Consider the following 44,321-nt stretch of genomic DNA (forward strand, 5'->3'; position numbering starts at 1 on the left):
CGTGGCTTGGGGCGAGGTCGACTGACGTATACGCGCATTGCCATGTCCATGGTCGCCGACCGGACCTGTTCTATTTGTTCCAAGGGCACTCCCAGTCCGGAGAACCGGATATTGGGGATGTTCCGGATCTGCAAAAGGGACCCGGTCATTCGCAGATAGGGTTCAACGGGGTCCATGCCTGGCGGCTGATCCTGAACTGCTCGCTGCAAGACCCTTTCGGTCAGCCTGGCGAAGGCCTCCCGTCCCCAGTGCTGCTCCTGCGCGGTGAGGTCGATGAAGTCCCTAGGGTCGAGCCGGGACTGGACTGCCTGCAGCGTCTGGATGGACAAGGTTGTCATCGAGCTGACCCGTAGGCCGCCGATTTCGGCAGGAGCGTTGTACTGCGGCATCACTGAGATGGTGAGGCGAACCGCAAGCGCATCAGCTGCATCGGCGGTATCCGGTATTCCTTCGGGCGGGAGATAGGTCATGGCCCGAGCAAGGCCCTGCTGCCCGAGGCGTTGCTCGATATGGACTCTGTACCCCAGATGCGCGAGGGCACCTTGCACTACATCCCGGGACCGGTCCGTGTTGTGAGGCACTGGGGTAGTCAGCGATATCTCTCTGGCCTGGCGCTGGAGAGCCAGGTGCCGGGCCAGAGCGACGTCACCGCCTACCTGAAACGGGACACCGGTTTGGTCAAGCGCCGCCAGGGCGATGTCGGCATCTCGTGCCGCGCGCTCGAGGTCCCAGATCACACTGCCTCACCGCCGCCTCGGGTCGAGTTCAGGGAAGCGCTGTTCCCAGACGTGCGCGATTGCTGTTGGCACGCCAGAGCGCACTGCCCCCCACAGAGCGACGAGTTGGCCGGCCTCGAGCACGGATCGTTGGTCGTCCGTGGAACCGTGCATCAGCACCTGTCGGTAAAGGTCGACCACGTCGTCCTGCGCACCGTCCTTGCCGGGGGCGGAAGTGCGCCAACGAGCGGACAGGTCGTGGCCGGCACCATCTGCCTGTCCCTGGAGGTCCTCCAGGCGCTCCACGACCTGAAAGGGCTGGGCGAGCAGCCAGTCGGGCGTTCCCGGCTGCTGCAGGGCTTGGAAGATGTCGTCGTCGAGCCCGCCCTGCAGAGTCTGGAGGATCTCGCCCCGTGTGGCCGCGGCCCCGTCGAAGTCGATGTCGATGTCGGCGTCATGCTCTGCCATGGTGATTCCCTTCCTCCGCGTCAACGGCGGGTGTGCCGTTGACCAAGCACGGTTTCTGCTGACCTTACGAGGCCCAGCCCTGGCAGCCGAGGCCCCCTGGTCCTTCAGCCGCGCGCAGAGGCTCATTGCTGCCGCCCGATGAATCTCTGTTCCTGGCCACGCGCAACCTCTTGGCCCGTTCCGTGATGCTGCGAAAGTTCGCGTCGGGCCGACGGCGCGGCCAGTGGCCTTCCCCGGAACGTGATCGGTCCAATGCCGCAGCCCCGATATCACCTCCTCCGGGAGGGCCCCCAGGCGCTGCCCTTCCCAGTCGGCAAGGGAGTGGCTCTCTCGCTCCGGGGGCGGATGCCCATCCTCGACGGCAAACCGGCGTACCAGAGCGTCCAGATAGACCAGGTCGAAGGTGACGGTGCCGGGGACGTATACAGCGTCCATGGCGACCTGGACACGTAGGACACGCTCCAGAGCGGCTCGGTGATGCATCACGTCTCCTGGTCAGCTTCGCGCCCAGCCCGCGCATCGGGCGTCGATTCTGCCCAGGGTGCTGATCACCAGTGGCCGCCGGTGCCCACCTCCCGCACCACGGGCCGACACCAACACCGATCCGGCCTGACGGTCAACCGGATGCCAGCAGCAGCCCGTCCCCCGGGCGCACCACCCCTTCGTTCTCGCAGGTCTTGCCACGCCGGTACATGGCCCCGGAAGGCCGGCGGGCCCGCACAGCGGGAGCGGCAACAGCAGATTTGCCCGCCACACGGGCCAGTGCGGCCTGACCGTCCCGCCACAAGAGCGACCGGCCACATCCCCAAGCCGCCTTTCACAGACTGGCATTGCCCACTGGACCCCGACGCTGGCAGCATCAAGAATCCGAGGAACCCTTGTCCATGCATGTCCTCCCCGAGGAGCTCATCCGGGCAGACCACGCCGAGCGACTGCGCCGTGCCCAGCGCGAACGAGTGGCGGCCCGCGTGGCAGCCACAGCCCGCCACAAGCGCCGCGCCGAGCGGGCGCGGAATTCCACACGACGCCCCTGGACCCGCTGGCTTACCTCCGGTAGGCGAGGCCAGCGATGACCACTCTTGCCCAAGCTGTCGACCTCCCCGATTCGATCTTCCGCCGTTACACCGCCATTCGCGAAATCGGCCACGGACTCACGGCAGTGGCCACGGGACAGGCACGCGTCATCGAATGTGCCCTCGAGCCAGGAACGGCTCCTGACGGCACCCGCTTCGACGCCTTCACCGAGGTGCGCTGGCAAACCCCGCATGCTTACCTCGCCCTGCTCCAAGCTGGGTCGATGGCACAGGAACGGTGGCTGCGAGAGCAAGGGCTGTGGACCGCCCGACGGGACCTCGCCACACAGCTCGCGGCACGCCACAGCAGAGCAGCCGTCCAGGCGACGGCCGCCAGCCAAGACGAGATCGAGCTGGCTGCCGCCTGGGCCCAGGAACTCCTGGACCGCCACTGGACGTTGCTGCTGCACTGCGCGAGTCTTCTGGACCGGCGCGGCCATCTCTACGGATCCCACCTGCGCAAAGCCCTCCGCGAGGGGGTGCAGGGGGCCGGACAGCCACTGTGAACACAGTGGGCCCCGGGCGTGCGCCGCCCGGGACCCCTTGATCCACTCCGACGACTCCACATGGTCGTCGAGTCCGAGGAGGACTAGCGCATGTGGCGCAGGCAGACCTGCACCTGGTCCGCCGCATCTCGGCGGACCATCAGTCCGTTGTCTCCCACGTGGGCGATCGGAACCTCGGTACCGGCCTTGAGTACCGAGGAAGCCCCGGTCTTCAGAGCGACCTCGGCGACAACGGGCCCGGACGCATCCGAGGCATCCGCCGCTTCGACGGCCCCATAGGCGACGCCAGCATCGCTGATCGAAGCCACGTTGATCGTCTTGCGGTCCCCGTCGCCCTGCAGGCATACGCCCTTCTTCGTTTCCAGGTCGAAGGCAACCGGGCCAGCCGCGAGATAGCGACCGTTGGGAGAGGAGACCACCGCGTAGGAACTCCCAGAGGAGCCTGACGACTCCTTCGCGGCACATGCCATCTGCGCCCTAATCCGTCCGCTGGCCGTGTCGTGCACCGCCCAAACCGGGGCCGCGTCCCCGTACTTGCCGGTGCGCCATGAGGCAAGGAGGTTGGTACCGGACACACCGTAAGCCCGTCCGTTCAACGCCCCCAGGAAGCCCGACTTAGCGGTGACTCCGGCCGGCTTCACATCACTGCTCAACCAGCCACCGGGAACCCCAAACCCGCCGCTACCCATAGCGACCACCGGCCCCTTCGAGGTAGCTGACAACACCATGCTGCCGGAGCAACCCGTGGTGTCGGCGCACTGCGGGAGCAGCGCGTCGGCCTTCCCGAAGGACGTGATCGTCCCCGTGGAGACGTCTACTTTGGCAGCCGAGGTGCCGTAGAGGCCGTCGCCGCCCCACGAGACGAGGAGAGACCCATCCGCTCCGCTCACATGCACCTGCCCGGGACGGGCGCTGATCGGAACGGAGATCTCGCGTGCCGGCGCGACCTCCTGGCCCTTGCTGTCCGCCGGGTACACCACCAAATCGACAACCTCACGGCCGTTATGGAGCTGGTCCTTGCCCCGCATGCCGTGCGCCCACGCGACGACATACTCGCGGCCTCCAGCCGACACGGTGGTCACATCCGGGATCTCTGCGGCATCGGTGCCATCTCCTTCCGCTCCCGAAACCTCGGCGGGAGGAGTCCAGGGCTTGCCCACCCAGCGGATGGCGCCGGTGGAGGCCTCGTGAACCTTGACCGAGTACCCGCCGGAGGCAGCCTGCAAGAGGCCCACACCATCAGAGCCGACGGGAGTGACCGGAATCGAGTCCACCTTTTGCGGAAGCCAGGGAAGCACCGCGTCCCACCCTCGGCTTGCGTCGTAGCCCGACGGAAGAGACAGCTTGGCCAAAGCGGGCTGCTTGGACCGCCCCGGCTGCCCGCTCGACTCCCCGGCATCACTGCATCCGGACAGCAAGCATGCGGCCAGCACCGCTCCGATGGCAGCCCCCGCCGCACGATGCCTACGCCATACCATCTGCGCCCCCTGTCGATCCGCACGTCTCTGTGATCTCCAGCGCCCTGGAGACTAACAGCAGCCCCGGCGTCCCCATGCCCCACCATCGCCAACGTCGTTATGCACGCAGGGTTTTGGCCACCGACGTTACGCATCCCCGACATCGATACGAACTCTGCGACCTCCAGCTCAAGTCACCGACTCGACACTCGACGGCTTCCGACGCTGCGGGCTCGCCGCTTCCCTGGACACGCCTCTGAGCGGGATACGACGAGCACGCGGCCCGTCACGCGGGCACACCGGTGACGACGACGCGCGCAGCACGCGAGCCTGGGCACCCCCTTCGTTTCGCCAGCTCGGCTATCGGTAACGGCACCCTGGAGGCTGCTCGTGTCCCATCTTCGCCTCGTACGCACAGCGACTACGGCCTCCGTATCCGCCGCATTGAGCCGCGATTCGGCTCCACGCACGACTGAGACCCGGTACATCATCCGTGACTACGTCACCGTCCGCTCCGGCCCCGGAACGATGTGCCCCGCGGTCGGGCACCTGCACTATCTCGACAGCGGAACCCAACTCAGCGAGACCGATGACTGGGTCCATCTCCGCCTGCGTAGCCGTTCAGCATCCGGTCTCCCGGCCGGCTCCACAGCGTGGGTCGCCAAGACCCATACCGCCCTGCGTCCAGACATTTGACCGGATCTCTTGTATGCAAGCCCCGTCCCTAAAGAGAAGGGCCAGGAGGAAGTCCCCAGTCATCCAAGCCGCCCCTGCCGATCTGAGGCCACAGTGAACGCGTAAACTCGCCTCCTCCAGACCCCATGGGGAAGGACGGACGACAAGATGGAGCCGGCCGCCGCCGCAAACCACGGCGATACCGACGCACTCGACGCACCCATCTATGCGAGGCTCGTTCGCGAGCTGGGGGATGTGCCCGCTGACGCCCGCCATGCCGCACAGATGGCGCTCAAGAAAGCGGACCCGGCCGTCTACTTTGGAACTTCCGCAGAACCACGGTGACTTCGAGCCCGCGCTTCGTCCCTCCAGCAACGCGGAACGGATCTCGATCCCTATGAAGAGCGGCTGGCGCAGAGGACACAGAGGTAGGCGGCCCCGGCTGACAGGCCGGGACCTACCGAGCGAGTCTCGGCGCCGAACGGGCTTGGCTTACTTCCCCTTGGCCGCATCCTTGAGCTTTGAGCCCGCGGAGACCTTCACGCTGTAGCCGGCCGGGATATTGATCGGCTCACCCGTCTGCGGATTGCGGGCGGTGCGGGCGGCCCGATGGGTACGCTCGAAGGAGAGGAAGCCGGGGATGGTGACCTTCTCGTCCCCCGCGGCGACGACATCGCCGACCGTCTCGGCGAGCGCGGTCAGAACAGCGTCGGTGTCCTTACGGGTCACCTTGGCGCGCTCGGCCAGCGCGGCCACCAGCTCAGTGCGATTCATTTTCGTGGTCTCCCGTTTTTCCTGATCTACTGCCGTGCAGCGTACCGACTGAATCACACCAGATCCTGCTATCAGACGCCGACAACGGCGTGCGTGGCTTCCGTGACAAGGCGAAGCAGGGGAGAGGTCATAGGGGGTGACGACGGCACCCAGAGGGTCCAGGGTGTCCTCAGTGAGAAGCCGACATGGTGCGACTGAGCTGGCGGGACTATGGTGCTTCGCCGTTCCGGATCTCCACGGGGTGATGAGCCTCGAGGTGCTGGGGGAGTACACCAGCATCGTTCGCTAGAACGTCGGCCCTTAGCTTCAAATGCCATGTCAGCGCGCAGACTTCCTGGTCCTCGTGCGTGTTGGATTGTCGCACTATGCGGTGCGCGGGTGACTGCGGTGAGTAGCATCCCGGATCAACACCACTCGGACGAACGGAGACAGCAAGTGTCTGATCCTGCGGAGAGCGCCAACCTCTACACCCAGTACACGTCCAAGGTCGAAGAGGACCTGGCGGCTCGGGAGAAGGAGCACGCGGAGCTGGTTAAGCGCCTGGCGCTGGTGGAACGCGAGCTCGAACTGCTGAGGAAGATGAAGGCGGTGATTGACGAGGACGGCTCGTCCTCCCAGCTTGGCGTCAAGGTTCCGCAGGAAGAAGGCGCGCAGGACGCAGAAGAACGAGGGCCCCGGACAGCGACGGCTGGTGAGACCGGCGATGCGTCCGCCGCGGCTGCGAGCGAGCAAGGCGCACTCCAGGCGCCTGCCCGGACGGCCGCAGCGAAGAAGACCACAGCGAAGAAGACCACGGCCAAGAAGGCGCCGGCCGGGAAGAGCACCGCGAAGAAGACCACGGCCAAGAAGGCGCCGGCCGCGAAGAAGACCACCGAGAAGAAGCCCAGGGCCAAGAAGACGGCTGCCGAGGAATCCACTGCGCAGCAGGCCGAGCCGGGGACGACCCGACGACAGCTGATCTTGGACTACTTCGCAGAGGTCGGCCAACCGCGCTCAAGCGCAGAGGTCACGAAGGAACTCACCCAGCGCCACCCCGAGTTCACCTCAAGCCCCGCGGCCACCCGCGAGGCGCTCGAAGCGCTCGTCGCGAAGGGCAAGCTGGAGCGCACGACTCAGGGGCGAAGCGTCTACTACGGTCCCGTCGCGTCGGCCAGCGCAGGTACCGAAGACACGGCCAGCGAGAAGGAATAACGGACGCCGTGATCCCAGCCGTTGGTACTGCGGGGGCAAACTGGCACCACTCGCACGGTCCACCGGTGCGTTGTGAGTCGCAGGAATCGGAGGCAAAACCTGTCACGGCAGCCTTGAGTCAGTGAGGAGGCTGGTGCGGCGCGACGGGGGGACGCGCCGCACCAGCCCCCTAACGGTAGCGAGTACGGCGCCGTCATGCGGGTGGAAGTCGAGAACCTGCCGTCGTCCGGTCCGCGACGGCCCAGTCGCTGGGCGGGGCAAGCAGTTTCCGGACCTTCGGTGCGGCGGCAGTACGTCGTCGGAAATCCGCAGATCAGGCACCGATGAGACCGACGTGGGATACATAGGTGTATGCCGACCAGTCGGAGTCAATATCGCGGATGAAAGCCTCCCAACGTCCCTTGAGCTTGGTCTCGTTGCCGTGCTGGAAAGCGTCGATGAAGGCCGGCCACTCTCGGCGTGCCTTCTTGGTACGGACATTGAGGTCACGTCGGTACTTGCCCCGCACGGTGGTCTGATCGACGGGGTAGATCTCGAGGGTGATTCCACGCCCCTTGTTGTCCAAGTGCCTCTTCAACCAGCCCAGGTTCCGCAGCATGTTGTGGGCGCGCAGAGTCCAGTAAGCGGTGTCCACGAGCTCTCGGTTGGACAGGCCGGGTCTCTGAGTTCGACTGAACCAGCGGCGAATGGTGCCGTCTGTGACCGTCACACCTGCCTGACGCAGCGCCGCCACGCCGCCCTCATGCGTTGCCAGGTACTTGAGACGGCCGTTGAGCCCCCGCGTCGAGGTGACGGGGGATTTGATACCTCCGTCCCGCAGAAACCGCTGGACCAGCTCCTCCAAGGAGCGGGCGAGAGCGAGGCCTCCGTGTACGTTTTGCGGCATGCCGTCAGCCCCGTAAAGCCCGAAGCGCTGCCATCCAGTGTCTGCCATAGGTCAGCTCCCTAGCTGAGGTACAGGGCCTTTTCGGCGTCGAAGACGTAGCTCTCGTCGGGCTTGTCCTTCATCTCGCTGAGCCTGCGGCCATGGGGGATGATCTCGCGCCAGTCGCGGTTTCCGGCGACGTGGATCTCATCGGTGCCCATCATCTGCACCAGCGTGAGACCGCCCTCGTGGAGCTTGTATCCACGCAGCCAGAGCGCAGCGAATGCCTGGGATCGAACAGTGTGCATCCAGTCCGGACGGTACAGCTCACGGTTGTAGCGCGAGTTGCCCATGGTCGAGGCGAACTTGGCGTACATGTCCTTGAGGTAGCCCGTGATGAGCGGCTGCTCCAGTTCGTAGGCGGCGAGGCGCAGAGCGTCGAGGGATCGGCGCAGTTTGGCCAGCAGGTACTCCGTTGCTCCAGAGGTCCACGACTCGGAGATCCGCGGCGCGTCGCAGAGCTTCTTCTCATGGCAGTTGATGAGCAGCTTCACAGTGGCGGTGTTCAGGAGCAGTGGCCCCGGATCTTCTCGATGCCCGAGGGGGTTCGGGAGGTGCGGGTGGTGCCACTCCGGCTGCTCAGCCAGGTAGATGCCAGCCCTGCGCTTCTGGAATCCGCCGTCCCGGTCATGCTCCAACTTGCCAGTGGGGAGCCATGTGTTGAACGCGTTGAGGTAGGCCGCATTCATGTCCAGAACGGTGACGGGCAGGCCGGCGAGCGCTCCGGACCGAACCCCGTCGAGGACCTGCGCGTTGACCCACTTGTGACGGCCCTCCCAGGTCTCGTCTGGCTCCTTCGGGCCCTTGGCCTTCAAGAAGGGCGGAGTTGGTGGCATCGCCGTGTGCTCATAGCGCGCGCTGACGCGGGAGAGGTTGAACAGGTCGACGACGTCTTCAATGGCGTGGTCCGCCAGTACCTTGGGCAACGCCTCCAGGTCTCCGCCGGCCTCGGCGAACCGCTCCTCGGTTCGCAGGGCGAAGGCCTTGAGAAGGTCGACATCTTCCGGCTTGCAGTGCTCTCGGGCCTTGGCCAGAAGTTCGACGAGCGCTGAGTCGCCTGGGTATCCGGATGTCGCGGACTGGGTGGCCGGTTCGGGGGTGCGGGAGGCACGGGGGCTTGGCGTCGGCGCTGGCTGTTGTGTCGCCGGCTCCGCAGTCGCGGGTGCTGGGGGTGTAGAGGGTGCAGCGGACGGTTCACTGGGGGCGTGGCCGTTCTCGGCGGCAGGGTCGAGGAAGCGCGCGTTGCCGAGATCCGGGGTCAGAGTGACTGTACCGAGCTGCCCAAGGTCGCGCTCCACCACGTCAACTCGTGCCGTCTGGTCGCCGCGGCTGACGATCAGTGCCAGTGCGGGATCAAGGGCGCGGATGACGGCACTGTCATCGGTGTCCAGTGCCGCGATCACGGGCACCTGCAGGTCGGTCGCGAGACGTGCCAGGATGTGCGCCTCGCTTTCCAAGCGGGCTCCGGACAGGGGGATGCCGTCCTTCGCCGCGTGCTGTAGCCGGTCGACGATTACTAGGGCGATGCCCTCAAGTGAGGCAGCCGCAAGGCGGATGTCCTCGGCGGACAAGCCGGGGCGGTCCAAGATCGACAGCCGCGCGGCTGCGAGCCTGACCTTCGCGTCCTGTACGAGCGCCTGTTGCGGTGAGGACAGGTGCCCAGCCCGCAAGCGCTGGTAGGGGACGCCAGCCTCGCCCGCGATGAGGCGAGGGGTGATCTCCGCCCGGGTCAGTCCCGACGCGGCATACAGAACAGCGAGCCCAGGGGATTTGGCGGTGGTTCGGGCCGCCGCCATGGGGAGCAGCGTGCCGCCGACGTGAGGAGCCGCAGCGACCACGATCAGCTGAGCCCCGAGGAGGCCTTCGGTGGCTGAGTCCAAGGAGGGCAGGCCGAACGAAACCGGCAGAGGGCCGCTCGAATTGAGGGCATCGCTGATCGAGACCAGCTCCGACGGGGAGATCGGGTTGACGGCCGCGTGTGCGATGAGGATGGCCACGGGGGTGCCGTGCCGTGTGAGCACCTGCGGTGTACCGGCGCTTGCCTGACGGACGAGATCGCCGAACACTGCCCGTGCCTGGGTGATGGGAGTCCGGGGGAGGGCCGGGAGAGCGTGCTCGAGGTCGGGCCCGAGCCCAGTGAGGGGAGACAGGACGGCGGCGTCACCGATGACTGTGGGGGTTCCGTCGATTGCACGGTCCACCACGGCCTTGAACGAGGCTCGCACCGCGTCCACTCCCATGCGCTGCGTGTCCACGCGCACCTCCCAGCCTCTGTAACGATAGCTTACATTTTGCCTTACAGAAATCCTTACAGAGTTCGAGTTGGCATTCAAGTCGCAAGTCGATGACGCGGCGGGGGAGTGAGGCGCATTGGCGGACTGGCGGGCGGGTGCTCCGCCCCTGAAGCGCCAGTGGATCCGCCGGTCAGCATTACGTGCGCGATTCCCAGGCGCGGTCGGGTCGATCAGGTGCGCCCTGAGGCATCGGCCACCGCTTCAACGAGCGAACCCGGCTGCAGCGACGGGAGCCCCGGAGTCTGCGGGAAAAGAAAAAGGCCACCGTCATGGGCAGCACGTAGTGTCGGAGCATGGGCGGGGGGACTGGGGCTGAGCTGGGTGCACGAGTGGCGAAAGCGCTGCAGAAGGACCCGAACTGGGTTCGGTGCGCCGAGTGCCAGGAGTCTTTGCACATCGAAGTGGCCGAAGACGCCGCCTCGGGCAACGCTCGCCGGCTTCCCGACCTCATCGTCCGACTCTGGTGCCCTTCTTGCTGCGCTGTTGCTATCCCGCCTGTGACCCGGTAGCCGACGACGCTCCAGCAGAGTTCCCGTCCTCCCCGAGGACCGGCGACGCCCCAGTAGCAACGGACCCGAGTGGATCACGGTCGCCAACCAGGCCGGCTGCCTGCTGTCGACACAGAGCCGAGAGATACCCCCGGGCTTCACGGACAGACTGCCGCAGATCGGCTACAGCCTGCTCGGGGTATCCCCCATCGACGTACAGCGTCAGCAGTGCCGCGGCCTGGGAGAGCGCCTCGGCAGCCTGGAAAGCACGGTCGGCTTCGCGGGGCGTTCGCCTCTGCACTTCGATAGCCCGCGCCAGCGTCCGGGACGGCATCGCAGGCAGTTCCGTCAGGTCATTGGCTCGTTCCCCGAATCGGGCAGCTGCTCGATATGCGGCGCCAAGCGCCGGAGCCCCTGCGTTCTGCGCGATGAATCCAATACGCCGTGCGGCGGTCAGGAAGGGGTCGCTCCGGTCAGAGTCACTGGCCTTCGAAGAGATCAGGTCCGTCGACAGCAGTCTGTCCAGGTAGGCACGGGACGGGCCTACCGCTTCATCCCACGTTGCCGCAGCGGCCGTCAGGAGAAGCCAGCCGCTGCGGCTATCCGCCGCCGAGGGCTCGAGTTCGAGCCGCGCGACAGCTGCGGCAACCGTCCGCGCCGCCGCTTGCACCGTCTCGCCTGGGAGCCCGAGGCTGTTGAGCTCATCAGCCACTCTTTCGGGCATCGGTGCGCCGAACACGAGTCCCCACGCCCATCCAGCCCGCATCCAGGCGATCGAGTCCTTCCCGTCCAGCGCCCCGAGCGCAGTCGACCGCGCCTGCTGATGAACCCAGAACGCCAACGCCGCCACCACCCGAGAGGCACCGGCATCGGTGACCTCCTGGTCAGGACCCAGGAGATCAGCCACCGGGACATCGGGCAGGTGCAGGACCCGGCGACCAGGAACGGCAATCTCGCCCGTCGCAATGTCGAAGCGCTCATCAGGGCGGTCCCGCTGGGCCCAAGCACACAGTGCGCCCGCCAGGTCGAGGTGAACCTCTCCTGGGCCGGAGGGATCTGCGGACGAGCCCACCTCGTACCAGCGGTCGGGCGCACCCCGCCCGTCAGCCGGCTGCCCCCTTGAAATCAACTGAACGAGCTGGTGCCACGCCTGCTCGGCCGCCTCGGTGTACTGAGCCAGGGTGGCCTGGCCGCTTAGGTATTCCTCCTCGACGTCGCGAAGGTAGGACACCCACGGGGCCTGCTCCGCCTGCCCCGCCCTCAACGCAAACGCTGCGGTCTCATCAGCCACGACCTGCCGCTCCACCTGGGTTCGCTGAGCTTCGGGACTTCCCGAAACCTGTTCCACCACTGCAGCGAAGAGTCGGGAGGTGTCCACGATATTGCTGTCCGCGAGTATCACGCCATCGCCGGAGGGCCGGATCGCGGCGACGATGGTGCGGCCACTATTGCGTAGTGCGGCGTGGAGATAGCACGCATCGCCGGCATGCGTGGACTCCAGCAGGACTGGCTGGGAGTCCCCGGAAGGCTGATCAAGGAAGGTGGTCGTCCTGCCGTCTGCAGACGCGCTTTCGCCGGGATGGGACAGGTCTCCTACACCATCGTCTGGCAGTGATGCGCCTTGTTGGAGGGCGGCCACCTCCCCCGCCTTGCCGTGGCCAAGGGCCCGAACCCGGGTGAGGACGGACGTACGCGGCGGGGCATCGGACAGCACCTCGGCCCATCGCCGGCCCATGTGATGCCAGTCGGTCTTGTTCCCGGAGCTCTGTCCTTCTTCCAGGAGCCAGACAGCGAGTGCGGCATCCAACTCGGCACGCTCCTGGGTGCTCAGCGCCGCGTAGGGAATGCGCCGCAGCAGCAGGCGAAAGGCAAGCGTCTGCCACTGACCGAGGGCGTCCGAGCACGACAACGTGACCCGATTTCCTGGCCGATCCCTGCGAAGCCACCAAAGAGCGGCGGCCAAGGCCTCACTGGTCACGCCGTCCTCCGGCTCGCCGCGATCCGAGGTGAGGCGATACAGCCTCGGAGTTGACCGCTGCCACTTCCCCCAGCCAAGGCTCGGACGAGCCAACTCAGACGGGTCTCCCGGGAGCAGACCGCGCAGGGCCCCCGACGCCTGCTGAAGGGCCCTCCATTCGCTGGCGAATTCAGCGAACTCTTCCTCGCCTGACTCCAGAGCCGCGCCCACCCGGGTCAGGACGAGCTCGAGATCAGCGGCTGCATGCTCCACGGACAGGTAGGCCGCAAGAGCCAGCTGTTCTGCCTCCCCGCGGTGTCGGAGCCACCGGTCTCTGCCCGGCCCCCGCCGCCCAGGATCGGGGGCAGTCAGTTCCGCCTCGTGCTCAGCAAGGTACGCCCACAACGCATATCTGGCCTGGCGCTGCCCCTCCGCACTCTCTCGCTCTGCCTGTCCTGCTGCGTGGCGCTCGCTGCCGACAGAGCACTCGGGGCCGCGCTGCGCAGACCAGATGTCGTGCAGGTCCCGCTTTCGCCGCGCGCTCGGGTGCTGGGCCTGCCACTTGGCCGCCCGGCGCTGGTCGGCCGCGCTCAACTGTCGACCGGCTCGCCACAGAGCTGCCCGTGCTTGTGCCGCTGCCACGACCTCTGCATCGTCACCGAACCGGTCTTGAGCCCAGGCATACATGTCCTCGCTCGCGGCCCCGACGAAGCCGGCGACTTCCGCCGCTTCCTGACTGCTGAGCACTGCTTGCAACAGGAAGAACTCTGCAGCCTGCCTCAGTTCAGGAACCGCGTCGCAGGCTGCGCGGAGACGCTGAAACCCGTGTACGTAGTACGAGAGGGGGCGCACTCCGTCCGTCGGACTCGTACTGGAATCCGAGCCGAAGGTGTCCATGTGCCGCAGGAGATCGATGAGCTCAGTCCCTGTGGTGCAGAATTTCTCCCAGGCCGCCTCATCGATGAGCCCTGCGAGAGTCCTTGTCTCAGCGGACGGCAGATCCGGGAAGTAGGCGGCCCACTTGGCCGCAGCCGTATCCGACGCCGCAGCTGCTGCTTCCAGGGCTGGCGTTGCTGTTGTACTCAAGATGCCTGCAAGCCATCGCCCAGCCTCCGCATGAGGATCCCGCGTACACGTTGCACCATGAGGGGTGCAGCCACTCGGCCAGTCCGCCAACGCTCGTGCCGCGACCTCGCGGGCCTCGAGAGGTACGGCTCCATCCTCGTCCAACTCCAGCACGAGCCCTCGAAGACCGGTGCGCTCACAGGTCAGCACCTGTTTGAGGGCATCTGCGGCATCCGGGGTCACCCACTGCGCCTTCACCTCATCAGAGGAGGAGAGCCCCAGCACCGCGTAGTCCGGCGACGGGGGGACGGGGGCGGCATCGGGCTGGCTCATCAGGTCGGCACTCCTCGGGACATCGCACGGCGCGCACCGATCACACGGCACGTCTCCACCCAGACTGAGAACCTCGCGCCGGGTTGTCTCCCCCTGTCTGGACAAAAGGTCCGTTGCTCCCGCCCCGCGCAACGTCATCGGGAGAAGCCGCCCGCCACGTGGGAAGCACTTCCTAAACCGATCACATGGACGGTGGGCGAGACCGGTGGCCATACCGGTGCTCCTCGGAGTCGCTGGGGTGCCCGCTCCACGGGACGTGGAGCAAGACCCAGCCCGCCTCACGGGAAGCGCAGACCCTCGATCCGGATAGCCCTTGTCCCTGTGCTTCCGACTCGCCCAGCGTGGCTCCTGGCAACTCCGCGATCACCAGGGGGCATGGTGTCCGACCACACTGCGAATCCGCCAACACCAGCACAGCGTCTCCAAGCCGCCGCCCTGCAGCGCATCGTGGCCGCCCCCATCCCCGATGTGGCCATGCAGGAACTGATCGACAAGGGTAAGGCGAGCGTTCTGGCTGACTTCACCGGCGCCCCCATCCGGTATGCGGATCGCTGGTGGCGGACAGACGACGGGCAGTGGTACGCCCTGGATGAGGCTGGCAGCGCACTCGTCGACTCCCAGGCCGACCGCTGGCGGGCTGCGCACGCCACCGTGGTGCCGCCGATCCACAGCGGACCCGACCCAGCCCCGCACGCCACCGTGGACCAAGCCGCCGGAGAGTCGCGATGAACGCGCCAGACGTCTCCCGGCACGAAGCACTGGTGATCAACGCGCTGCTGCAAGACCCCAGCTTCGTGCAATGGGGATTGACCAACCCGGCAGCCCCGGGAGAACCCTGGCTACAGCCAGCAGATTTCCGCGCCCCCCTGCTCGGAGACATGTACGAGGTCCTCCGCAATGCACAGCTGCAATCTCCCAACGGCTATTTCGCCAAGCCCCCGGCAATAGAGCTCTACCACGGACTCTGGAACCTGTACCAGGCGCGGGCAGCGCAAGGCGACCAAGCCGCCCAGAGGCTGGTCGCAGACCGGAACGCCTGGGAGGGACGAGGCGGGCTGTGGGAGTACATCAACCACCTCCAAGCTCCCCAGCACGGTCACCCCGCCACCGCCTTCGAGCATGCTGTCGAGGTCTGGAACGCGAGCCCCCGCCAGGAGCCGCTGACCCAGGCTCCGCCCTCCCCGGGACACGTCCAAGCCGACATCCAGGCATGGGGTGCCCTGTCCATCGTGGGCGCCGTACTCCATGACCCGCGCAACGCCGAGGCCTTCCGCTACCAGCCTCAGGACCCGACAGCCTCCCCGTACTGGCTTCAGGGCGAGGACTTCGACGACGAGTTCCTCAACGTGGCCTGGCAGGCCCTCGTCACCGGACCCAATGCCGTCATCCACTCCGAAGCCGCACACGATCCATACCTCGTTGGCGACGCAAGGGTCATCACCCTGACCCGCATGACGGTCGACAACATGCAGGCCATTCTCGCGCAGCGAGCACCCACTGACCCCGCCGCAGCCGAAGCCCTGAACGATCCCACCTTCCGGCAGCGTGCCGAGCTTCTCCTCATGCAGGACCAGAACGCCTCCTTGGCACACCTCCCTCCCGACCAGATCGGTCGGCATGCCCGGGAACTCGTACTTGACCCCCACATCCGTAACTACGTTGCCCAGCTAGGTGAGCAAACCAGCGCCGAGATCCGCTCGGCGGGCCCCGTAGCCCAAGGGCTCCTCGCCGCACTCGCCCGCTCCGTGACCGCAATTCAGCGGTTGCGAGAGCGCGTCAACAACGCTGCCGCACCGACCTCGGCGCAAACGACGCGCGTTCGGACCCGGCCGGAGACCGCTTACGCCACCCCTGCACGCGAGCGCGTGGTCATAGAAGCGGCACTCCAGAATCCGGACTTCATGCGAACCGAGCAGTACCAGGCCCTGCGTGGTGAGGACTTCACCGTGCCGGAGCACCGAGCTCTGTTCGAGGCCATGCAGCGTCACCCCACGCCCTGGCACCCACTCTTGCTGGTCCAGGAGGCGCATCTGACGAGCAGCAACGCGCAAGCCTTGAACGGCGACGTGATGGTCCAGATCGCCTCCGCCGCATACCCCGACGCAGCCCCAATTACTCAACCGGCGGACGGAGGTCCGCAGGATCCCCGGGTGATGGCGCAGCAGCTGGTCACGGTCACATTGCGGCGGTCGACCGAGCAGGCCAACACCGTGGTCACGAAGGCGGCCCACACCCCCCACATGTCGACTGACGCCATGCTTGGCATTGCAGCACAGCAGTACACACAAGCGGCTCAGTCGGCGCTCCGCTACAACCCGACTCCCGGCCACACGCCTCGCCAACCGCAGCAGCCCCAGACCGCACAGTCGCACGGCCAGTACGCACGCGTGTGAGCAATCCGCGCCGGCCCAAGCAGGAGATACACACCCAGATGGCTGATTTGCTCTCGTTTATCGTCCCAACATTCGTACTCGCAGGCGCGTCGGCAGTGAACTGGGCCGTTCGACCAGGGCGTTGGCAGGACATCGTCCCTACAGCAATACCGACTTCCCCGCACCACTGAGCCAGTTTCATCCTGAAGTTGCTGGTCATCGGGTGGTTCGAGTGTGGTGGCCGGAGTCTCGTGCGGTCGTGCGCGGTAGCCGAGCCTCGTGATCGTCTGGCAACGAGGCCAGATGGCTTGCGTGGTTCTGCTGGCGACGTGCACGACTGGTCGTGATACCGCTGGCCAGGTCCTCTGGGAAGGGGGCCATCTTGGCGGATGCTGAGCAGGTCGCCGGGTTGGCAGTTCAGTTCGCGGCAGATCGCGGTGAGGGTCGAGAAGCGGACCGCCTTCGCCTGCTCGTTCTTGCCTCCCGAGGGCGCAGGGCCAGCGGTCCGACCGAGCGTGTTGGACGACCTTGCGCGCAAAGGAAGCCCGGCTGAGGTGGGGGCGTTGGAGGCCGCTCGGGGGGGCCGAGCAGAACCCCACCGCCGCACCCCTGACACGCGCGCAGTGAGGCCGAAGCCGCACGTTCTGTCGGGAAGCGCGATTCAGGGGGCGGCGTACGAGAGCGTCAGGGCGCCGCGGGCTCCGGAGCGAGTGGGTCGGAAGCGAGGGTGATGGTCATCCACGGCACCGCCTCGTCGCGGAAGGAGTGGCCGACAGGATCGGTGCCACCGCGGTCATCGAGGCTGAATCCGGTGACCATGATCATGTTCGAGTCGTCGGCGATCGACACGAGGTGTGTTCCGCAGCGCGGACAGAAGCCTCGGCGCAGGGTCGGCCAGGTTGCGTACCAGATTGGCTCGCCGCCGGACCCGATCCATGTCAGCCCGTCCTTGCGGAAGCCGACCCATAGGACCCCCGGGCCGCCGGAGATCCGTGTCTCGTGTCGGCAGGAACACAAGTGCGGATCGTCTGGGGCCCCTAGCACTTGGTACACGATGTGCTCGCACTGGCAGCGTCCGGTCCTGAGCGCGACGGCTGTACCTGGGACATCGACGGCCGGGTTCGTGTTCCCCAGCGGGCTGCTGGGGGAGGAGGAAGGAGCGGTCTGGCCGGAGAGGTGGGGTGAACTGGGCATGGGGTTTCCTTGTCCGAGATCTGCGGTGCTGCAGCCCACGTCGAGCGCCCCGCCGCCGTCGGGGACGGGGGCGTGCTCGGCGAGGAGTTCCCGCTCGCGCTCACCGAGCTGCCGGAAGCTCTTGCCGTCGCTGTAGTGCTTCTCCCACTCGTCGCGGACGGTGTATGTCAACGTGCTGCTCCTCGTACGTACGTGTGGTGGTAGTCAGGGGCGTTGTGCAGCGCGGAGCAGGGCCAGGGTGCGCTGGCCGCGCTCCACGAGTTCGGGATCGCCGTGGGCTGTGCCGTAGGAGATGCCGGAGACGGAATCCAAGACAGACAGGGCCGCGAGCTGGGCCTCCTCCTCCGGGGTGAAGGGACGGCCGTAGCCGTCCATCACGGCCTGCAGAAGGTCGGGGCGGCCGTGCCAGGCATCAGACAGCCGCACGAAGTCCCTGATCGCCGGGCCTTCCTCCGACCGCTCGAAATCGATCACATAGAGGGCATCGGCGGCTTCGTCCCATCTCAGGTTGCGCAGCTGGAGATCTCCATGTGTTGGGACCGCATCCAAAGCGGGCAGGCAAGCGGCCTTCTCGGCAGTGGCGCGGATGAAGTCCTCATCCCCAGGCCCGAGGTGGGGCCGGGCGCCGTCCAGGTGCCGCTCCAGCTTCCCCAGCGGAAGGGTGCCGGCGGCCCGGCGCGGTGGGGCGCTGGTGTGGATGGCGGCTGCAAGTTGCCCGATGCTGTAGAAGATGTGCCGTTGCTGCTCGGGCGGGTGGAGAGCGCCGTGCAGGGACCGGCCTCCTACCTCGGTGAGGACTACGGCCCGCAGTTGCGAATTGGCGGCCACCAGCCGGGGCGCGGCCGCGCCGAGGGAGGGCACCCAGCCGCGGAGCGCGCCGACTTCGCGCTGATGGAAGCGGTCGTTCTGGTGGATCTTCACGTACCAAGTGCCGCCCTTGGCGCCGCCTGCCCGCCACACGCGGCTCTCCTCACGCGCCCAAGAGACGTCCGTCCAGGCGGTGATCCGGCCCACCGCCTGCTCTACGAAGGCGCGCACCCGTTCAGGGACGTCGCCTCGGCCGCCGGAGTCTGGGACCAGGACCGTACGGTCGGTGCCCGGGGCGTACGCGATCTGGTCGCCGGGCTCCTGGAAGTGCACGGCCATCCGCGCGCCGGCCCGATAGGCGTCCAGTCCGGCCCGGCAGTACGCGACCATCGGCTCCGGCAGGTTGTCGAACGGGAACCACTCCATGGCGTCGCAGACCCGATGTTCCATGACCTGCGGGATGCCCTCCCAGCGCTTCACCTCGAAGAACACCCCAAGCCGGGCGCCGCCGGCGGGGGAGCGGTGGTGCACGGTGACGGCCGCGTGGACGTCGGTCGGGTCGACGACGATGCCAGCCTCTTCCCGGGACTCGCGCACCAGGGCCGTGACCACGTCTTCCCACGGGCCGTCCAGGTGCCCGCTGACCAGATGCCAGCATCCCGCCGCGTACACGTCGCCGGCCCGCCGGGACAGCAGCACCTCGGGTTGCCCGGCCGCGCCGTCGCGAACGGCGATCAGGTGGACGTCGAGCGGCTCGGTGTGCCGCTGGTTGTCACCGTTCACGCGGCACCTCCGGGGCGGCGGCCGAGCAGCACGGTGAACTCTGCGTCCTCCTTCAGGACGCCGCGGTACGCATGGCGCCGGAGGAGGCCGAGCGCCTCGGCCTCCAACTCCTGGTGCTGGTCGGCGAAGAGGGCGGGGTGGGCGAAGCTCGTGGTGCGCAGGTAGCCGACGACGTCCTCAGGGAGCCAGGCACGGGCGACGAGGAAGCGGCACTCAGTCACGTCGCTGAACGCCGAGTCGGAGAGATCGTCCTCGTAGGAGCGGCCTAGGCCGGCGTACGTGCCGTGAGGGCCCGTGCGACGCTCCTCTCCGTGGTAGGTCTGGATCTGCCCCCGAAGGACCCCGGTCGAGTCCGCTTCGTAAGTCCACAGGCTGCGGTCTCCTGTGATCGTGGTGCTCACCCTGCTCACCAGCCCAGTTGGGAGTAGGGGCGGCCTTCGGAGATCGCGGCGATGGCCGTTCGGGTGTAGGGGACGATCTGGTCAGGCAGCTCATGCCGTGGCCACCACTGCCAGGTCAGGCACTTGTCGGGCTCAAGGACCTTCGGTGCCCCCTCCCACCGGCGGGCCTTGAAGACCAGCTGCATCAACGGCAGCGCGCCTGGGGTGTCGACAACGTGGACGACGTGCGCGAGCTCCACATCCACGGGGTCGATGATAAGACCGGCCTCCTCCCTCGCCTCGCGGACGAGGCAGGCGAGGGCGGACTCCTGTTCGCACCGACCAGCGAGGTAGTGCCAGGTATTGCCCGCGTACTTCGAGTCGGGGTGACGCAGCCCGAGAAGCACCCGGCCCTCGGCGTCTTCGAGGTGGAGGTGGACTCCGATGCCGTTCAGCACCGTCCGGCTGCCCCCGTCCCACACGGCGGGAGCCGCGGCCTGCTTGTGGTCATGAGGGTTCTCGGCCGCGTGCCGACGAATCAGGTCCCGGGTGGCGGGGCTGAGGCGCAGCCGGTCCAGGTCATCGGGGGCGAACCAGCGCAGCAGCACGCCCTCGTGCAACGCGAGGCGGTCAGCGTTGCCGCGCCACCGGGCGGCGAAGACCTGGACGGGGACGCTAAGGCCGTCGATGCTGGTGGCGGCCTCCACCGCGTAGGGCTTCAAGTCCTCGATGCGGAGGTCGGGCACTTCCTCGGACAGCTCCCGCAGCAGGGTGCCCTCCAGGCTCTGGTCGTCGGGCGAGCGGCCGCCGCCGAGAAGGGCGAACGCTCCCGACTGCCAGATGACGCCGGGCTTGTGGTCGCGCAGATGGAGCAGGTAACGGCCGTGCCCGTCGTGGATGAGCGCGGAAGCGTTCACCGGCTCGGGGCGGCCGTCCAGCCGTGCCGCGAGGAGCTTCGCGCGCAGTGTTGGGGAGGTGACCTCCGGCTGGGGGAGCCACCGTGCGCCGGACACCCCCTCGTCCTGCAGCGCGATCGCGGGCGGCTCCTCGCCGGCGAGGTAGAAGACGTAGCGGAAGTCGTAGTGGTGGTGGGCCGGTTCCCCTTTCGCCGGGTTGGCGTCGATGTCGTGAACGTCGATGTCGATCGGAGACCCGAACAGCTGCGGGGTCAGGCACAGGGCGCCCGGCGCGATCCCGGCTTCCTCCGCCACCTCGCGCAGCGCCGCGGCGAGCAGCGTGCGATCCCGGGGGTCGACGTGGCCGCCCGGGGCCTGCATGACGCTGCCGGTGGCCCGGCGCCGGACGTGCAAGACTCGGCCCTGGCGGTCGATCACGACGGCACTGCAGGTGATGTGCCCGGGCAGCGTCGTGCGTGCGGTCACGTCGACGGGTCGGTCCAAAGCGGTGAGTAGCCCGACCAGGGCGTCACTCTCATCGGGATAGCGACCGAGGTACGTCTCCACGGTCTTGCGGATCGTGGAAGAGTTGGCCACGGCCTTCGGCAGGTTCCCAGCTCCGCCGCCATCTCGTTCGATGGGCGTCAATGCGTTCCCCCTCGTGGGCGTAATGGTGGTGTCGCCGTGTTTAACGACGCCGCACCGATTTCGAACACCTGCGCTTTCGGACGGGTTGCGCACCCGGGGGTTGAGCGGATTTTCGAAGGTGTGTGCTGCACCGATCCTTGCCGTGCAAGAGCACACGCCCGGTGGCGGGTTGGCCGAAACGCCGATGCTCAGGACGATGAGTTTTCCAGGTGGGCGTCTCTCACCCGCGGCTCAGTCGCCTTGGGCTAGCAGCGGTGCGCCGCGCGGTCAGCAAGACCGCCGCGAGGGTGCCGGCTTCAGTGATCCGACCGCCGCTGCACATCGCCGCCGCATCCTCCAACGCGACCCAGCGCAGCTCCATGTCAGCCTCACTCGCGTCTCGATGGTGCTCTCCGATGCTCAAGTCCCGCGCAAGGAAGAGGTGCTCGCGCGTGCGCGCACCAGCGGGCATCCGCCACATGACCGTCAGCAGTTCGACCTCGGCGGCATGGATGCCCGCCTCCTCGGCCAGTTCTCGGCGTGCAGCGGCCCGCGGATCCTCGCCGGGCTCGCATCCGCCACCAGGACACATCAGAAGCCGCTCACCGCACACGTAGACGTTCTCTTCCACCAGAGCGATCCGGCCTCGGTCGTCGAGAGCTACGACGCGCACACCGTCGACCGACTCGGTGTACTCGTAGGTCCCCAGACTCTGGTCTGTGCGCCGGACCGAATCTCGGCGCACCACCACCCGGCACCCCTCGTACTGAACGGTCGACGAGACCGTAGTCCAGCCGATGATCATGTGTACTCCTCCAGGTGATGGGCCTGTGCCAGCAGAGACACGATGCGTAAATTGGTGCGGCTCCAGCCCCACAGGTTCTGACGTAGTGACGCGTGACGCGTTACTATCCTTGGGTGGCATTAGCGCAGACGAAGGCGCTGGCAGTGGCCGTGAATGTCGTGAACGATCTTGCGGGCCTGTGGGTATGCTGCGCTGTGCCGGTCAAGGACGAAGGAAAGATCGCGTAGCAACATCACGCTTCGGGTGGATGTAACGGCCGGCAGCCGGGTGAGGGCCGTCTCGGCTGCATCGACGGCGGCGTCGAGGTTGCCGAGCTTGGCCTGGGCCAGGCTGTAGAGGGCTCCGTGTTGCAAGGCGGAGCGTTGATGGTCGCCACCCAGCGGTGTCTGCGCCCGGGCCCGTAAGAGCTCGGAGGCTCGAGGCAACACGATCAGCGGGTCAGCGGTGCGTTTGACGGCCAGTATGACCAGACCACGTCCAGCGATGGCGTCGAGTTCGGTCCGATCGGCGTAGCCGGCCCATGAAGGGACTTCAACTTGAAGGGCCGCTTGTTCGAAGAAGCGGTTGCTGTCGTCAATCGATGCCTCGAAGGCGTCCAGTTCGCGGGCGTTTGCGTGGGCGATTCCCTTGCGGGCGGCCACGAGGGCTCTCACGCTCGGCGCGGCGTGCGCGGCCGCCTCGGTGGCGGTCGCGGCGAGTTGGACGGCGTCGGCGGCCTGTCCGTAGTCAGCCGCTTGCCCTGACATGCGAGCGAGAATGCTTGCGACGAGGGCGTGATCGCCTGAGGCATGGCTGGCTCGCAAGGCCATGAGGTAGAGGCGCTGGGAAATGCCAGCAGCGAGTTCGTCATGATGCATGGAGGCCAGGGTCTGGCAGACCTGGGCAAGAGATCTGGCCAGGTGGGCGCCGGCTTCGGGGGAGTAGTCGCCTTCTTGGAGCAGCTTCACGATGATCGGGACGGACATGCTGATGGTCTGCCTGGCCGAGCTTCCTTCTCTGTCGTCAGCAGCCTGTGCGGAGGCGACCAGGCTGTCCACGATCCGCAGTGCGGATGGCGGGACAGCGGTAGTCGGCTTGCGTGGGGCGATGAGACGGGGGCTCGGGGCGGCGAGAGATTGCCAGGCCAGCGTTGTCAGGACGGTTCCCGTGGCGGCCAGCACTACACGGCGGGCGGGCACCGTGTCCAGTTCCTTCAGCAGCTTGTGCAGGCCGGTGATGTCCCAGGGCTGATCGAGGCCTTCGTGTGCGCGGATCACTTCGGTGACGGTAGTCGGGCCGCGGTGGATCCAGACGTCATCGAATGTGAGATCCCTACCCAACGCAGTCGATAACGCTCGGACGACGAGAGCCGGCACGGGGCCGCTCGGGACGTGCCCACGCAGCCACTTGTACGGGGTAGTGCGGTGGATCACGCGGCGGCTGCCGGCCTGGTGGAGTAGCCGGTTCACGCGGTCGGCGAGAACGCCGACGTGGTCCCATCCGGTCTCGGCTATCAGCTGTCCGAGCCGGTGATTGGGTGAGAGCTCTTTCGATCGAGCCATGGGGCAGCCCTTCAACACGATGGTGCATCAGAGGGTGACGAAGAATGTACACCGCGTAGCGAATTGTTCCGGGTCGCTTCCAGGAAGTGGCTCGATCGTCCCGGCCCGAGGCACCGCCGGGGAGGGGCCTCAGCGGGTTGCACAGGTTGCACAGCATCCAGCTCTAGCGGCTACGCAGACACGCCCATCACCCTCAAAGGGCTTACGCAGCAGTCGGGTTGACGGTCACTCAGGTCCCACTTGCACCGGTGGCCTCCTGCTGCTCTCCGCCTGTCCAAGAGGAGCCTCATGACCGTCATCGTCGGCTTGAACATGAGCCACGACAGCGCTGCGGCGCTCATCGTGGACGGCCAAGTTCGCGGGGCCTTAGCCCTGGAGCGCATCACCGGTGTGAAGCGCGGCGTCGTCGCCCACCACGCCTACCCCGCCGCTATGGCCCGCCTCATCGACGCTGTCCTCGCTGACCAGGAACTCGGCCGACGGGACGTCGATCACTGGATCGCGACCTCCACCGAGACCCGCAGCCAGGACGAGGAAAACCGGCTGCTGGAAAGCCTCGGTCTGCTCACCGACCCGGCATCTGCGCTCGCCCTCCCCCACCCCGGGCACCACCTCGCCCATGCCAGCGCCGCGTTCTACTGCAGCACCGCAGACCGTCCGGCCGCCGCGCTCGTCATCGACGCCTACGGTTCACGTATCGGCCAGGAAGCCCGCGAGCAGGAGAGCGCGTTCCTCTTCCAGCCGACCGGGGATCCCCAGCTGCTGTGGCGAACGGTGCGCCCCTCCAGCAGGATCGCCGGACGCCGCCGGGACAGCGACCTGTGGATCCCGACCGATCTGTCCGGCATCGGAGAGGTATACCGGGCTGTCACGCTCGCTCTCGGCTTCGCCGAACCTGGGTCCACCTACGACGACGCTGGCAAGACGATGGGACTGGCCAGCTACGGCAAACCCTTGTCGAAAGAGCCGCTCTTCATCCGCACCGACGGAGACCGAATCCGATTTGACGGCGCCGCCAACCACCTCGCCGACCTCGGCTTCGCCACCCGCACCACCGACGGCTACCTGCTGCGCCCCTCACACAACGAGGGCGGGTTCGACCACCAGCACTTCGACCTGGCAGCTCAGCTCCAGCAGGAGTTCGAGGCCGCCTGCCTGGCGCTGGCCGCCCGGACGATGCAGGAAGCTGGCACCCGCCGCCTCGTGCTGGCCGGCGGCTGCTTCCTCAACAGTGCCCTGAACACCCGCATCGCCGCGGAACTGCAGCCTGAGGATCTGTTCGTCTTCCCCGCTGCGACTGACGATGGCAACGCCGTCGGCGCTGCCCTGTACGCCGACCGTGTCCTGCTCGGCCGCGCCGCCCCCGCACTCGCCTCACGTATGACCCACGTCTACCTCGGACCGTCTCAGGTCACCGGCCAGCAGGACACCATTCAGGCCCTCGCGCAGAAGACCGGGTTGGATCCGTTGACACACGCCGACGAGCGCAGCGCTGCGGAAGCAGCGGCCGCCGCTGTCGCGCGCGGAGAGATTGTCGGCTGGTTCCAGGACCGCGCCGAACTTGGCCCGCGCGCCCTGGGAGCCCGCTCGATCCTGTGCCACCCAGGGATCGCCGGGATGAAAGATCGTCTGAACGCCCGCGTCAAGTTCCGCGAGGGCTTCCGGCCGTTCGCTGCCTCGGTCCTCCAGGAGCAGACGACGCAGTGGTTCGACCTGCCCTGCCACGACAGCCCGTTCATGCTCCTCGTCTGCCCCGTTCGACCTGACAAGGCGCCCCAGGTGCGGGAGATCACCCACGTCGACGGCACCTGCCGCCTGCAGACCGTGGCCGCTGACTTGCCCGGCGGTTTCCGGGCGCTCATCACGGAGTTCGAGCGGCTCACCGGTATCCCGATGGTGCTGAACACCAGCTTCAACGTCAGGGGGAAGCCCATCATCGAGGACCCTGCGGAGGCGATCGACTGCCTGTTCGGCAGCCAGCTCGACCGGCTGTTCATCGGCACGACCGAGATCCCCGCCCCCGATCGCCTCGATCTGCGACCAGTCCGTACACCGGGAACCAGCACCACCGGTCTCGACCCGGACGAGGCGCTCCTACTCGACCTGGCCACGGGCGAGCACCCGCTTCGGGAGGCCGCCGAGCACCTCGGCTGGCATTCGGACCGGGCGGTCGCGATGGCGCTCGACCTGCGCCGACGGGCGCTGCTGGACTGGGACGCCATCCCCGCCTACACGGCCCCGGAGCTGCCGATGGCGCAGTACGACCCCCACCACGGGGGCTGACGTGCCCGGTATCGACCTCGCCGACCCGGACATGTTCGCCACCACCGGAGGTCTGGAGGAACTGCGGGAATTGCAGCGCAGATGCCCGGTCTACTGGAACTCCGGGGCTGGTACCGGGTTCTGGGCGCTGACACGGTATGTCGACGTCGTCGAGCTGTACCGGAGTCGGCGCCAGCTCTCCAGTCAGTACGGCATCCACGTCGGACAGCTACAGGAGGCTGACCAGCCGGCCCGCGGCCGGATGCTCGTGCAGTCCGACCGCCGCACACACAGCCGGATGAAGGCCGCGCTCAGCCGGACCATGACACCCCAGGCCCTCTCCTTCGTCGAGGAGCCGCTGGCCGAGACGGCGCGCAGGGTGGTCGACGAGGTACTCCAGGTCGGGAAGGTCGATTTCGCTACGGCTGTGGCCACACGGATGACCCTGACCCTGACCGGTCTGATCCTCGGGATCCCCGCCGCCGACCGCGAGCAGGTCTCCCAGTGGACCGCCACGGCCTTCGGCTCCAGCTCCGGCCCGCTTCCCGCGCCCGAACCCAGCCAGCAGGACGTGGCCGAAGCCAACACTGAGCTGTTCCTCTACTTCAAGCAGCTCCTGCACGGTCCCGGCGCGGGCGAGGGAGTACTTGCCCGGCTTCGCGCCGACAAGCAGGAGGATCTCGGCCTGGACCAGATCCTCTACAACGCGCATCTGCTGCTCGCAGGCGGCCACGAGACGACACGGCAGGCCTTGGTGGGCGCGGCCAGTACCTTCATCGCGGCGCCCGAGCAGTGGCAGCGACTGCGCACCGACCGGCAACTGATACCGGGCGCGGTGGAGGAGATCCTGCGCCTCAGCGCGCCCAGCCTGAACGTGATGCGGACAGCAACCGAGGACCTCACCATCGGCGGCACCACGATCCGAGCCGGGGAGCGCATCACGGCCTGGCACCCGATCGCCAACCGCGACCCCAGCGTCTTTCCCGCCCCTGACCAGGCCGACATCGGACGCCAGCCCAACCACCACCTGTCGTTCGGGATGGGATCACACCACTGCCTCGGGGCCTGGCTTGCCCGGCTGACCCTCACCTGCCTGCTTGACGCGATGGCGCAGCGCGTGACCCAGCTCGCCCCGGCCGGACCCGGGCGACGGTCCCGTTCTCTGCGCACCTGGGGCTACGACCACCTGCCCGTCACCCTGCTCAGCTGACCGGCCTTCACACCCTGCCGAAAGAGAGCACCATGACCACCTCCGCAACGTCATCGGCCCCGGCCGGGACCCTGGATGCGGACGAGCTGACGCTGCTACGCGTAGGTGTCCGCGCCGGGGCCGCCGTCGTCCACCTCCAGCTTGCCTTCGTCCCCGACCCCGGACGCCTCGAATCTGCCTACCGTGCCGCTGCCACGGATCTGCCCGGGCTGCGCAAGGCGCTGACCCTGTGCGAGACCACGCCTGTGTGGCGGTTCCTGGACGAGCCGCCGCCCCTTACCTTTCACGACCTCGGCGATGCACCCGCGGAGTCCCTGACGAAGACCGTCGGCGCGCTGGCCACGGCCTGGGGGAGCGAGGTCACCCAGCTGGATCCCGACCCCGAGACACTGTCGCCGGCCGTACGCCTCGGGCTGATCACCAGTGCCGGTGCCGCCGCCCTCCTGCTGGTCCACAACCCGGCCGCCCTGACCCTGGAGCAGCAAACTCAGGCGCTGGCCACAGTCCTGCACCGCTACCACCAGCACACCGCCGCCGTCTCCCACCGGAACGCAGCCGATCTGACCCTGCCGTCCGCCGTTCCCCCTGTGGCAGTAGCAGAGGTGCAGGAAGGAGCGCAGCAACCCCCGTTCTGGATCACCGAGCCAGCGGACTCAGCCTGCGACACCGCCGCACCCTCGCCGGGCGGCCCGGTCCAGGTTCGAGTGCCGGTCGGCACCGGCCACTCGCTGGCGTCCTTGATCAATGCGCATCTCGCGTCGGTGCGTATGGCCATCGGCCGCCCGGCCCCGAACATCGCCATCCAACTGAGCAGCCGCCACCGCCTGATCGTGACCAGCACCCCTGTGCCGCCGACCGAGAGCACCGGCCGCCTCGACGACGATCAGGCCGGTGCTGGCCGCGCCCTGCTGGCTGCGGAGTCCTCGGCCACCCTCTACGAGATCGCTCGGAGGCTCGGCGTGGGGGACGTCCTGGACACCCAGGTCCTCGTCGACGCACACGGGCCCGCAGCCGACCTGGCCGATCCCGAAACCAGCGAGCTCATCCCGCTGGGAGGAACGACGCTCGGACCGGCCACCACCCACCCGGCGGACGCAACGGTGCTGCTGCACCTGATCCACCGCCCCAGCACCGGAACCACCCACCTGCAGTTGGTCTCTACGCGCTTGAAGCCGGCGCAGATGCGGGCACTGGACGAGGTCCACCAAACCGCCCTGGCACGGCCGCCCCACCCTGCTGAGCCGCGGGGCCTGACGCGGCCGCACGAGAACCTGACGATGGCTGCCTGGCAGGGGCCGCAGCGTGGCTGGGACCTGCACACTCCGCTGCACCGGCTTTTGCAGGACCAGTCACGCCGCACGCCCAGCCACATCGCCGTCCAGGACCCCGACCAGCAGCTGACGTTCCGTGACCTGGACGAACGCGCTGCCCGAGTCGCGGCCCGGCTCGCCCGGCTCGGCATCGGCCCCGGGGCGATCGTCGCAGTCCGGGCGCGCCGGAACGCGGACCTGCTGGTGGCCTTCGTCGCGGTCATGAAGGCCGGAGCCGCCTACCTCCCGCTGGACCCGCTCGCGCCGGAGAGCCGGACTGTGCACATGCTGCATGACGCGAAGGTCACCCTGGTGCTCAGCGACGCCACCTACGCCGCCAGCACCCCAGAAGGCCCGTGGACGGCCTTGGAAATCCGGGACCTGGCCAGTGGCCACACTGATCCCGACGCCCCGACGGAGTTTCCGGACGTCACCGGTGACGACCTGGCCTACGTCATCTACACCTCCGGGTCCACCGGTCTGCCCAAGGGCGTCGAGGTGCCACACCGCGGCCTGGTGAACTACCTGCACTGGTGCATCGAGCAGTACATCGGCGAGCGCACCGGCGGCGGCGCGGTGTTCTCCAGCGTCGCCTACGACATGGTCGTGCCGAACCTCTATGCGCCACTGCTCGCCGGGCAGCGCGTTCTGATAATCCCGGAGAGAGCCGACCTCTTCCAGATCACCGAGACGCTGGCGGAAAATGCTCCGTTCGCATTCTTGAAACTGACCCCCGGACAGCTCGACGCGCTGGCCGAGCTCCTCACCGCGGACCAGGCCAAGGTACTGACCGGCATGCTGGCGGTGGGCGCGGACGCGTTCACGACCCGCACCCTGGCGCACTGGCGCGACCGGGAACCGACCCGGCACGCACGGATCCTGAACGAATATGGGCCCACCGAAGCATCCGTCGGCAACAGCGTCCACACGATCGACGACACCGTCGATCTCGGCGTGGAGCTCGTCCCCATCGGCCGCCCGATCGCTAACACCACCATGTACGTCCTCGACGAGGAGCAGCAGCCGGTTCCCGTCGGTGTCCCAGGCGAGCTGTACATCGGCGGCGCCTGCGTGGTCCGCGGCTACCGCGGCCGGCCAGAGCTGACCGCTGAGAGATTCCTGGCCGACCCCTTCGCTGCCGACCCGGCTGCCCGGATGTACCGCACCGGCGACATCGGCCGCTGGCAGCCCGGCGGGAGCATCGAGTTCCTGGGGCGCCGGGACCAGCAGGTCAAAATCCGCGGATACCGCGTCGAACCCGCCGAGGTCGAGGCCGCGCTGACCAGCCACCCGCAGGTCACCGAGGCCGTCGTCACGGCAGTCGGCAGCCGCCGCGAACTCCTGGCCCTGGCCGGCTACTACGTCGCCACCACGCCGATCGACAGCGGCCAGCTGCGGCAGCACCTGGCCACGCGGCTGCCCGACCACCTGGTCCCCACCCACCTGATCGCCATCCCTGCCGTCCCACTCAACGCCAACGGCAAGGTCGACCGCTCTGCGCTGCCGGCGCCCGGAAACGCCCGGCACCACGGCACCGGACCTGTCGCCGTGGACAACGACATCGGCCAGAAGGTGATCGATGCCCTGGGCCTGAAGCCGGCCGCCGACGCCACGAGTGAGTTGCCCAACACGCTGTCCTGGACGACCGGTGCTGCCCTCGTGCTCGCCCGCACCCTCTCGCTGCCCACCCGGGTCGCTCTGAATGCCGTCGACCGGTCTCCGAGTCTGGGGGAGCTGTGCGTTCACACAGCCGAGGCCCACCAGCTCCACCAACCGGCCGCGCCGACAACACCGGAAGGAGAGGTGAACTGATGCCCGCCCAGTCCGTAAACCGAGACCGGCTCCTGCGCCGCCTCACCGAGCTCGCCCAGATCGGCCGGTCCGAGAGCGGCGGAGTGACCCGCCCCGGCTTCAGCCCTGCGGACCTCGAAGCACGCCGCTACATGGTCCGCGAAGCCGAGAACTCCGGTCTCCCCACCGCCGTGGATGCCGCCGGGAATTTGTGGCTCGGGCCGCGCCCGCACCCCGGCACGACCACGCTGGTTTTGGGCTCACACCTGGACACCGTCGTCGACGCCGGTCCGCTGGACGGGGTCTACGGGGTGGTCTCCGCCCTGGAAGCCGTCGAGAACCTCACCTCCCTCAACCTCCTCGCGCACCCGGTCACCGCGATCGCCTTCGCCAACGAGGAAGGGGCGCTGCACCCACAGCCGTTCTGGGGATCGCTGGCCGCCAGCGGACAGATGGCCACACCCACGGCAGCGCCCACCGCCTATGACGGCACCCTCCTGCGGGACGCGCTCACCCAGGCCGGCGGCAACCTCGACGCCATCGACCAGGCCCGCCTGGACCCGCATCAGCTCCTGGCCTACCTCGAACTGCACATCGAACAGGGCCCGGTCCTGGAACGCGAGCGCATCCCCATCGGCATCGTCGACGCCATCGTGGGACGCGTCCAACTGGAAGTCGAGCTCACAGGCGCGGCCGCCCACGCCGGCACCACCCCGATGCCCGGCCGCTCCGATGCGCTAGCCGCCGCTGCGGAGATCGTCCTCGCTGTCGAAGATCTGCCCGCCGCCGACTGGTGCCAGGTGGCCACCATCGGCCGACTCGAGGCCGCGCCCAACTCGCCGAACACCATCGCTGGCCTCGTGCACCTGACCGTCGATGTGCGCGATGCCGATGAAGCGCGGCTGCACCAGGCGGCTGGCGAGGCCGTGCGCCGAATCGAGAGCATCGCGCAGCGCCGCACGGTGAAGGCCTCGTGTACCCGAGCCGCATCCTCCAAGCCGGTACTCACCGACGCGGCCCTGCGCCGGTCGATCGCCGCGGCGGCCGCCCGGCGCGCGGTGCCGACACTGCCCCTCACCAGCGGAGCAGGGCACGACGCTCAGATGATGGCGGCCATCACCCCCGCCGCAATGATCTTCGTGCCCAGTATCGGTGGCGTCAGCCATGTCCCGCACGAGGACACCAGCCCCGATGACCTGGTCTTGGGCGCACAGATGCTCCAGGACACAGCGCTCGCGCTCACCTCACCCCCGGGGAGCCTTGCATGACTATCCCGCGCACCCTCACCGCACCGACCTCCGTCCCGCTCGCCACCTGGACCGGCCAGCACGCGGACCAGGTAGAGCAGGCGCTCGCCGCCACCGGCGCGGTCCTCCTGCGCGGGTTCACCGTGAGTGGCCCACAGGAGTTCAGGCACGCCGTCCACCCCTTCCTCGGCGACCTCCTGCCTTACGTCCACGGCGCTTCCCCGCGCACACCCGTCACCGACGGCGTCTACACCAGCACCGAATGGGACAGCACCCAGGACATTCCGCCGCACCACGAGCTCGCCTACAGCCCGTTGTGGCCAGCCCGGATCGCGTTCTACTGCGCGCAGCCGCCAGCCCTCGGCCGGGGCGGACAGACTCCGCTCGTCGACGGCCGCACCGTCTTCGCCCGCGTCACCGCCGCCGCGAGCGAGATACCCGACCAGGTCACCTACATCCGCCACCAGATGGGCGCAGAGGGGCCGGGCATCAGCTGGCGGCAGTCGTTCGGCACCGACGACAAGAACGAGGTCAGCCGCTACTGCGCCGAGCACGGCATCGACCACGCATGGCTGCCAGGCGACACGCTGCGCACCGCCCAGAGCCTTCCGACCGCCATCCACCACCCGGTCACTGGCGAGCCGGTGTGGTTCAACCAGATGCACCTATGGCACGCCTCCCAGGGCGGTCCCGACCGCGAGGAGCTGTGGCGGGACCTGTTCGGCGAGCAGATGCCGATGCACGCGCGCACCGGTCTCGGCGCGGAGATCCCCACCGAGCTGCTCACCTTGACCCGTACCGTCCTGCGTGAGGAGGCCCACCAGTTCGACTGGCAACTCGGCGATGTCCTGCTGCTGGACAACATGCTGACCGCCCACGGCCGCCGCGCCTTCCAGGGCGAGCGCACCATCCTGGTCGCGATGGGCGGGCCGGTCGCCGCCGCCGATGTCAAGGCGGTGACGTTCCATGCCTGACCGCGCCCCCGCCGACCTGATCGCCGCGCTGCAGACCGTCGCCCGCGCTCAGCCCGAGGCCTCCGCGCTGCGGCTGCCCGGCGACCGACTGACCTACGGCCAGATGACCGATCACATCCGTGAGTACGCCGAGGCCCTCCGCCGGCAGGGCTTGACCCCGGGTGCACTGGTCGGGGTGGATGTCTCACGGTCCGTGCCCGCGCTCCTGGATCTCCTGGCGGTCATGGCCTGCGGGTGTGCCTACCTTCCGCTCGACCCCGCGCACGACCCGGAGCAGATCACCGGCCGGGCCAAGCCGCACTTCCTCCTCCGCGACGCCGCCCTCGTCCCGTTCGCGCCCGACGAGGCCCCGGTCACCGGCGGCCTCGCCTACGTCATGCCGACCTCCGGCACGGCCGCGGCCTCGAAACTGGTGGAGGTTCCGCACCAAGCGGTCCTGCACAACCTCGCGGCCCTGAACCAGCTCACCGAGATCACCTCCGAGGACCACTGCCTGCTCCTGGCTCCCCTCAGCTTCTCCTCTTCGGTCCGGCAACTCTTCCTGCCCCTGCTCCATGGCGCGAGCGTCGTCGTCGCCGACGAGACGCAGCGACAGGATCCCGACGCCCTGCTCGCGCTCATCGCCACCGAGCACATCACCAGCCTCGACACCGTCCCCTCCCTTCTGGCCCTGCTGGCCGATACCCAGGCACCGGACGCGCTCGCAGCCACCGGCCTGCGCCGGATCATGGCCGCCAGTGAACCCATCCCCGCCGCCCTCGCCCGGCGCTGGACCACGCTGCTGCCCGAGTCGCGGTTCTTCGCGATGTACGGGCTGACCGAGACCGCCGGCATCGTCGCCGCGCATCCAGTGACCGCGTCGGACCTGCCGGAAGACGGCTACCTCCCGATCGGCAACCCGCTGCCCGGCACCCACGTCGCGCTCCACCCGCAGCAGAAGGAGCCCTGTGACAGACGAAGCGAGGTGCTGGCCGTGTCCGGCCCCGGCCTGGCCCGCGGCTACCGCCATCAGCAGGACGAACAGGACACCCGGTTCGTGACCCGGGAGGGCCGCCGCTGGCATCTCACCGGCGACCTCGCCCACGTCGACGAGGCCGGCCGCATCGTGCTGACCGGCCGCGCCGACCGACAGGTCAAGATGGCCGGAAAACTAGTCGACCTGAACGCGGTCGAAACAGCTCTGCGTACCCACCCGGCCGTCCTGGAGGCCGTCGCAGTCCCGCTCACCGCTCCCAACCAGGACCCGCGCATCCACGCCGCCGTCCAGCTGCGCCCCGGACACCTGATCGACAACAGCGCCCACCCGCTGCGCCACCTTGAAGCACAAGTGCACATCCTCGAGGCCAACCCGCCCGAAACCACTCACATGCATGAGGAGATCTACCAGCACCGCGTGTACGAGCGGCACGGCATCGTCGTACCGAGCGACGCCACGATCGTCGATGCCGGAGCGAACATCGGGCTGTTTTCCCTGTCCGTGGCCCAGCGCGCCGCCCGGGTCCTCGCCTTCGAACCGTGCCCGCCCACCTACCAGTTGTGCGCCGCGAACCTGCAGCTGAACGCGGCCGCCACCGTGCAACTCATCGAAGCTGCCCTCGGCAGCCGCAGCGGAACCGCCGAGATCACCTGGTACCCCGGGGCGACTGGGCTGTCCACCCTCCACCCCGACCCCGCTGCCGAAGCAGCCACCTTGCATGCCATCGCCCGCCGCGAAATCGAGACGGGAGCGGTGGACGACGCCGAGGCCTGGCGCGAGCAAGCCGCCGACATCATCGAGGGGAAGCTGCGTGGTCACCTGTTCCCCTGCCGGGTCCTGCGTCTGTCCGAGGTGCTCGATACCGCCGGGGTGAACGAGGTTGACCTGCTGAAGATCGACGTGCAGAAGGCCGAGGCCGACGTCCTCGATGGCATCGACGAGCGCCACTGGCCGCGCATCCACCAGATCGTCGCCGAGGTCCACGACATCGACGGGCGGCTCGCCGACCTTGTACACCAGCTCCACACCCGCGGCTTCCATACGGTCACCGAAGCCGACCCCATGTCACAGGGCGCCGGCCTGCACTACCTGTACGCTCGCCGCCCCGGCTACACCAAAAGCCCCGCCTCACCAGCTGCCACCTCGGGCACGGCCTGTGAGACCGTCCTCCTCGACGAACGCGACCTGGTCACCTGGGTCGACAGCCGCCTGCCGCACTCCCATCGCCCAGCCTCCGTCACCGGACTGGCTCGGATGCCGCGCACCCCCAGCGGAAAACCCGACCGCCGGGCGGTGGCGCGTCTGCTCGCCGCCTCTCCTGCGGCCGCACAGAGCGCAGCCGGCCACCACAACGCCGACGACCCGCAGGTCCAGGCGGTCGCAGCCCTGTGGTCCGAGATCCTCGGCCGCCCAGTTGCCCCGGGGCAGCACTTCTTCCTCAGCGGCGGCACCTCTCTGTCCGCGGCCCGTGTCGTCAGCCGGCTGCGCCGCAGCGGGCATCCACAGCTGGGCGTGCGCGCCCTGTTCGACCACCCCGTCCTCGACGCGTTCTGCGCCGCGCTCACCCGTTCCCAGGAGGACACCGCCCCATGACGGCCTCAGCCACCAACCCGCCGCAGGCCAGGAGCCGCCCGCTCACTGCCGGCCAGCAAGGCATGCTGCTGCAGACCGCCGTGAGCGGACCGGTCGCCCTCAACGTGCCGACCGCCGTCCAGCTGACGGGAGCCCTCGACGTCCCCGCTCTCCAGCGGGCCCTGGACTGCATCGCCGAGCGGCACGACGTGCTGCGCACCACCTTTCCCGCCACCGAGCCGTCATCGCTCGAACCGGACCGGCTGCCCGCACAACTCGTCCACCCGGCGAGCCCGGTGCCGCTGCCCGTGGTCGACCTGCAGCCTGTCCCGGCCGCCGAGAGGCAGGCGGCGGCCCGCAGCATCATCGAAGCCGAGGCCGCGCGCCCCTTCGACGTCGCCGGCGAGCCCGGATTCAAAGTCATGCTGCTGCGCCTGAGCAATGACGAGCACGTGCTGTTCTGGCTGATGAGCCACCTGGTGTGCGACGGCTGGTCGAAGTCAGTCTTCGCCAGGGAACTGTCCGCCCTCTACACCGCCCACATCACCGGCGCCACCGCGGACATCCCGAAACTTTCCGTGGACTTCGGCGACTACGTCACCGAGACCCGAAACCGGCCGCGCATCGCCACGGATCTGGCGTACTGGCGCGAACAGCTGCGCGGTGTCGCAGACCAGCCCCCGTTACTGGCGGCCGAGGAGACCGACAATCTGCCGGGCAGCGCCCGAGAGATCCAAATCCCGTCCGTCGGTGTGTCCCGCAGTCAGCTGCTTGAACTCGCCCAACGCACCGGCTCCACCGAGTTCATCGTGCTGCACGCGGCCTTCGCCGCTGCCATGGGCACCACGCTGGACCGTCAGGACCTGATCGTCAACACGCCGCAAGGCGACCGTCCCACAGCCGACTTCGAGAACCTCATCGGATTCTTCGTCAACGTCCTGCCGATCCGCAGCCGCATTGAGCCCACCACTACCTTCGCCGCCCTGATCGGGCAAGTCCGCGAAGAGGTCATCGACGCGCTCGACCACGCAGACGCACCCATCGCCGAGATCGCCGCGCAACTCGCAGCCGACCACGCCGGCCGCATCGGCCCGCTGACCCAACTCTCCTTCGCCTACGACAATCTCCCCGCCGCCGACCTCAGCCTCCACGCCCTCAGCGCGGCGCCCTGGCCCATCGACCGCGCCGACACCAGGTACCCGTTCGAGCTGCACCTGTGGCCCAGCAACCAGATGATCGCGTGCCGGGCCACCTACCGAGCCGATCAGCTCACCGCCACCACCGCACACCATCTACTCGACCGCTTCCAGGCCGTCCTCACTGCGGCACTCAGCGAACCGGACGCCCCCCTCAGCCAACTTCCGAGCTCCGCGCTCCACGACAACCGACAGCCCGCCAGCCAGATGGCATCGGACGACCTCACCCCAACCGAGCAGCGCCTGGCGGAGGTGTGGACCGAACTGCTGGGCACCGACGACATCAAGAGCGACAGCCACTTCTTCAACATCGGCGGAAGCTCCCTACTCGCGGCACTCCTGGTCGCAGCCATCAGGGAGACCTTCGCCGCGCAGATCCACCCCCGCGACCTCTACCAGGCACCCACCCTGCGAACCCTCGCGGCCCTCATCGATAACCACACCGAGCCGACCACGCCGGTCCAGCACTGACGAAAGGGAAACCGTGACCACCACCGAGCAGACCACCACTGCCCACCCGCGCCTGGCCCGCTACCTCGACGGCTACCAGCGGGTCATCGGCGCCGACATCCCCACCAGCGCCGCCGAACTCCTCCCCGCCCTGAACCGCATGGACTTGCACGACGCCCCGTTCCCGTTCGCCACCGTCGACGACTTCCTGCCCGAGGACCTCTACCGCAGCGTCCTGGCGAACTGGCCCTCGCAGTCCGGCTTCGACCCGGTCGCCCGGTTCGTGGAAGGCCAGCCCAAGGCCTACCTCGGCAACCGCAAAGAGCGCATCATCGAGAACTTCGCGGGCAGCGACGCGCCGATGGCCACCGAGACGTGGAACCGGACTCGCCTGGCGCTCCGCCACCCCGAATTCGTCCGGTCGCTCTTCGAGCGATTCGCAGGCCCCCTGGAGGACCACCTGGGCCTGGAGTCGCTCCAAGACCGGGACCAGCCCAACTTCAAGCTGTACGCCAACCAGGACACCGGCGCCACCGAAGCTCTCGGCGCGCACCTGGACGCCGCCCCGAAGCTGCTGACGATCGTGGTCTACCTCCAACTCGAGGGCGACACCGACGAGACCAGCGTCAACCGCTACGGGACCGCACTGTACGAGTGCCGCGCCGGGGAACACGACTTCCTGAACTTCAGCCCCAACGCCGCGCACCGCACGGCCCACCAGGTGCAGTTCGCCCCGAACCGGGCGTTCATCATGCCCAACTCGCCCGTCTCGCTCCACGGTGTCGCCGGCAGCCAGGACGGTGTCCTGCGCAAGACCCTGATGACCGGCTACTGGGCCAACAAGCAGTGATCCCGTCGGCAGCCCTGGGGGTGCTGCTCGCGGGCCCCGGCAACTGCCGGCGCCATTAACCGGCCTACCAGCGCAGGATCGAGGATCCAGGTGACACAGCCACGCACACTGTCAGCTCCGCAGGAAGCCATCCTCGAAGCCGGCATCAACCATCCGGACCCCGCCGCCTACACCATGGTCAACGCGATCATCGTCGACGGTGTCCCAGCGAAGGCGCTGCGGCAAGCCGCGACTGATACCGCAGCCCGGCACGACGCCCTGCACTGGATCCTCAACCTCGACGACCGCTACCGCATCAGCGCCAGCGCCGGGCTGGGCCCGGCCCTGGTACCCGTCGAAGAGACCGACCTGCGCTCTCTCGATCCTGCCGACTCCATCACGACGGTCGAAGCCTGGATGGCCACCCATCGGGCCGCCGCCTACGACCTCTGGGGCAGCGGCCCCCGCATCCGCTTCGCCCTTTTCCACCTCCCTGACACCCCCTCCGGCCCCAGCACCGTCTGCGCACTGACGACGCACCACCTGTACACCGACGAGCACACACTCCAACTGCTGTGGAGCGAGATCGTGCGTCGCGCCAGTACCCAGCCAAGCTCGACACCCACCAGCCCCGACCTGCGCTACAGCAGGTGGGCCGAGGCCAGCACCAGTCCCGCGGCGGCCACCAGCGCGCGCACGGCCGCCGAAGCCGTCGCGCAGCGCTGCAAAGCACACGAAACCCGCCCCTACCCCGAGTACCTCGACCGGCCACCGGCCCCAGACGCCTACGGCCAACAGACTCGAGCTCTCGGCCCCGTGGACACCGCCGAGGTGTCTGCGCGTCTGAGCGTCGGCCCAGCCGCGGCATACGTCGCAGCCGTCGCCCAGGCCGTGGCCGAGCAAACCGGGCACGGACGCATCGTGCTGCACGTGCCGATGAGCCTGCGACGGACAGCCGCAGAGGCCAGCATCGTCGGCTGCTTCGTCGCCTCCGCCCTCCTGCCCATTCGTGTCGAACCCACCGGCGACCGCCTCATTCAGCACTGTCAACAGGCACTCGACTTCGCCTCCGATCACGCCCATGCGCGACCGGGGCTGCTCAGCCGCTCCGTCGGACGGCCGCAGATCTCGCTGGCCATCGAGCAGCCAGCCACTGCCCGGCGGCTGGGCGCGGTGACCTGGAGCAGCTTCGCCGCACCGAACGCAGGACCGAAACACCCGCTGAGCCTGCAACTGTCCGCCTCGGCCACCGGCCCAGGACGCCTGCGGGCGTCCTGGACACCCGCCACCCTCACCCAAAAACAGGTCAGTGACCTGCTGGAACGCACCACTGACCACCTGAACCGCCTGATCGCGAAGGGATGAGAGCACGCTCATGGACCGGACCGACATGCGGCAGGACCCGTCCGCAGACGACCTCGCGTGGCTGCTGGACGCCTGCGCGGCCATCACCGACCAGCCCATCGACGCGGAGGCCAACCTGTTCGAACAGGGCCTGACCAGCCTCGGCGTGGTCAGACTCTCCGGCGCGATCCAGCGCCGTCACGGCTTGCGCCTGGGGGCCGTCGACCTCTACGACCACCCCACTGTTACGCAACTGTCCGTGTTGATCGCGGGCCGGAAGGAATCCGGTGTCTGAGCTCGTGGTGCACCCGGCACAGATGTTCCTGCTCGCGGCCCGGCGACTCGGCCATCCGACGCCGAACTCGGGTCGGATCTTCCGTCTGGACGGGCCCCTCGACCAGGACCGGCTTGCTGAGGCCTACCGCGCCGCCGTCCAAGAACACGACGCGTTGCGACTGCACCTGTCCGATCGAGACACCTGGCGGACGGGCGCCCAAGCCCGCATCGATGTACGGCTCGTCGACCAGCGGCGGAGCGGACGACCCGTCGAGCCGACGATGAAGGCCATCCTCGACGACTTCCACCAAGAACTCGGCCGCCGCTATGACCTTGCTCACGGCCTGATCGGCCACATCACTGTGCACCGCGTCGCCGAACACACCTGGGTGGTCACCGAGATCATCGACCATGCCTTCGCGGACGGCCGCTCCATGAAGCTGCTGTTCAACACCGTGGCCGCGATCTATCGGGGCGACAGCCACAGCCGACCAGGTTCCTTCGCCCGAGCCCTCGCAGCCCAGGCTCCCGACGAAGCGGTCGGCATCTACTGGCGCAACCGCTATGCAGATTTCACCGCTGCTCCGCAGACCAGACTCTTGGCCGATCCGGAGCCAGTGCAGACCGTGCCCCGGCTCCGTCTGCATCTGGCACCCCCTCAGACAGCCGCCCTCGCCCGCGCCGCACGGGCATCGCGCGCGACGGTGCCCGCTGTCCTGCTGGCGGCCAATGCCCACACCACGGCCCGCCTCCAGGGAACCGGCGACCTGAGTATCCACGTGGCCGTCGACACGCGCACCGACGAGCACCTCGACACCGTCGGCCAGTTCGCTCACGTGCTCCCGCTCCGGCTGACCATGCCCTGGAGCTCCCGACTGCAGGAATACATCCGGGTGACGCATCGCGCGATCCTGGAGGCACGCGACCACGTCATGGTGACCCCCGACCAGTTGCACGCCGCCGGAGCCCCCACTCTGGCAGTCCCCGGCGCCACCGCGTTCGTGATGCAGGCGGTCGCCCCACCCGGTGACCCATCCCTGCCCGGCGTCACCCTCTCCCCGATCACGGCCGAGAGCACGCCCCAAGGCGCGGCGCTCAGCACCGTCGTGCGCACGCTGGACGACGGATCCACAACCGTCGAGCTGATCGGCCGCGCCGCCGACCCGCTCGCCGCTGGCCTCGACCGGTGGGCCAGCACCTTCCGTCAGTTCCTCCACACGCTCGTTGAAGAGCCAGACACCGTGCTCTGCTCCGACCAACTGCTCAGCCCGACAGACCGCTCCAGCGTCCAGGCCCTGGCCACCCCGGCACCCGGCCACACCGGTCCGCCGCTACACGAAGCCGCGGTCCGGCAACTGAGCCGGACCGACCGGACCGTCATCCTGGACACGGACACCGCCTGCACCGGCCCGCAACTGCTCAGGCTGTCCACCACCACCGCTGAGACGCTGCAGCAAGCGGGCGCGAGGAAGGGAAGCGAGGTACTCGTCGGCGGCCTCCGTCTCGCCGACCGAGCCGCGGCCTGGCTGGCCTGCCTGCAACTGCGCTGCACCTACATCCCCTACGACGGCGACACACCACCCGACCGTCCCGCCGCGCTGCGTCTGGACCTCGACGGCGTCCACCCCGCATTGCTTCCTCCCAGTGCGGATCAGGACGGCTTGCCAGACCCGCCCGCCTACGTGATCCACACCTCCGGGTCCACCGGCAAACCGAAGGGCGTCGCCGTCGGACTGGCTGCGCTCACCAACCTCATCCACGGAGAACAGGACCGGTTCGGCATCGACACCACCAGCCGCGTGCTGCTGGTCGCCCCACCGACCGTCGACCCCTGGATCTGCCACGTGACCACGGCGCTGGTCCTGGGAGCGACCCTGATCCAGGGCGACCCCATCGGAACCATGCCGCTGACCGAACAGTTGCGGCACCACCGCATCACCCACGTGTTTCTCCCGGCCGGCCTACTCCGAAGCCTCGATGCCGAGGTGCACCTGCCCGATCTGAGGATGATCGCCTCCGCCGGGGACGGCTGCCGCAGCACCGACCTCGACCGGTTAGCCCCCGCCCGCACATTCAACATCTACGGGCCCACCGAAGCGACCGTTACCGCGACCGTCCATGAGGTCACCCGCGGAGTAGGCGACCCAGTGCCCATCGGCTGGCCCATCCGCGGTCTGGCTGCCCGAATTGTCATCGACCGGGCAGCCACTGCCCCTCCCGGAACCCCCGGCGAGTTGGCGCTGACCGGCATCGGCCTCGCCGAGGGCTACCTGGACCAGCGCGACCTGACCGCCGATGCCTTTCACCCACTGCCGGACACCGCAGGCCGCTGGTACTTCACCGGCGACCGAGCCCTGCACACCGCCGCCGGACTGGTCCACCTCGGCCGCACCGACCGCCAGGTCAAGATCCGCGGCCACCGAGTGGAACTGGATGCCCTTGAGAACCACGCCACCCGCACCGGCCTATGCACAGCCGCACGTGCCCTGACGCACCGCCACGACGACGTAGTACGGCTGCTGCTCTTCGTGGAGGGCTGCCCCGACGTCCAGCAACTGACGGCTCAGCTTCGGCAGGTGCTGCCGCCGACCCACTGGCCTCACCATGTCCACTGGGTCGTCCGGCTCCCCACCCGCCCCACCGGAAAGCCCGACGACGACGCGCTCGTTGGACTCGCCACACCACCAGCACCCGCATCCGCCCGGCTCGGCGCCGACGACACGGTGATCGGACAACTCTGGCGTGAACTGCTGGGGACCACGCCAACACCGGACAACCACTTCTTCCACGACGGGGGAGATTCCCTCACCGTCCTGCACCTGGTGACCCGACTGCGTCAGGCCGGACTCCAGCTCACCCCCGCCGACGTGTACAACGCCCCCTACTACCGCGACCTCGAGCACCACCTCGCCCGCGCCCGCGCCCAGAGCACTGCCCGGCACACGAGCCCGCGGTTTCCGCTCACCCCTACCGGCCGGTGGATGCACCAGCTGAAGATCCCCGCCTGGAGGCGGTGGACCCTGCGCCACAGCATCGCCTTTGACCGTATGCCCCCGGCGGCGCAGCTCGCCTCCGCATTGGAACACCTCGTCGAGAGCACTCCGGCGCTGCGCTGCCACACCGACTGGTGCGAGCAAACCCTAAGCGTGGCCTCCCCGTACCAGCCGCTCGTCGCCGCCGTGGCCGAGAGCGCCTCAGATCGGGACCTGCGACAGACGCTGGCCAGGGCTCAGCGCGCTGTGGACCCGGTCACCGGACGCATGCTCGCCGCGGTCGCAGTCCATCGGGACGACGGATCGGGACGCCTCGTCCTCTTGGGGCACCACCTTGCCGTCGACCCCTGGTCCTGGGCCGTGATCGGCCGACGGCTGGCTCTCACCCTGGACGGTGCCAGCCTTTCCGAGGACCACGCATACCAGCAACTCGCCGAGCTGACCGAGCAGCAGACCGCAGCCGGTCACTTCGACGCCGAGACTGGGCTATGGCACGCGGCACTGGCAGGGGGGATCACCGCGCCCCAAACCCCGCTCGTTTCCCGGCTGCGGCAGACCAGCATCACATTGCCGCCCCTGAGCGAACTCACCCGGCGCTGGCAAAGCAGCCCGGCCGTGTACCTCCTCGCCGCGACCGGGAAGGCGCTGGGGCACCACAACGGCGGACAGCCCACCGTCATCGACCTGGAACGCAACGGGCGCAGCCATCCCGAGCTGGATCTGAGCGACGCTGTCGGCTGGTTCGGACTCCATCATCCCGTCCTCGCGCCCAACCTGCCCACGGCCGAGGCGATTGAGCACTTGGTGCTGGAGCTTGCCGACGTCCCGGATCAGGGCGCAGGCTACGGCGCCCTACGCTGGAGCGGCCGGGCCGACTTCGGATCGGCGGTCGGCCACATAGCCGTCGACATCCAGGACGCCGGCGCAGCACCGGACGCACTGGACCACCGAATCCAGGCGCTTGCCCCCACCAACCCGGCGCTGCTCACCCCGTACCCCCTCGCGCTGACCTTCCGTGCTGGTGCGGGGGCCACGACCGCAACCCTGCGACACGGCGGCAGCACCTCCCCCCAGGAAGCCACGAGCATCCTCGAATCCATCAAAACGGCCTTCCAACCGAAACAGGAGAGGGTCGCCCAAGCCACCGCCCCGAAGCACACACGCTCGACCGGGCGACCTCGTCGCGCGCTGCAGGCCCCGGCCGGCGCCATGCAGCAGCTGATGCTCCAGTTCGCCGCCCTCGGCCCGCAGACAGGGATCTACCTGCCCCGTCAGCTCCTTCACCTCGACATACCCGCAGGTGAGCAAGCCAGATTCCTCCAGCGGCTCGAAGAGTGGCTAGGAGGGCTGGACATCCTCCACCGCCGGTTCCACACCGACTCCAGCACTGGCGCTCTCACCCAGCGATGGCTACCGAGTGCCGGGCCACACCTGCGGGCCGAACCCGGAGACGGGGACGCGGCCTGCTCCTGGATGACTGGGCCCGACCACCTGGATGTTCGACAAGCCCGCTATGGAGGCCCACTCGCCACCCTGATGGCCTTCACCGGCAGCCACGGCCTGTTCCTGGGGATGGAGACCCATCACGCACTCGTGGACGGCCACAGCAATCGGCACTTCCTCCACCAGCTCACGCTACTCGCGGCAGGCAGCCCTCTCCCACCCGGCCCGCCTGCCGCCCCGGTCCTACGGCACCTGGGGAGCGAAGCAGCCGCCGGTGCCGCAGCGCACCCATTGCCGCAGCTCACCTGGACTCCGAAGCAGCCCAATGAGCACCACACAACGATCCCCGCGCAAACCGTACGCGCGTGCCGCGCCCGTGCTGCGGCGCAGGGCACCAACCTCCGGGCCTGTCTGGCCGCGCTGACCGGGCTAGCCGTCACAGCAGGCGAGAACGTGACGCTCTACCTCGTTGCCAACGGGCGAGACAACGCGATCGCGCACGCCAACGACGCCTGGGGCATGTTCTGGTACTTCACCCCAGTACCGCTGCACCCCGGCGACGACCCCGCCCAACTCCAACAGCGGGTGTACGCCAGCGAGGCTGCGCCGTTCCCCGACATCCGCGCAGCCGCATTGTCCTGGCGGCAGTGGAACCCCGATGCGGCGATCTCCTTCAACTACGTCAGCGCGCCGCGCACTGCAGACGGTGCGCACCAGGTGACGGTCATGCAGTCCAGGGACCGCTTCCACTGGCCCCGGCAAATCACCGCGGTCCTCCGCGAGGACGACCAGGTTGATCTCATGCTGTGCACCCTCGACGGCTCATCCGCAGCCCCCCTGCTCGAGCGCGCCGGGGAGAGCCTGCGGCAGTACGCGGCCGGGACACCCAAGCGACCCGGGCCAGACCCATACCTGGGCGCGTAGCTCCAGCTGACGTTGGCGCGGGCTTCAGCCCTGATCTGTGCGCGGCGAACAGCGTAGTGACCGCTCAGCCGATCAGCACGGACCTTGTGCCCCGAGCCATTCAGTAGAGGGCCGGTCACGCTCCCAAGCCCTCTGACCCCATCTGGAGGATTCATGCCCATCCGAGGCCCGCAAAGCGGCCAGGGCCGTGGCACTGT

At 68.3% G+C, this 44,321-nt stretch carries 29 protein-coding genes and 1 pseudogene (1 of these 30 only partly in view); 16 read left to right on the forward strand and 14 right to left on the reverse strand.

All coding sequences use genetic code 11. The features are described 5' to 3' along the window. Both AC5WS8_RS32195 and AC5WS8_RS32200 read right to left on the reverse strand, forming a co-directional pair. A protein-coding gene (locus AC5WS8_RS32195) for a hypothetical protein (protein ID WP_496107045.1) crosses the window boundary here: on the reverse strand, positions 1-737 show its 5' portion. Its footprint begins 241 nt before the window's first position; 737 of the gene's 978 nt are visible here — the first part of the coding sequence; it begins with the start codon at positions 735-737; its stop codon lies beyond the left edge, outside the window. Between the two features lie 6 nt (positions 738-743). Beyond that, positions 744-1,184, reverse strand: coding sequence for a hypothetical protein (locus AC5WS8_RS32200; RefSeq protein ID WP_496107046.1), 441 nt, complete (start codon positions 1,182-1,184; stop codon positions 744-746). Between the two features lie 884 nt (positions 1,185-2,068). Between AC5WS8_RS32200 and AC5WS8_RS32205 the strand changes: the two genes are divergently transcribed. Both AC5WS8_RS32205 and AC5WS8_RS32210 read left to right on the forward strand, forming a co-directional pair. Further along, positions 2,069-2,257: a putative WhiB-interacting protein gene (locus AC5WS8_RS32205; protein WP_496107047.1), complete on the forward strand. Its 189-nt coding sequence runs from the start codon at positions 2,069-2,071 to the stop codon at positions 2,255-2,257. A 224-nt stretch (positions 2,258-2,481) separates the two neighbouring features. Then, a complete protein-coding gene (locus AC5WS8_RS32210) occupies positions 2,482-2,763 on the forward strand; it encodes a hypothetical protein (RefSeq protein WP_496107048.1) in 282 nt (93 codons plus the stop codon). Positions 2,764-2,846: 83 nt separating this feature from the next. Here the strand turns inward: AC5WS8_RS32210 and AC5WS8_RS32215 are convergent, their stop codons facing one another. Continuing rightward, the gene (locus AC5WS8_RS32215; protein ID WP_496107049.1) at positions 2,847-4,115 is read right to left on the reverse strand and encodes a hypothetical protein; all 1,269 of its coding nucleotides are present in this window, start codon (positions 4,113-4,115) and stop codon (positions 2,847-2,849) included. A 1,272-nt stretch (positions 4,116-5,387) separates the two neighbouring features. Next, entirely contained in the window at positions 5,388-5,669 is a 282-nt protein-coding gene (locus tag AC5WS8_RS32220; protein WP_496107050.1) for an HU family DNA-binding protein, read from the reverse strand. A gap of 435 nt (positions 5,670-6,104) precedes the next feature. Here AC5WS8_RS32220 and AC5WS8_RS32225 point away from each other — a divergent pair, with 435 nt between their 5' ends. Next, positions 6,105-6,860 carry a hypothetical protein gene (locus tag AC5WS8_RS32225; protein ID WP_496107051.1) on the forward strand — a complete coding sequence of 252 codons (756 nt, stop codon included), beginning with the start codon at positions 6,105-6,107 and terminating at the stop codon, positions 6,858-6,860. A 313-nt stretch (positions 6,861-7,173) separates the two neighbouring features. Here the strand turns inward: AC5WS8_RS32225 and AC5WS8_RS32230 are convergent, their stop codons facing one another. The 3 genes from AC5WS8_RS32230 to AC5WS8_RS32240 form a co-directional block, all read right to left on the reverse strand. Continuing rightward, complete coding sequence (locus AC5WS8_RS32230) at positions 7,174-7,794, reverse strand: hypothetical protein (protein ID WP_496107052.1); 621 nt, start codon at positions 7,792-7,794, stop codon at positions 7,174-7,176. An 11-nt stretch (positions 7,795-7,805) separates the two neighbouring features. After that, positions 7,806-10,040 carry a type II toxin-antitoxin system prevent-host-death family antitoxin gene (locus AC5WS8_RS32235; protein ID WP_496107053.1) on the reverse strand — a complete coding sequence of 745 codons (2,235 nt, stop codon included), beginning with the start codon at positions 10,038-10,040 and terminating at the stop codon, positions 7,806-7,808. A 525-nt stretch (positions 10,041-10,565) separates the two neighbouring features. Continuing rightward, positions 10,566-13,922, reverse strand: a complete 3,357-nt coding sequence (locus AC5WS8_RS32240; protein ID WP_496107054.1) for a hypothetical protein — start codon at positions 13,920-13,922, stop codon at positions 10,566-10,568. Positions 13,923-14,297: 375 nt separating this feature from the next. On the opposite strand from AC5WS8_RS32240, the gene AC5WS8_RS32245 reads away from it, so the two are divergent. Both AC5WS8_RS32245 and AC5WS8_RS32250 read left to right on the forward strand, forming a co-directional pair. Continuing rightward, entirely contained in the window at positions 14,298-14,651 is a 354-nt protein-coding gene (locus tag AC5WS8_RS32245) for a hypothetical protein (protein ID WP_496107055.1), read from the forward strand. Continuing rightward, positions 14,648-16,315: a DnaB-like helicase N-terminal domain-containing protein gene (locus tag AC5WS8_RS32250; protein WP_496107056.1), complete on the forward strand. Its 1,668-nt coding sequence runs from the start codon at positions 14,648-14,650 to the stop codon at positions 16,313-16,315. The genes AC5WS8_RS32245 and AC5WS8_RS32250 overlap by 4 nt, the downstream gene beginning before the upstream one ends. A 358-nt stretch (positions 16,316-16,673) precedes the next feature. Here the strand turns inward: AC5WS8_RS32250 and AC5WS8_RS32255 are convergent. The 7 genes and pseudogenes from AC5WS8_RS32255 to AC5WS8_RS32285 form a co-directional block, all read right to left on the reverse strand. After that, positions 16,674-16,832: pseudogene (locus AC5WS8_RS32255) on the reverse strand (helix-turn-helix domain-containing protein); the annotation flags it as partial. Positions 16,833-16,978: 146 nt separating this feature from the next. Further along, complete coding sequence (locus AC5WS8_RS32260; RefSeq protein WP_496107057.1) at positions 16,979-17,659, reverse strand: GFA family protein; 681 nt, start codon at positions 17,657-17,659, stop codon at positions 16,979-16,981. Between the two features lie 33 nt (positions 17,660-17,692). Then, entirely contained in the window at positions 17,693-19,078 is a 1,386-nt protein-coding gene (locus AC5WS8_RS32265) for a phosphotransferase (RefSeq protein WP_496107058.1), read from the reverse strand. After that, on the reverse strand, positions 19,075-19,479 hold the full coding sequence (locus AC5WS8_RS32270) for a hypothetical protein (protein ID WP_496107059.1): 405 nt from the start codon (positions 19,477-19,479) through the stop codon (positions 19,075-19,077). The genes AC5WS8_RS32265 and AC5WS8_RS32270 overlap by 4 nt, the downstream gene beginning before the upstream one ends. Before the next feature lie 5 nt (positions 19,480-19,484). After that, positions 19,485-20,951 carry an NUDIX domain-containing protein gene (locus AC5WS8_RS32275; RefSeq protein WP_496107060.1) on the reverse strand — a complete coding sequence of 489 codons (1,467 nt, stop codon included), beginning with the start codon at positions 20,949-20,951 and terminating at the stop codon, positions 19,485-19,487. A gap of 271 nt (positions 20,952-21,222) precedes the next feature. After that, positions 21,223-21,786, reverse strand: coding sequence for an NUDIX domain-containing protein (locus AC5WS8_RS32280; protein WP_496107061.1), 564 nt, complete (start codon positions 21,784-21,786; stop codon positions 21,223-21,225). Positions 21,787-21,905: 119 nt separating this feature from the next. Then, positions 21,906-23,327 (reverse strand): NsdA family TPR-like regulatory protein, encoded by a 1,422-nt coding sequence (locus AC5WS8_RS32285; protein ID WP_496107062.1) that lies wholly within the window; start codon positions 23,325-23,327, stop codon positions 21,906-21,908. Positions 23,328-23,615: 288 nt separating this feature from the next. On the opposite strand from AC5WS8_RS32285, the gene AC5WS8_RS32290 reads away from it, so the two are divergent. The 11 genes from AC5WS8_RS32290 to AC5WS8_RS32340 all read left to right on the forward strand — a co-directional run bounded on the left by AC5WS8_RS32290 (position 23,616) and on the right by AC5WS8_RS32340 (position 44,124). Further along, positions 23,616-25,610: a carbamoyltransferase C-terminal domain-containing protein gene (locus AC5WS8_RS32290; RefSeq protein WP_496107063.1), complete on the forward strand. Its 1,995-nt coding sequence runs from the start codon at positions 23,616-23,618 to the stop codon at positions 25,608-25,610. 1 nt (position 25,611) lies between these two features. Next, positions 25,612-26,799, forward strand: a complete 1,188-nt coding sequence (locus AC5WS8_RS32295) for a cytochrome P450 (RefSeq protein ID WP_496107064.1) — start codon at positions 25,612-25,614, stop codon at positions 26,797-26,799. 32 nt (positions 26,800-26,831) lie between these two features. Then, positions 26,832-29,921 carry an amino acid adenylation domain-containing protein gene (locus AC5WS8_RS32300; RefSeq protein ID WP_496107065.1) on the forward strand — a complete coding sequence of 1,030 codons (3,090 nt, stop codon included), beginning with the start codon at positions 26,832-26,834 and terminating at the stop codon, positions 29,919-29,921. After that, on the forward strand, positions 29,921-31,168 hold the full coding sequence (locus tag AC5WS8_RS32305) for a Zn-dependent hydrolase (RefSeq protein ID WP_496107066.1): 1,248 nt from the start codon (positions 29,921-29,923) through the stop codon (positions 31,166-31,168). Before AC5WS8_RS32300 ends, AC5WS8_RS32305 begins: the two co-directional genes overlap by 1 nt. Further along, complete coding sequence (locus tag AC5WS8_RS32310) at positions 31,165-32,121, forward strand: TauD/TfdA family dioxygenase (protein WP_496107067.1); 957 nt, start codon at positions 31,165-31,167, stop codon at positions 32,119-32,121. Before AC5WS8_RS32305 ends, AC5WS8_RS32310 begins: the two co-directional genes overlap by 4 nt. After that, positions 32,114-34,690 (forward strand): FkbM family methyltransferase, encoded by a 2,577-nt coding sequence (locus tag AC5WS8_RS32315; protein ID WP_496107068.1) that lies wholly within the window; start codon positions 32,114-32,116, stop codon positions 34,688-34,690. Before AC5WS8_RS32310 ends, AC5WS8_RS32315 begins: the two co-directional genes overlap by 8 nt. Beyond that, complete coding sequence (locus tag AC5WS8_RS32320; protein ID WP_496107069.1) at positions 34,687-36,336, forward strand: condensation domain-containing protein; 1,650 nt, start codon at positions 34,687-34,689, stop codon at positions 36,334-36,336. The genes AC5WS8_RS32315 and AC5WS8_RS32320 overlap by 4 nt, the downstream gene beginning before the upstream one ends. A 13-nt stretch (positions 36,337-36,349) precedes the next feature. Then, positions 36,350-37,165 carry a hypothetical protein gene (locus AC5WS8_RS32325; RefSeq protein WP_366906775.1) on the forward strand — a complete coding sequence of 272 codons (816 nt, stop codon included), beginning with the start codon at positions 36,350-36,352 and terminating at the stop codon, positions 37,163-37,165. Positions 37,166-37,255: 90 nt separating this feature from the next. Beyond that, positions 37,256-38,509, forward strand: a complete 1,254-nt coding sequence (locus AC5WS8_RS32330; protein ID WP_496107070.1) for a condensation domain-containing protein — start codon at positions 37,256-37,258, stop codon at positions 38,507-38,509. Between the two features lie 10 nt (positions 38,510-38,519). Continuing rightward, positions 38,520-38,783, forward strand: a complete 264-nt coding sequence (locus AC5WS8_RS32335) for an acyl carrier protein (RefSeq protein WP_496107071.1) — start codon at positions 38,520-38,522, stop codon at positions 38,781-38,783. Continuing rightward, entirely contained in the window at positions 38,776-44,124 is a 5,349-nt protein-coding gene (locus AC5WS8_RS32340) for a condensation domain-containing protein (RefSeq protein ID WP_496107072.1), read from the forward strand. Before AC5WS8_RS32335 ends, AC5WS8_RS32340 begins: the two co-directional genes overlap by 8 nt. Positions 44,125-44,321: the final 197 nt, after the last annotated feature.

This window comes from Streptomyces sp. PTL18 (assembly GCF_059510295.1).

Bases quoted from the DNA above. Each gene is read 5' to 3' on its own strand.
- AC5WS8_RS32200 (WP_496107046.1), bottom strand. From the start codon at position 1,184: ATGGCAGAGCATGACGCCGACATCGACATCGACTTCGACGGGGCCGCG.
- AC5WS8_RS32205 (WP_496107047.1), top strand. From the start codon at position 2,069: ATGCATGTCCTCCCCGAGGAGCTCATCCGGGCAGACCACGCCGAGCGA.
- AC5WS8_RS32210 (WP_496107048.1), top strand. From the start codon at position 2,482: ATGGCACAGGAACGGTGGCTGCGAGAGCAAGGGCTGTGGACCGCCCGA.
- AC5WS8_RS32220 (WP_496107050.1), bottom strand. From the start codon at position 5,669: ATGAATCGCACTGAGCTGGTGGCCGCGCTGGCCGAGCGCGCCAAGGTG.
- AC5WS8_RS32230 (WP_496107052.1), bottom strand. From the start codon at position 7,794: ATGGCAGACACTGGATGGCAGCGCTTCGGGCTTTACGGGGCTGACGGC.
- AC5WS8_RS32240 (WP_496107054.1), bottom strand. From the start codon at position 13,922: ATGAGCCAGCCCGATGCCGCCCCCGTCCCCCCGTCGCCGGACTACGCG.
- AC5WS8_RS32245 (WP_496107055.1), top strand. From the start codon at position 14,298: ATGGTGTCCGACCACACTGCGAATCCGCCAACACCAGCACAGCGTCTC.
- AC5WS8_RS32250 (WP_496107056.1), top strand. From the start codon at position 14,648: ATGAACGCGCCAGACGTCTCCCGGCACGAAGCACTGGTGATCAACGCG.
- AC5WS8_RS32280 (WP_496107061.1), bottom strand. From the start codon at position 21,786: ATGATCATCGGCTGGACTACGGTCTCGTCGACCGTTCAGTACGAGGGG.
- AC5WS8_RS32285 (WP_496107062.1), bottom strand. From the start codon at position 23,327: ATGGCTCGATCGAAAGAGCTCTCACCCAATCACCGGCTCGGACAGCTG.
- AC5WS8_RS32290 (WP_496107063.1), top strand. From the start codon at position 23,616: ATGACCGTCATCGTCGGCTTGAACATGAGCCACGACAGCGCTGCGGCG.
- AC5WS8_RS32300 (WP_496107065.1), top strand. From the start codon at position 26,832: ATGACCACCTCCGCAACGTCATCGGCCCCGGCCGGGACCCTGGATGCG.
- AC5WS8_RS32305 (WP_496107066.1), top strand. From the start codon at position 29,921: ATGCCCGCCCAGTCCGTAAACCGAGACCGGCTCCTGCGCCGCCTCACC.
- AC5WS8_RS32310 (WP_496107067.1), top strand. From the start codon at position 31,165: ATGACTATCCCGCGCACCCTCACCGCACCGACCTCCGTCCCGCTCGCC.
- AC5WS8_RS32315 (WP_496107068.1), top strand. From the start codon at position 32,114: ATGCCTGACCGCGCCCCCGCCGACCTGATCGCCGCGCTGCAGACCGTC.
- AC5WS8_RS32320 (WP_496107069.1), top strand. From the start codon at position 34,687: ATGACGGCCTCAGCCACCAACCCGCCGCAGGCCAGGAGCCGCCCGCTC.
- AC5WS8_RS32335 (WP_496107071.1), top strand. From the start codon at position 38,520: ATGGACCGGACCGACATGCGGCAGGACCCGTCCGCAGACGACCTCGCG.